Origin of the sequence: Nonomuraea sp. NPDC049400 (assembly GCF_044466425.1) — a bacterium.
Classification (GTDB): Bacteria; Actinomycetota; Actinomycetes; order Streptosporangiales; family Streptosporangiaceae; genus Nonomuraea.
Genome location: NZ_JBITMP010000073.1, coordinates 1 through 44,459, shown reverse-complemented (window position 1 = coordinate 44,459; position 44,459 = coordinate 1). Strand labels below are relative to the sequence as shown.

The 44,459-nt window shown below is 66.3% G+C and carries 39 protein-coding genes and 1 pseudogene; 4 read left to right on the top strand and 36 right to left on the bottom strand.

The window, feature by feature from the left end:
* Nucleotides 1-96: 96 nt before the first annotated feature.
* Nucleotides 97-921: pseudogene (locus ACIBVN_RS54890) on the top strand (transposase); the annotation flags it as partial.
* Between the two features lie 413 nt (nt 922-1,334).
* Here the strand turns inward: ACIBVN_RS54890 and ACIBVN_RS54885 are convergent.
* The 12 genes from ACIBVN_RS54885 to ACIBVN_RS54830 all read right to left on the bottom strand — a co-directional run bounded on the left by ACIBVN_RS54885 (nt 1,335) and on the right by ACIBVN_RS54830 (nt 12,244).
* Nucleotides 1,335-2,426 carry a DegT/DnrJ/EryC1/StrS family aminotransferase gene (locus ACIBVN_RS54885; RefSeq protein WP_397149914.1) on the bottom strand — a complete coding sequence of 364 codons (1,092 nt, stop codon included), beginning with the start codon at nt 2,424-2,426 and terminating at the stop codon, nt 1,335-1,337.
* Nucleotides 2,423-3,034 (bottom strand): acetyltransferase, encoded by a 612-nt coding sequence (locus ACIBVN_RS54880; protein WP_397149912.1) that lies wholly within the window; start codon nt 3,032-3,034, stop codon nt 2,423-2,425. Before ACIBVN_RS54880 ends, ACIBVN_RS54885 begins: the two co-directional genes overlap by 4 nt.
* Nucleotides 3,027-4,112, bottom strand: coding sequence for a DegT/DnrJ/EryC1/StrS family aminotransferase (locus ACIBVN_RS54875; RefSeq protein ID WP_397149910.1), 1,086 nt, complete (start codon nt 4,110-4,112; stop codon nt 3,027-3,029). Before ACIBVN_RS54875 ends, ACIBVN_RS54880 begins: the two co-directional genes overlap by 8 nt.
* A gap of 8 nt (nt 4,113-4,120) precedes the next feature.
* Entirely contained in the window at nt 4,121-5,074 is a 954-nt protein-coding gene (locus ACIBVN_RS54870) for an NAD-dependent epimerase/dehydratase family protein (RefSeq protein ID WP_397149908.1), read from the bottom strand.
* Nucleotides 5,071-6,102, bottom strand: a complete 1,032-nt coding sequence (locus ACIBVN_RS54865; RefSeq protein ID WP_397149906.1) for a Gfo/Idh/MocA family protein — start codon at nt 6,100-6,102, stop codon at nt 5,071-5,073. Before ACIBVN_RS54865 ends, ACIBVN_RS54870 begins: the two co-directional genes overlap by 4 nt.
* A gap of 301 nt (nt 6,103-6,403) precedes the next feature.
* Nucleotides 6,404-7,189, bottom strand: a complete 786-nt coding sequence (locus tag ACIBVN_RS54860; RefSeq protein WP_397149904.1) for an aldo/keto reductase — start codon at nt 7,187-7,189, stop codon at nt 6,404-6,406.
* The gene (locus tag ACIBVN_RS54855; RefSeq protein ID WP_397149902.1) at nt 7,186-7,788 is read right to left on the bottom strand and encodes a hypothetical protein; all 603 of its coding nucleotides are present in this window, start codon (nt 7,786-7,788) and stop codon (nt 7,186-7,188) included. The genes ACIBVN_RS54860 and ACIBVN_RS54855 overlap by 4 nt, the downstream gene beginning before the upstream one ends.
* Entirely contained in the window at nt 7,782-8,387 is a 606-nt protein-coding gene (locus ACIBVN_RS54850; protein WP_397149900.1) for a PolC-type DNA polymerase III, read from the bottom strand. The genes ACIBVN_RS54855 and ACIBVN_RS54850 overlap by 7 nt, the downstream gene beginning before the upstream one ends.
* An 8-nt stretch (nt 8,388-8,395) precedes the next feature.
* Nucleotides 8,396-9,565: a hypothetical protein gene (locus tag ACIBVN_RS54845; protein WP_397149898.1), complete on the bottom strand. Its 1,170-nt coding sequence runs from the start codon at nt 9,563-9,565 to the stop codon at nt 8,396-8,398.
* Nucleotides 9,562-10,155 (bottom strand): nucleoside-diphosphate kinase, encoded by a 594-nt coding sequence (locus ACIBVN_RS54840; RefSeq protein WP_397149896.1) that lies wholly within the window; start codon nt 10,153-10,155, stop codon nt 9,562-9,564. The genes ACIBVN_RS54845 and ACIBVN_RS54840 overlap by 4 nt, the downstream gene beginning before the upstream one ends.
* Nucleotides 10,149-11,198 (bottom strand): thymidylate synthase, encoded by a 1,050-nt coding sequence (locus ACIBVN_RS54835; RefSeq protein WP_397149894.1) that lies wholly within the window; start codon nt 11,196-11,198, stop codon nt 10,149-10,151. The genes ACIBVN_RS54840 and ACIBVN_RS54835 overlap by 7 nt, the downstream gene beginning before the upstream one ends.
* Nucleotides 11,195-12,244 carry a hypothetical protein gene (locus ACIBVN_RS54830; RefSeq protein WP_397149892.1) on the bottom strand — a complete coding sequence of 350 codons (1,050 nt, stop codon included), beginning with the start codon at nt 12,242-12,244 and terminating at the stop codon, nt 11,195-11,197. The genes ACIBVN_RS54835 and ACIBVN_RS54830 overlap by 4 nt, the downstream gene beginning before the upstream one ends.
* A gap of 455 nt (nt 12,245-12,699) precedes the next feature.
* Here ACIBVN_RS54830 and ACIBVN_RS54825 point away from each other — a divergent pair, with 455 nt between their 5' ends.
* The gene (locus ACIBVN_RS54825; RefSeq protein ID WP_397149890.1) at nt 12,700-14,283 is read left to right on the top strand and encodes a hypothetical protein; all 1,584 of its coding nucleotides are present in this window, start codon (nt 12,700-12,702) and stop codon (nt 14,281-14,283) included.
* Here the strand turns inward: ACIBVN_RS54825 and ACIBVN_RS54820 are convergent.
* The 21 genes from ACIBVN_RS54820 to ACIBVN_RS54720 all read right to left on the bottom strand — a co-directional run bounded on the left by ACIBVN_RS54820 (nt 14,273) and on the right by ACIBVN_RS54720 (nt 37,733).
* Nucleotides 14,273-14,851, bottom strand: coding sequence for a GNAT family N-acetyltransferase (locus ACIBVN_RS54820; RefSeq protein WP_397149888.1), 579 nt, complete (start codon nt 14,849-14,851; stop codon nt 14,273-14,275). The genes ACIBVN_RS54825 and ACIBVN_RS54820 overlap by 11 nt on opposite strands.
* A gap of 45 nt (nt 14,852-14,896) precedes the next feature.
* On the bottom strand, nt 14,897-15,211 hold the full coding sequence (locus ACIBVN_RS54815) for a hypothetical protein (RefSeq protein WP_397149886.1): 315 nt from the start codon (nt 15,209-15,211) through the stop codon (nt 14,897-14,899).
* A gap of 185 nt (nt 15,212-15,396) precedes the next feature.
* Complete coding sequence (locus tag ACIBVN_RS54810; RefSeq protein WP_397149884.1) at nt 15,397-16,197, bottom strand: phosphotransferase enzyme family protein; 801 nt, start codon at nt 16,195-16,197, stop codon at nt 15,397-15,399.
* A gap of 90 nt (nt 16,198-16,287) precedes the next feature.
* Nucleotides 16,288-16,698, bottom strand: a complete 411-nt coding sequence (locus ACIBVN_RS54805) for a hypothetical protein (RefSeq protein WP_397149882.1) — start codon at nt 16,696-16,698, stop codon at nt 16,288-16,290.
* A 72-nt stretch (nt 16,699-16,770) separates the two neighbouring features.
* Complete coding sequence (locus ACIBVN_RS54800) at nt 16,771-17,106, bottom strand: hypothetical protein (RefSeq protein ID WP_397149880.1); 336 nt, start codon at nt 17,104-17,106, stop codon at nt 16,771-16,773.
* Between the two features lie 506 nt (nt 17,107-17,612).
* Complete coding sequence (locus ACIBVN_RS54795) at nt 17,613-17,945, bottom strand: hypothetical protein (protein WP_397149878.1); 333 nt, start codon at nt 17,943-17,945, stop codon at nt 17,613-17,615.
* The gene (locus ACIBVN_RS54790) at nt 17,942-18,772 is read right to left on the bottom strand and encodes an SAM-dependent methyltransferase (protein ID WP_397149876.1); all 831 of its coding nucleotides are present in this window, start codon (nt 18,770-18,772) and stop codon (nt 17,942-17,944) included. Before ACIBVN_RS54790 ends, ACIBVN_RS54795 begins: the two co-directional genes overlap by 4 nt.
* 552 nt (nt 18,773-19,324) lie before the next feature.
* Nucleotides 19,325-20,563 carry a helix-turn-helix domain-containing protein gene (locus ACIBVN_RS54785; RefSeq protein ID WP_397149874.1) on the bottom strand — a complete coding sequence of 413 codons (1,239 nt, stop codon included), beginning with the start codon at nt 20,561-20,563 and terminating at the stop codon, nt 19,325-19,327.
* Between the two features lie 547 nt (nt 20,564-21,110).
* Nucleotides 21,111-21,827 (bottom strand): hypothetical protein, encoded by a 717-nt coding sequence (locus tag ACIBVN_RS54780; protein WP_397149872.1) that lies wholly within the window; start codon nt 21,825-21,827, stop codon nt 21,111-21,113.
* 1,028 nt (nt 21,828-22,855) lie between these two features.
* A complete protein-coding gene (locus ACIBVN_RS54775; protein ID WP_397149870.1) occupies nt 22,856-24,220 on the bottom strand; it encodes a cytochrome P450 in 1,365 nt (454 codons plus the stop codon).
* A gap of 50 nt (nt 24,221-24,270) precedes the next feature.
* Nucleotides 24,271-25,533, bottom strand: a complete 1,263-nt coding sequence (locus ACIBVN_RS54770) for a cytochrome P450 (protein WP_397149868.1) — start codon at nt 25,531-25,533, stop codon at nt 24,271-24,273.
* 7 nt (nt 25,534-25,540) lie between these two features.
* A complete protein-coding gene (locus tag ACIBVN_RS54765) occupies nt 25,541-26,134 on the bottom strand; it encodes a GTP-binding protein (protein ID WP_397149866.1) in 594 nt (197 codons plus the stop codon).
* Nucleotides 26,115-26,483 carry a DUF742 domain-containing protein gene (locus tag ACIBVN_RS54760; protein WP_397149864.1) on the bottom strand — a complete coding sequence of 123 codons (369 nt, stop codon included), beginning with the start codon at nt 26,481-26,483 and terminating at the stop codon, nt 26,115-26,117. The genes ACIBVN_RS54765 and ACIBVN_RS54760 overlap by 20 nt, the downstream gene beginning before the upstream one ends.
* On the bottom strand, nt 26,480-26,887 hold the full coding sequence (locus ACIBVN_RS54755; RefSeq protein ID WP_397149862.1) for a roadblock/LC7 domain-containing protein: 408 nt from the start codon (nt 26,885-26,887) through the stop codon (nt 26,480-26,482). The genes ACIBVN_RS54760 and ACIBVN_RS54755 overlap by 4 nt, the downstream gene beginning before the upstream one ends.
* On the bottom strand, nt 26,884-28,329 hold the full coding sequence (locus tag ACIBVN_RS54750) for an ATP-binding protein (RefSeq protein ID WP_397149860.1): 1,446 nt from the start codon (nt 28,327-28,329) through the stop codon (nt 26,884-26,886). Before ACIBVN_RS54750 ends, ACIBVN_RS54755 begins: the two co-directional genes overlap by 4 nt.
* A gap of 371 nt (nt 28,330-28,700) precedes the next feature.
* The gene (locus ACIBVN_RS54745) at nt 28,701-29,582 is read right to left on the bottom strand and encodes an SAM-dependent methyltransferase (protein WP_397149858.1); all 882 of its coding nucleotides are present in this window, start codon (nt 29,580-29,582) and stop codon (nt 28,701-28,703) included.
* 1,076 nt (nt 29,583-30,658) lie between these two features.
* On the bottom strand, nt 30,659-32,179 hold the full coding sequence (locus ACIBVN_RS54740; protein WP_397149857.1) for a methyltransferase: 1,521 nt from the start codon (nt 32,177-32,179) through the stop codon (nt 30,659-30,661).
* Between the two features lie 269 nt (nt 32,180-32,448).
* Complete coding sequence (locus ACIBVN_RS54735; protein WP_397149855.1) at nt 32,449-33,525, bottom strand: methyltransferase; 1,077 nt, start codon at nt 33,523-33,525, stop codon at nt 32,449-32,451.
* A gap of 310 nt (nt 33,526-33,835) precedes the next feature.
* Entirely contained in the window at nt 33,836-34,999 is a 1,164-nt protein-coding gene (locus tag ACIBVN_RS54730; RefSeq protein ID WP_397149853.1) for a methyltransferase, read from the bottom strand.
* Nucleotides 34,996-36,075 (bottom strand): ABC transporter substrate-binding protein, encoded by a 1,080-nt coding sequence (locus ACIBVN_RS54725; RefSeq protein WP_397149852.1) that lies wholly within the window; start codon nt 36,073-36,075, stop codon nt 34,996-34,998. The genes ACIBVN_RS54730 and ACIBVN_RS54725 overlap by 4 nt, the downstream gene beginning before the upstream one ends.
* A gap of 527 nt (nt 36,076-36,602) precedes the next feature.
* Nucleotides 36,603-37,733, bottom strand: coding sequence for an ABC transporter substrate-binding protein (locus ACIBVN_RS54720; RefSeq protein ID WP_397149850.1), 1,131 nt, complete (start codon nt 37,731-37,733; stop codon nt 36,603-36,605).
* 1,274 nt (nt 37,734-39,007) lie between these two features.
* On the opposite strand from ACIBVN_RS54720, the gene ACIBVN_RS54715 reads away from it, so the two are divergent.
* Complete coding sequence (locus ACIBVN_RS54715; protein WP_397149849.1) at nt 39,008-39,463, top strand: GntR family transcriptional regulator; 456 nt, start codon at nt 39,008-39,010, stop codon at nt 39,461-39,463.
* 502 nt (nt 39,464-39,965) lie between these two features.
* Here ACIBVN_RS54715 and ACIBVN_RS54710 read toward each other — a convergent pair.
* Together ACIBVN_RS54710 and ACIBVN_RS54705 are read right to left on the bottom strand one after the other, a co-directional pair.
* Nucleotides 39,966-40,721 carry an SDR family NAD(P)-dependent oxidoreductase gene (locus ACIBVN_RS54710; RefSeq protein WP_397149847.1) on the bottom strand — a complete coding sequence of 252 codons (756 nt, stop codon included), beginning with the start codon at nt 40,719-40,721 and terminating at the stop codon, nt 39,966-39,968.
* 35 nt (nt 40,722-40,756) lie between these two features.
* Nucleotides 40,757-41,404, bottom strand: coding sequence for a hypothetical protein (locus tag ACIBVN_RS54705; protein ID WP_397149845.1), 648 nt, complete (start codon nt 41,402-41,404; stop codon nt 40,757-40,759).
* A gap of 556 nt (nt 41,405-41,960) precedes the next feature.
* Between ACIBVN_RS54705 and ACIBVN_RS54700 the strand changes: the two genes are divergently transcribed.
* Entirely contained in the window at nt 41,961-42,950 is a 990-nt protein-coding gene (locus ACIBVN_RS54700) for a hypothetical protein (protein WP_397149843.1), read from the top strand.
* Here ACIBVN_RS54700 and ACIBVN_RS54695 read toward each other — a convergent pair.
* Nucleotides 42,912-44,267: an ATP-binding protein gene (locus ACIBVN_RS54695; RefSeq protein WP_397149841.1), complete on the bottom strand. Its 1,356-nt coding sequence runs from the start codon at nt 44,265-44,267 to the stop codon at nt 42,912-42,914. The two genes, ACIBVN_RS54700 and ACIBVN_RS54695, sit on opposite strands and share 39 nt — an antisense overlap.
* Nucleotides 44,268-44,459 lie beyond the last annotated feature (192 nt).

The following is a 44,459-nucleotide window of genomic DNA, read 5'->3' as shown; positions in this document are numbered from 1 at the left end:
GCGACGTGCGGTGATAAGTCGCATGCGTCGTTCGGGCTGGGGGCCGCTGGAACAGGACCTGCTCAGCAGGCACCTCGTCAGCGGCCCACCAGTACTATCTGGCACAACCTGGCTGAAGCCGTGGTGAAGGAGGTCGCCGCGCACTCGGTTTGCTGGGGCAAGAGCGGCCCGCCGCCAAGAGAGGGGGTGCGGGCCGCCACCACTCGCGATCGGTGGCGGCAGGTCCATGCTCTGCTCGACCAGGGCGTTGGGCTGCTGGAATGTGCCCGCCGTCTCGGTCTGGCGTTGAACACCGTCAAGCGGTATGCCCGCATCGCTGAGCCCGAGCGGCTCGTCCGGGTCCCGAAGTACCGGCCTACGCTCGTCGATCCGTTCCGTGATCACCTGCGGCGCCGCCGCGCCGAAGAGCCCGCCGTCTCGGTTCAGCAGTTGCTCGCCGAGATCAAGGAGCTCGGCTATACCGGCAGCCAGAACCTGCTGTACCGGTACATTAACCAAGGCAGAGTCGAGTGCGACCAGCTCGCGATCTCGCCGAAGCGACTGGCCGGCCTGCTCCTCAGTGAACCAGGCACACTGACCGACGCCCAGCGGGAACGGCTCGATGCCGCCATCGGCGCCTGCGGTGAGATGACCATGCTGAGCGGCCTCATCCGGGACTTCGCCGCCCTCCTCGACCCGAAGGACGGTAACGACCGGCTGCTGGCCGCCTGGATAGAGCTCGCACGACAAGTCGACCTGCCGCACGTGCATGCCTTCACCCGCGGCCTGGCCAACGACCGCGCCGCAGTGGACGCCGCGCTCAGCCTGCCGTTCCACAACGGCGGTACCGAAGGCGTCAACACCAAGACCAAGCTCCTCAAACGGCAGATGTACGGCCGCGCTGGGTTCGCTCTCCTTCGCCACCGCATCCTGCTCGGCTAGCCACGTACCGTCACCACCGAAAGTGAGCCAGAGCCGTTGTTCTTACAGTCCCCCATCGAGGTCATTCCTCGTGCACGAGGCGTCGCAGCAGGTCGCGTTGCGTTTTCTGTTCGGCCGTGCTGAGTCGCGTTGCAGTGGGGTTGCCGGTCAGCAGAGCTATGGAGCCGCCGCTTGAAAGCGGCTCCCTTACGGCTCAGCCACCAACAGCAACATCGCCGGGGCCGCGGTTCCGGTCTCGGGCCGAATGTGAACACGTGTGGGGCCGAACGACCCGCGGGAAGCGACGGACCCGGATGCCCACGCGTCCCGAAAGCGCCACTGCTGGCCCGCCGTCGCTGCGGGGTAGCCAAGCTGATGACCGCTTACGGGAGTCGTTCGGTCTCCGCACATGGGTCTTGCGAGGGTCGTGCGCATCAACGACTGCGGTAGGCGTGCGCCGTCCATAGAACCCTGTGCAGAGCGTCGGCCACGTAACGCTGCTGCTCCTCAGTGAGGTGTGGATGCATGGGCAGGGACAAAACTTGGGTGGCGGCCGCTTCGGCCACGGGGAAGTCGCCTGGGCCATAGCCGAGGTGGGCGTAGGCAGGCAGCAGATGGATGGGCTTCGGGTAGTGGACGCCGGTCTGGACCCCCAACTTGTCCAAGCCAGCGGCCACCGCATCCCGTTCGTGGACTCGAATGACGTACTGGTGCCACACGTCTTGGGGGGTGATTTCCGGCAGCCTAATCGGTAGTCCAGCCAGCAGCTCGTTGTAGCGTCCAGCGGCTGCGCGGCGGGCCTGATTGGCGGCGTTGAGACGGCGTAGCTTTGCCCGCAGAACAACGGCCTGGAGGGTGTCCAACCGAGAGTTGAACCCGGGCATGAGGTGTTCGTACTTCCGTTCACTGCCGTGATTGGCCAGGAGGCGGACATGCCGGGCAAGCTCCGGATTGTCGGTGATGATGGCTCCTGCGTCGCCGTAGGCACCGAGGTTCTTGCCAGGGTAGAAGCTGGTCGCAGCGACCGTGCCGCGGATGGTTGGGGCGGCGCTGTGGAACTGAGCGGCGTCTTCGACAACGGGGATGTCGCCTGCGGCCGCCAGAATGGCCTGCATGGGCGCTGGCCTGCCGTATAAGTGGACGGCGATGATCGCGTCTGCCCAGGGCGGGATGGCTGCGGGGTCGATGAGGAGCGAGTCGGGGGTGACATCGCATGGCACCGGCTGGGCTCCGATGCGCATCACCGCGCCAGCGGTAGCGGTGAAGGTGTTGGCCGGCAGTACGACTTGGGAGCCGGGGCCGATGCCGATGGCGCGTAGTGCGAGTTCCACGGCGTCGGTGCCGTTGGCCAGGCTCACACAGTGGGCTGTGGCGCAGAACGCGGCGTACTCTTCCTCGAAGGCTGTCACTTCGGCGCCGTGGATGAATGCCGCATTGGCGATGACTCGCTCGAACCCGTCGTGGACCTCCTCGGCGATCTCGGCGTGAGCGGCGGCCAGGTCGATCAGCGGAACGGTAACTGTCATGGTTTGCTCTCCAGGGGTCGGGCGGGGTTGCCTGCCCATGTCTGGCCTGGCGGCACATTGCGCGTCACAACCGCCCCCATGCCGATGACAGCTCTGGCTCCGATGCGCAGGCCCTGGCGCACAAGCGCACCTTGACCGAGGTAGGCGCCGGGATCCACCTGGACGCCGCCAGCCAGCCGAACACCGGCCGCGATGGTGACGAAGTCGCCGATCACGTTGTCATGGGTGAGGGCGACCTGCGGCATGACCATCACGTGAGATCCGATCGTCACCGCGGCGGTGAGCACGACGGACGACAGCAGGACGCTGCCGCGCCCCACATGGCAGGTGGCGGAGACAAACGCGGTGGGGTGAAGGAGGGTCGCGAAACAGGCATGGGGCAGGCGGGTGACCAGTGCGGCGCGGGCTGCCGGGTCGCCGACGCCGACGACGACGTGTGCGCCTGGTGGAATTGCCTCGGGGCCGCCGAGCACGGGCAGACCGTCCACGAGGTGTCCGTGCTTGCCTGGGTCGTCGTCCACGTGTCCTGCTGAGGGGAAGGCTTGAGCGATCTCCCTCGCCAGCCCTCCCGATCCGATGATGATCAGTTGCGGCCGCACCTCAGCCATCTGCCACCTCCTGTACGGCCGCGATCACCATGTTTTGCTCCTGCTGGGTCATCTGGTGGAACAGCGGCAGGATGAGCGTGCGCCGGGTGGCTTGTTCAGTGATGGGGAGCGGCGCGCGGCGGTGTCCGGCGTAGGCGGGCTCCAGATGGCTGGCCATGATGCCGCGCCGGGCTGCTATGCCGCGCCTTGCCAAGACCTTCAGCGCGTGCTCCTGGTCGACGTGGTCGAGCCTGACCCACAACGACTGGTAGTTGGTCGTGCCGTATGGCGGATCTTGGGCTGTGGGCAGCGTGGGAAAGGCACGCCGGTAGCGGGCGGCCAGGAGGCGTCGCTGCTGGACCATGGCCGGGAGTTTGTCGAGCTGGACCAGCCCGATCGCTGCCTGCACGTCGGTCATGCGGTAGTTGTAGCCGGTCTCCAGGTACCGTTCGAGGACGGGCTGGGCCACTGTGTGCCGCTCGGCGGCGCTGATGCTCATGGCGTGCTCGCGCAACCGCCGAAGCCGGGCGGCGAGATCAGGATCATCGGTGGTGATCATGCCGCCCTCGCCGGTAGTGAGGAGCTTGCGCGGGTGGAAGGAGTAGGCAGCCAAGCGTGCGCCAGCGCCGACCGGCCGGCCCTTGTAGGTGGAGCCTGCGGCGCAGGCAGCGTCCTCGATCACGGTGAAGCCGAGAGGGGTGAAGGCGTCGAGGTCGCACGGTATCCCTGCTTGATCCACGACAATGACGGCCTTGGTCCGCGTGGTGACCACCGCGGCAACTGTGTCCGGGGTGAGGTTGAGCGTGACGGGGTCGACGTCAGCGAAGATCGGCCGCGCTCCGGCGTGGCGGACCGCGTTGGCGGTCGCGATGAACGACAGCGACGGCACCACCACCTCATCCCCTTGGGCGATGCCGGCAGCGATCAGGCACAGATGCAGGGCAGCGGTGCAGGAGGACACCGCGATGGCGTGTGGGACACCGATGTAGTCAGCGAAGGCCTGTTCAAACTCGCGTACGCGGGGGCCCTGGGCGACCCAGCCGGATAGCACCGCCGCTGCGGCGGCGTCTGCCTCTTGCTGGTCGAGCCAGGGTTTCATGACGGGGATCATCGGCTGGCTGTCCACCAGTCCACCAGGTTCCGCAGGCCGTCTTCGAGTCCGATGCGGGGGTGCCAGCCGAGCAGGTCGGCCGCCTTGCCGACATCGGCCAACCGCCGCGAGATGCCGTTGACTGGCCGGGGTGGGCCGCACTCCACCCCGAGATGTTGGGCGTTCATGACCCGTAGGAGCAACTCGGCCAGCGCGCGCAGGCTGGTCTCGGTGCCGGACCCGATGTTGATGACCTGGTTGGTGACCGGCGCCTCGGCCGCGAGCACGTTGGCGCGGGCGATGTCGTCGGTGTAGACGAAGTCCATCGTCTGCTGCCCGTCGCCAAGGATCAGCGGCGGCTGGCCGGCTGCGATGCGTTCGATCCAGCGGACGAGCACCTCGGTGTATCGGCCGTGAACGTCCATGCGAGGGCCATAGACGTTGAAGTAACGCAGCGCCACGTAGTCCAGGCCATACATGGTGTGGTAGCTGCGCAGCAGGCCCTCGTTGTAGGCCTTGGCCGCACCGTAGATGGTGTCGTTGTGGTACGGGTGGTGCGTCTCCGGGGTGGGGAAGATTTCGGCCATCCCGTACACCGAGGCGGAGGAGGACAGCACCACCTTCGCGTTGACGGCCGCGGCCGCCTCGACCACGTTGAACGTGCCGTCCACCAGCACCTGGTGGGCCAGGCGCGGTTGCTCGGCGCACTGGGTGATACGTAGGGCGGCCAGGTGGAAGACGACGTCGACCCCTTGGCTCGCCTTGTCCACGAGCGCGCTGTCGCAGATGTCGCCATCAAGGAGTCTCACGGCCGGGTGCGTCAGCGCGGCGGCGAGGTTGGCACGCGTACCACGGGTGAAGTTGTCCACCACGATCACCTGGTCCGCGCCCGCGTCCAGCAAATGGTCGACGACCGTCGAACCGATTGTTCCAGCCCCTCCTGTGACGAGGCAACGACTCCCAGCGATCATGGAGCGACTCCGTTCGGAATGTCGATACGGGCCCCGCCCAGCGCCATGCTCTGGGCGGCGGCTTCCAGCACTGCTAGTACGCGAAGTCCGGCGCGGCCATCAGTACGCGGCGCACGGCCGTTGTTGATCGCGGCGGCGAACTCTGTCATCACCGTGCCCAGCGCTTCGCTCTCCGGCAGGGCAGGCAGGAGAGCGTCGCCCAGCCGGTAGGAGATGAGCGCCTGCCGGCGTTCATCGGGGTCGGCGGCCTGGTCCACGCCACGGTCGTAGATGGTTAGCCGGTGGGCCGGGTTGAGGTCGTCCCATACGATCGTGCGCCGTGATCCGCCGATAACCACAGTGCGGATCTTGGTCGGGCTGAGCCAGTTAACGTGCACGTGGGCCAGCACTCCGGAAGACAGCCACATCGATAGGTAGGCCACGCACGCTCGCCCGGTGCTCAGCGGGTCGGTGCCGTGCGCGGTGACCGCGACCGGTCTGACGTCGGCGGGCAGGATGAAGTCGAGGATCGCGGCGTCGTGCGGCGCCAGATCCCACAGCACGTTCACATCGGGCTGGATGAGCCCGAGGTTGACGCGCACCGAGTCGAAAAAGCACAGATCGCCGATCTCTCCTGCGGAGATCAGGTCACGGATCTTCTGCACGGCCGGGGTGTAGCAGAACGTGTGGTCGCACATCAGGACCAGCCCGGCTCTCTGCGCCGCCTGCACCAGTTTCACCCCGTCGGCGTAGGAGCAGGTGAGCGGCTTTTCGACCAGGACATGCTTGCCCGCGTCCAGCGCGGCCCGCACGAGGTCGAAGTGGGTCGCCGCGGGGGTGGCGATCGCCACCGCGGCCACAGCCGGATCGGCCAGGACCTGCTCGTAGCAGGTGCTGACCTTGACCGTTGAATACGGCCCGAGGACCGAGCGCGCCCGGCTCTCGTTGAGATCGCACAGCCACCGCAGGTGCAGCGCGGGCGTGGCTTGGGCGTTGCGCACCAGGTTGGGCCCCCAGTAGCCGGCGCCGATGACAGCCAGGCCGATCATGGGTGTTTCCTCCGGAAGAGACGATGACACGGTGAGCACCGCCTCGCCGCGGCACAAGCGACGGCGGCAGGCGGGTCAGGGGCGGCCAGGCGGCCAGATCGACGACGCGGGCCGTCCTCGGCCTGGACGCTCACCAGAGCACGGCGGCTGAACCACCACACCGACGCAGGCTCGATCCCGGGTGGGCGGGCCAAGCCTCGCGGCGTGATCTGGTCACGGGCGTAGGCGACCGTCGAGCGGCGGCAACAGGGTGGTCAACGCCAGGCGACCCTTTTCGGCGACCTCCGCTCGCGCGGCGCGGTCAATGAGCGCGTGGGAGGTGCTGGCTGGCGGCCTGCACCAAGGCGCTCAGGTGTTGCGGGTTGCTGGTGGCGGGGATCGGGGCGACGTGTTCGCCGAGGTCCAGAAGCCAGCTCAGGGACTTTTCGACTCCAGCGGTGGCGGCGAGCCGGCCTGCGTTCAGTGGCCGGTACGGCACGTATGGGATGTTGTTGTCCGCGCAGTAAGCCAGGGCTGGATCGTCGGGCTCATCGAGGTTGAGGCAGTTTTGTACGGCGGCGATGGAGGTGACTTCGCAGGCTTGTCTGATGTGCTCGGGGGTGACCTTGGACAGGCCGATGGCTGCGATCTTTCCTTCGGTTTGGAGGTCGGCGAGTGCTCCGATCTGGTCGGCCAGCGGGATCGTGGGGTCTACCCGGTGCAGGTAGCACAGGTCGATGCGATCGACGGCCAGGCGCCGCAGGGAGGCTTCGGTGGCGGCGCGCAGATAGTCCGGCCTGCCGAGTGGTTTCCACATGTTCGGACCGGGGCGGATCATCCCGACCTTGGTGGCCAGCAGGAGGTTGTCGGGGTAGGGGTGCAGGGCTTGCCGGATGAGGTCTTCGACGGTGTGGGGGCCGTAGGCGTCGGCGGTGTCGAGATGGGTGATGCCCATCGTCATCGCCTGACGGAGCACCGTGATGGCGTTCGTGGTGTCGTTGGGCGTGCCCCAGGTGCCGGGGCCGGTCAGGCGCATGGTGCCCAAGCCGAGGCGGGAGATGCGCTTGCTGGCGATAGTGATGGCACCGCCAGGTGCGGGGGCGTTCATGGCGTGTCCAGGCTTTCCATGACGGTGGTGACGGCGGCTGCGACTGCTGGAGTGTGTTCGAGCGGGGAGACGGCGAGGTAGTCGGGGCGCTGGTCTTTGAGGAGGTGGTGGAGTTGCTGATCGACGGCCGCTCGGAAAGCGGCATCGGGGTAGTCGGGGTCTTTGCCGTGGTGGGCGTCGAACGGGGCGGCGGGGTCTAAGACGGTTGCCATGATCAGCGTCTGACGGCGGGTGTGGAGTCGGGCGAGGGTGGTCAGGTGGTCGAGGTCATCGGGTGTGGGCTGCTGGGCGCGGTGCTGCACAGCGGCGAGGTAGTAGGCCAAGGCGTTGTGGGCGGTGCCGTCGATGATGACAACTTCAGCTGTCAGCTCCGCTTGCAGGGCGGGCGCGGCTCCGTAGGTGATGATCCATTCGGTGGAGTCGGCGGTGTGTCGTGTCATCTTGGGAAATCCACGCTCAGCGGCTTGCTTGGCGAGACCGCTGATGCGTGCCACGGTCAGGCCTGCGCCGCGTAGCTCCATCTCGATGCGGCGAGCCAGGGTAGTGGTGTTCGTGCCGTGGGTTCCGGCGATGCCAACGTGAATGGGGGTAGTCACCATAGGGTTTGTTCCTCATGGTCAGGGGCGGCGTGGCCGGGCATGCCCGGGGGAATGGCCACTGTGGCGAGGGCTTCCCAGGTGGGATAGTGACCGGCGAGGTTGAGCAGGAGCAACGCGGTGGCGTGGGCGTCGAATGCTGCCCGGTGGCGTTGACCGCTAATGCCGGTCAGGGGGATGGCGGTATAGGCCAGAAGCGCATCGAGACTGTGACCGGGGGCTGCGGGATAGGTCGTGCGGGCCAACCGGAGAGTGTCGATGACCCCGGCCGGCTGCCAATCTGGCAGGTGACGGCGCAGCACGTTGTAGTCCACGCGAGCGTTGTGGGCGGCGATCCACGCCCCTTGGAGGTCTTCCTGAACCGCCTGGGCGATCGACTCCCAGCGGGGAGCGCCATCTACGGCGTGGTTGGTGATGTGGTGAACGCCTGTGGCGAACGCGCTGATAGGTCGCGGGGGTCGGATCAGCGTGGAGCACCCCGATTGAGGAACTGGCCGGCCTGCTTCGATGGGGATGGCGGCGAACTCCACGAGGTCGGGCGGGTTGGCCCCGTTGCCTTCCACATCGACGACGAACAGGCGCGGCCAGGTGCCGAAGTCCACAGTGTCTCCTAGGCGGTCGGCCAGCCGATGTCTGCTCGGCCGTGCCGGCGGTAGTGGTGGGGCTTGCTGCGGTCATGAACTTGGTAGCCGTGGGTGTGTTGCAGGAAGTAGCGCGGCGGCTCGTTCAGGCCCTCAACTATGATGGCGCGTTCGTTGATCTCCACCTCGCCGACCGCGCCTAGGGCGCGGGCTTGGCTGGTGACGAGAGCGAGGTCGGGGGCCTTCCAGGCGTCGCGGCACAGGTCGAGCTGGGCGAGGGGGCAGATGTCGCACAGCTCCCGGATACCGTAGTGGCCGTTGTAGTCGGCCTCGCCGTGGGCGTAGGCGACACCGCAGCTCGTCTTACGGAACAGTGGCCCCCACGGGAGCTGGTGGTCGGCGGGACGGTGGAACGCCCGCAGGATCCGTTGCTCGGATTTCTCAGGCATGATCTTGCGGCGGGCGGTGTCGTCGTATGGTTCGGGCAGGCCGTGGTCGCGGTAGTAGTCGGCGATCTCCTGCCGGAAGAACAGGCCGGTGAAGACCGTGGCATGCGCGTGCTGCGACAGTTCGAGCGCTCGCTGGATGTGCTCGTCGGAGTCGTTAAGGCCAGGCACGATCGGGCGCCAGTACAAGACGGTGCGGTACCGGCCGGCGTGCTCATACAGGGTGCGGAGGCTGGCTGCGGCGATAGCGGAGTCCACCGGCTCGATGTCGGGATGGTCGATGCCGGAGTGGGTCACCAGGATGGTGAGTTTGATGTTGCGGAAGCTGTTGAGGATGGCGCAGTCCTCGGAGTTGACTCTCCAGCGGGTGATGACCAGGACGTGGTTGGTCAGGCCGCGCTCATCCAGGAGCCGCAGCACGTTGAAGGTGTGAGGTTTGACGACCGGCAGCATGGGGTCGGTGGCCCGGTTGAACAGCTGGATCGGTGTCGTGTGCGGCTGGAAGTAGCGGTGGCTGGTGAGCAGTTCAACGGCGGCTTCGTCGCTCATCAACGCGCGGGGCGTCTTCATCTCCCAGTTCGCAAACAGGTGGCGTACGCAGTAGCCGCAGTCGATCGGGCATCCCACCACGTGGTTAAGCGACAGGCCAGATTTGCGGTACTCGATGACGTCGGCGAGTTCGGGCTTGAGGTTCGCGATCTGCGTGGGCGTCAGGAGCGGCAGAGCGCGCCGGGCACGGGCAGGTGCGGTCATGTGGTGCTCCTATCGGCGGTGGGGGTGAGCAGGTGCCGCATGCTGGGGCCGTACCAGATGCCGAAGTCTCGCTCCACGACAGCGGCGTTGTCGGAGGTGTGAATCAGGTTGTCGATGAGCCTGCCTTCGGAACGGGCGATGGTCAGGCTGTCGATGCCGAACCGGCCGCGGATGGTGGCCGCACCGGCCAGGCTGGGATCGGTGGGCCCGATCAGCTCACGCAACCGCGCGGGCGCCGCAGGGCCGTGGCCGAGGGCCACGCACACCTGCCGGCCGACGAACAACCGGCGCAGATCGGCGGCGACGTCCAGGCCGAATTCAGTCGACACCTGCGGCGCGAGCATGTCGTCGTAGTGGGCGAAGATCTGCTCTTCGGTGACGGTGGCCTCTTGGCGGCCGCGGATCTCCACGTGCTCACCCAGGCAGGCGAGCACGTCGTCGACGAGGCCGCGCTGGACGCAGTCGGGTTTGAGCAGGATCACCGACCATCGATCCCACTGCACGCCCTCGGCCCGCGACGGCGCCGCGACGGCTCCGGGATCGGGTTCGGGTGCGGAGCCGGGTGTGGGCAGCGCCGGTCGTTTCACCATGGTGACGCCCCAGCGGTCGCGGCGGCCGTCTGGGGAAGCCGGTTGGGCCACCGGCAGGCCACCAGCCACCGGTGCGGGTCCGACAGCGCCGCCAGCGTGGCCGGGGCGATCGGCGCGTGGGGGGTGTGGACGATCTGCCGATAGGTCTCCAGCAGCACGAGCACCTGCTGCCAGTACGGGCCGAGCTGCGCGGCGTCGCTGACCGTCAGGTCCAGCGGGCGCTGGTTGAGGCGCAGCTGCTGCTCCCATCCCAAGACGCGCTCGAGGGTCTGGCGGGTGGTGTCTGAGGGCATCGGCTGCGGCGGTGGGGCCGCGGGCGTGACTGCTTCGGCGGCCTCGGCAAGGATCGCGGTGGCGCGCGGAACGTCGGGGTCATTGAGGTGCATCGAGGACGCATGGTGGGTGTAGGTGCCCAACTCCACCCCGAGTGTCACCGCGGTGTACTCGGCGATCAGCGTAAAGGAGAACACATCGCACAGCAGGCCGAGCATGACGTCGTTGCCGCGCATGAACGCGATCGTGTGCAAGCGGTCCTCCCGAATGACGAACTGCAACGCCAGCGTGCATGCGACGTCCGGGTTGGCCAGATCGGTCAGCTCGCCGACCCGCATGATCGGCATCACGGCGCGTTTGCTATCGCGATCGCGGCTCAACAACTCTATGACCCGATCCCACTGGCTGGCGCCCGGCGGGGCGAACAGGCGCGGCCCGTAGGCGGTACCGGTCAGGTGCACCCCGTCAGAGGAGAGGTCGCGCAGCCCGGGAGCGTAGTACGCGATCATGTCCAGGTCGTCACGGCCAGCCAGATACCACAAGGCCTCGGCGTAGTTGAAGACGATGTTCGCTTTGCGGGCGGCGAGGTAAGGGGTGCGGTTGCGCGGATCGGACAGGGTGAAGGAAACGTTGAGCAGTTCGCTGGAGCGGTTGCCGCGCGAGCTGGTGGTGTACTGCGGCTGAGTGAGGACCTGCCGCAGGACGGCGAGGTAGGCGTCGTGGAACGTCGCGAACGTCGGCGGGCTCATCGAGGGGGACGGAAGGCTCAAGGACAGGCTCCTTTGGCAGGGGCTGCGCAGCCGGTCAGGGTGGTCATGTACTGCTCCAGCACGTCGATCTGGCAGGAATGGCGCAACGGCTCCAGATGGGTCAGACAGTCGGCGATCAGGTCAGCGTGTTCGGGGCTGCCCTGGATGTCACGTAGCCAGGCCAAGCGCTTCAGGACCTGCTCGCCGTCTTCTACGTGCAAGAGCTCGGGGGTGAGGTCTGCGGCCCCAACGAGCGTGGTGGGGGTGAGCGGCAGACAGCCGGCCAGGACCGACTCACCCAGCCGCTGGCTGATCGCGCCGGTCGACGCGTATCGCTCGGGCAGCAGCAACACCGTGGCGAGCGCGCTTTGGTAGATGCCACCGACCTCGCCGAACGCGCACCGCCCAGTGAAGTTGACGTGCGGCCAGCTCGTGGTGCGCGTCCACTTGCCAGCCACCCGATGCGCCACATGAGCGGCCGCGGGGGCGAAGAACGCCTCGAAGGCGTCATCACGGTCGTACTGGTTGCCGACATAGGCCAACGTCAACGGCCGTTCAGCGCCTGCGAGCCGCCCAGGATCGGCCGCGTCGATCAGCGCGTCAGGAATCATGGTGGTGAGCACGGGAGCGGGCGGCGACGGCCGCAGGCCCGGGTCGCAGACCAGCACGTGCGAAAGCGCGCGCAGTGGCTCCGAAGCGGGGATCTGACGGTCGGTGTCCCACAGCACGGTCGGCGTTCGACGGGTGTGGGTGTAGTGGTCCAGCAGTTCAGCCTGGCGATGCAGATCACAGGTGTGACCTGGTGTACCGCAGGAGGTGGTGTTGCGCCCTGGCAGAGGCCATCGCCACTCGAAAAACAGCATGTCAACGTCAGGAAACCCGTCATCCCACTGGTAGGAAAATGCGGTGCCGGCCTCGAGCTTGTCGCGGTCTTTCTGGAGCAGCACCACGTCGTGACCGCGCGCCAAGAACTCCTCGATGATCGTGCGGCGCCAGAACCTGCCACCATCAGGCGTGTCAACGATGCCGGGGCCGATGAACCCCCAGAAGCTGTAGCCGATCCTCACGCTTTACCGCCTTTCGCTGGTCAGGAGAAGGGGCACGGGGATGAGCACGCAGGGCGCGCCGCCTCCGCCGGGTGAGGGCCCAATGTGGCTGGCGGATGCGGTCAGCGCCCACGCTCGAAAGCAGACGCTGCCTGCTGATCGATAGGTCAATCGCAGTCCGAACACCATGGGCCTTCCTCCGCGAGGCACCCGCTTGCCCCAGAAACGGAGCGTGACGATCTATGCGCTTCTAGCAAACTGGACGGAGGCGGCGAAGAACATACACTCGCAGCGCCGTTTCCTGTACGGCGGGCAACCCGGAACGGCCATTATGGGTGCATCCAACGGCAGAAACCGGCGCTCGCAGCGCCGGTTTCTGCCACTCGCCTTTGACGGCACCGCGCCTTGGGTACTGTCACGAGACGGGTGCCGTCCGACATGACAGGGACGCGGCGATGCCCCGTACAGCGCGTAGCGTGAAACAGGCAATGGCGGACCTGTCCGCCAACCTGCGACAGCAGGGATGCACATGGGGCGAGATCGCCGCGGCCTTCCAAGCGCGGTGGACACTCAACGCTCTGCAGGCGTTTCGGCTGGCGCACGGGTACACGCAAGAGCACGTCACGCGGGAATGGGATGCCCTGTGGCCCAACGAGTGCCTTCCGGTGCGCCGACTTGCTTCCTGGGAGGCATGGCCCGGCCCGAGCGGCAAAGAGCCGCCGCTCGAGGCATTGAACCGGCTGGCCCGCATCTATCGCTGCCGCGCCGGCGACCTCATCCCCGACGCCGCCGATCATCGAGACTCCGATGACAACGCCCACCTGCCGGCCACGGCCCCCGCTCCCCCGCCGTATCCGTCCTCGGCCGCGCTGCCACCGGCCGATGTGGTCATGCTCGTCGCCGAATTGCCCCACCTTCACCAGCCCACGCCCGCGCACACGCGCGACGCGAAGTTCGGGGAGGTCATGCAGGCGCTGGCTGGATGGGCGACGACGGACGTGAAACGGCGGCAGATGCTGGCTCTACTCGGCGCGGCCGCCGCCGCGGCGTACGCGTCGCTCCCGCCGATGACCTCCGACGACCTCGACCGGCTGCACCTGGCCGCCGCCTCCCCACACCGCGTCGATGACGCCACCATCGGGCACATCGAGGCGATCCTCCATCACGCCCGCCGCCAGGAGGACACCCTCGGCCCCAAAGCCGCGCTGAACACCGTGTTGGCCCAGTATCAGCTCGTGCAGTCGCTGCTGAACGGCGCCCGGGCGAACGTGCTGCCTCGCTTGCTGACGGTGCACGCCAACATCTGCCGATCCCTCGGCTGGATGATGTTCAATCTGGCCGACGGCGATGGCGCTGGCCATTACTACGAGCAGGCCCGGCGCGCTGCGCACGAGGCCGGCGACGACGCCATGGCGTCGTTCGTCGCGGCCAACCGCGCCCAGCTGGCCATCTGGCGCGGCGAGGCCCGTGACGGCGTCGAGTACGCGACGGCAGCGATGACGTGGGGGCAAAGAGCCAGCAGCACCCTTCTGACGTCGTACGCATGCGATGTCGCCGCCCGCGCGTACGCCGCGGTGGTGCGCCACACCGGCCGAGGCAACCTCAGCCATGACCAGGCGCGATGCATGCAGTATCTCGACCAAGCCCACCGTGACCTGACCCGCGCGCAGGCCGATGATCCGGGCGCGCGGCTGCTGCACTTCTACGACCAGGGCCTGCACATCTCGACCCGGACATTGTGCCTGCTGGATCTCAATAACGCGGCCCGGGCGCTGCTGCTGGCCGAGCAGGCAGTTGGCGGGCTGGATCCGCGTTTCACCCGCAACGTGGCCTTCGCCCGGTTGGACCTGGCACGAGCGCTGATGCAGCTCAAGAAGGGACGCGACATCGAGGCGGCGTGCGCGCAGATCGGCTGGGCTGCCGATCTCGCTCAGCTGAACACCTCGCCGCGACTGGGCGCCGCAGTGACGGACATGCGCAAGATGCTCAGTAGGTGGGGGGATACCAAGGCAGTCGCGGAGCTGGATGAGCGGCTGTCGGCTCACCGGCTCAGCGTGTGATGCCCGGCATCTGGTTCAGCACGAGGACATCGAACTCGGGCGCGGGCGCGGGCGGCTCCATGATCTCGTGGCCGATCTTCCTCCATCCCCAGCGGCGGTAGATCGCCTGTGTTTCGACCGCTGATGGACGCACCGCCAGAGTCGCTCGAGCGGCGCCCGACCCCGCCAGCAGCTCATCGTGGATGGCGCGGCCGATGCCGCAACCGCGCCAGCGTGGAAGGACCCCGTAGTCAATGATCGCGAACGTGCGCCCGCCGGTCTCCTGTACGAAGTCCTCATCGAGAGGTTCGACGATGTTTGACCACCAGCGGCTGTCGGACGGCAGCAGGTAGCCGTAGCCGAAGCCGAGATAGGTGTCGGCGGTCTGGGCGAGCGTCAGCCGGAACCCTGGCCGGTTGGTTAGCTGCGGAAAGTACTTCCGTTGACGGGCAAGGGTGGCTTCGTTCACGCTGAACGGCGGCTGCCTGAATACCTGCTGGAACAAATCCGCTGTCACAGTGGCGAAAGGCAGCGCGGCCGCGCCGGACGTGCTGGTGATCAGGAAGTCGCCTGTGTGGCTGGCGGGCATGCGTATCCCTCCTCGTCCCTATTACCGTACTTGCCGGGGCGTCGACTAACTTCCAGCTAGCCGCTCGCCCAGGAAGCCCAGGGCCCGCGCAACGCCCTCACCCAGCGGCACGTCGACCTCAAGAACGCCTTCTACGACGAAATCAGGAGCCGGAAGGCCGTCCCCGAAAGCGAACTGAGGCTCGAGCGGCGGCTCGCCAGACTCAGCAAACTGCGGGACGCGGAGGCCGAAGAACTCAGGAAGCTCAAGATCGACAACGAAGCGCTCGTCGGAGCCCTTCACCAGGCCCAGATGGAGAACCGGAAACTCCGGGAAGAACTGGCGGCTCCAGGCCCGCGACTCCGGGCCATCCCCGGTCACCCGCGCCCGGAACAGACGGCGAATCCGCCTGCAGCCGCCACCCGTGAGCGGCCGCAGGCACCCGGCGCGATCGTCGGCAGCAGGTCAAGATGCCTCCGACTGCACCACCCGGACTGCCCGGGAGGCGCGGTCCTGTCATCTTGGTTCGAGCACGACGAGTGGCTCCGATGTCCCCGGTGCGCCGTCTATGCCCAGCCGAAATGCTTCATGACGGCTTCGATGCCGCTCTGCAGTTGGCTCTGTTCGGCATTAGTCAGCGGAGCCTGATCGCAGTATGCCCCGACGAACGCTTCCCGGACGAGCTGGCTCGTCGGCTCCCAGTCGTGGAAGCGAGTTCCGAGCAGCGCTGTCGCTTTGGCCAGGTCCGACACCCCTGAGCGGTACGTCACCTCCTCGAAGTCGAGGACTGCCGTGATGCTCGTCCCGTCATGAAGGAGGTTGGCGGACCGGAAGTCATTGTGGACGAGCTGCTCATGCCGGGCCGACGGGCCGCCGCCGATGTGGTGGGGGTAGGCAGCCATCGCTTCGTGGAGCGTCGCCAGCATCCGGCCCGCCTCGATGACCTGCGCCGGATCTCCTACATCGAGAAGATCGCCGCCGATGACGGGAAAGACGCCGAGCGAAACGTCATCCAGCTCTACTCGAAGGCGCCCGTCTCTTGCCGGAATCGGAGCAGCAACAGGGATGCCGCAGCGGTGAAGCCACATGGTAAGGGTTGCCGTATCGGCCAGGCGCTGGAACAGCTTTGAGTCAACGGACCATTTCGCGATGAGACGTATGTCATCGGCCGTGATCCACGCCAGCAGGTTTCCGGCACTGATGACCAGGCGCTCGCAGTCATCAACCGTGATGGCCCAGGTGTCCCAGAGGGTGTCACCCACCCAGCCGGCCGCGGAAACAGCATCGGCGAAGCCAAAACGCTGGCTAAGAGCTTCTTCGGGGTCAGCTGACTCCCACAGCATGCTGAGCTGAGGCGTGATCTTCATGGTCTAGTAGTCCACCACATTGGGTCGCGCCGTCTGGTTCTGTTCGGGAGAACCGGTCCGCACACGGCACTGGGCCGCGAGGACTGATATTCAGAAGTTCAACACGCTGGACTTGACAGAGAAGATGTCCATGGTCGTTACCTGACCGGTCGGGCCAACCAGCTCCGACAGCAGGGACGCGAAGTAACCGCCTGAGCCGATTTCCAGCACGCGCATCCCCGGGCTGATGTCGGCCTGCACGAGTTGCATGGCCTGGATCTCGGGCGCGGACATCGTGGAGGTCAGCACGCCGTGCTCGCCGCGCTTGACCTCGACGATGTCCAGCGCATATGCCTTGTCCGGCGCCACCTGGGGGGCGAATAGGTGCCGGGGAACCGTACGGAACGCGGCCTCGACCCGTACGGGGAGCGGGAAGCCCCACTCCGCGCATTTGGCCGCCACGGCGGTGGTCATGGCGTCACGCAACGCGGCTGCGTCCTGGACATCGTTGTCGGTGGTCACAGGTTGGATCCCCTCGTCTTGGTTGTGATGGGCAACGGGTCGATGGTGGCCGGTGCTGGGCTGCTGCGCGGGTTAGCCGCGCCGTCCCCTTCCCATGAGGAAGGAGTCGGGCTCTGACCTTTCCCTGTGACGTAGATGCTTGTCGCGGTGATGCTCGGCCAGCGCGATATAGACCTCCATGGCCTGCTTGTAGAGGCCACGGCCGGTCTCCTCGTAGCCGTCGTTGGTGGAGCGGAGCACGAAGAAGCGGCCGCCCTCGGACGCCCACTCGTACTGGCCGCAGCACGAGGTGTGTGAGACCCGCAGCTGGCTGCCGGTCGGCCTGTACGGCGTCCACTCGAATGCGGGCTCCTCCTGCTCTTTCTGCTCCGGCTCAACCGTCTGCGGCTGGCGGGCTCTGGCCATCATCTGCTCTCTCCGCCCGGGTCTCACTGTGTTCTGCCGTGGGGTGAGCAGTAACGGGCGAGTGATCCGCGCCGTCCTCGGCGGGCGGCGGGCGCTGGCCCTTCCTGAGGCTGTAGAAGGTGAAGACGGCAGCGCATGCGATACCGGCGTCCATGTCAGGCCCTTCGCGTGCGAGGTCCGGGCGTCACACGCCCAGAGGGTGTGAGGGAGGCGGCCAGACGGCCGCCTAGATCCGCCTCCCTCGGTCCCGGCCGCGCCAGGGGGTGCGGCGCATATAAGGGATGACGGCCGGGCGGTGGAGCTCGCAGCCCACGGCGGCCAGGGGCTCCACCGTGGGACTGCGAGTTGTAGGCGGCGCGGACCACGACGGGTACTCGGATTCTGGACTTGGGTCCGCGCCGGAGTGCGGGGCCTGCCATGGACGAGCCGTCCGGGACCGGCCACGCCAAGACGCGGCATGACGTTCCCGCCTGCGCGCGGGGCCGCCTGCCTGGCCGCGTCTCGTCTTGTCACCCGCGCCCCCGCTGGAGGCCGGGAAGCATCTCACTGACGATGGGGTACTGCACGTGGACCGACCTGGCCAGCTGCAACTCGCCGAGCCTCGCGGACACGCGCTGTCGCAGGTCCCGCGGGGTACGACCCTTGACGAAGATGCCTTGCGGCGTCGGGCCCTTGTAAAACGCGGTCAGGTGCTTGCCCGCGACCTCCCAAAGCACCAACACGGCCACGCCGTACTCCTTCTGCAGCTCGGCAGCCCACCGGGCGCCCATCTCGTCGTCGGGGTACTCGTCCCTGGTGTCGGCGTACTGGCCGGACGCCACGCCGCTGCGCCGGTGCCTCATGCCGCCTCCGCGCACGAGCCAAAGGCGGCCACCGCGGCGACGAAATGGGCTCTGCCGACATCGCGCCGGAACGGGTCGGCGGGCCGCCACGTCGACGCCTCCACAAGGCCAGGCTCCAGCAGAGGCAGACCATCGAGGAACATGCTTCGGATCGTGGTGAGCGGGCGCGGGTAGATGTCAGCGGCACGCTTGTACGCGGTGAGAAGCCGGTCGAGCTCGTCAGCGGTCAGGAGGTCGCTCCGGGCGTGGCTGAACACGAGGTAACCGCCGGGAAACGCTGCCATGTACCGGCGCAGGATCTCGCCCGGCTTCTGCTCGTCCGGCCAGAAGTGCGCCAGCGCCGTGGCCACGATCCCCACACGCTGGCCAAGGTCAAGGAGACCGCGAACGTGTGCAAGCACCGTATCCACGTCCCGCGCGTCCGCCTCCAACGCCATCGCGCCCTCCACCGCGAGCAGCGCCCGCCCGAAGACGGCGACGGAGGGATCGTTGTCCACGTACGCCACCCGGGCGCCCGGGTGAATGCGGCGGGCCGTCTCCAGCGTGGTTTCCTCACCTACCTGCGGCAGACCGCAGCCGAGGTTCAGCCATTGCGTGACGCCCAGCTTGGAGGCTGCCTCAACGGCGCGGGGGACGAACTCCAGGTTCTCGCGGGCTGCCTCCGGGAGCTCCGGGGCAATCTCCGTCATCGCCTTGACCACGTCCCGATCGCTGGCCCGGTTGTCCTTCCCCTTGGTCGCGGCGTCGTAGACACGGGCGATCGATGGGGCATCGCCGGGGATTCCTGGGCCGGTCGAGGTCACCGGGGTTGCGCTGCGGGAGTCCATAAGGTTGAGACCTTCAGGGGAGGGGTCGGGTTGGGGTTCGAGTGCGAGCGAGGCGGTTTTCCCGGGACTCGCCGTCGCTGCGCGAGCTGCGGCCGCCGGAGGTGCGTGGCTGCGCCGAGAGCCGGGGTCATCGGTGGCCTCGTGGGATTGTCTTAGGCGGTGGGAGAGGTGACACTGGGCCGCAGGCGTGGCGGCGGACGCCTCTGGTCAGTGGGCGTGATGGGTGGACGTCCGAACCGGAGGTGGACGCGAGCAGTGCGCTCAGGGCTCGCGCAGCACCCTCTGGGTCGTCAATGGGATGCCACTGCCATTCCGCCACTAATGGGAGAAACCAGCGAAATTGCTCCGGACCGCACCAAACGGTGAGCTTTTCGTTGAGTTTCAAGCTGGAATGGGACTCTCGGCGCATTCGTACGTCGTCATCACGGGTGTTGACACCATGGACGGCGAGCGCGGTGCGCAGGAGGCATATCGCCTGGTCAGGTGTCATGCACCCGACCGTAGGGCGCTACTTGCAAAGTAAGGGATACAAACTGTATCCCTTACTTTCGGTCAGGCCATTAGGCCGATTTGGTCTACAAGCTGATGCGCCTGAGCGCGCAGGTACGAGGGTCCCGACTCGAACAGCTCCCATGCCATCCGCCGGGCGAATCCGTTGTAACGGATCGTCTCTGGCGCGGTCTGCTGCGCCAGCTGAAGCGTTCCCAGCACGGCATCGTGGTCGCGCTGAAGGTGGTGCGCCCGAGCGACCTCGATGAGATGGCGGCCGCGCCGTGGCCTCGAGGGGATGGGGACGCTCTCGGCGTTGTCTGCTTGCCGTGCAGATTCGCCGCCCTGGTGAAGCTCCACCGCCACCGTCACCGCGTGGGGCTTCATGATCACGCGGCTGAAGGACGTCCATGGCTGGTAGTAGTCCTTCGGCAGCCGCTCCGCCACCCGCTGTGCTTCCTCCCACTGCACCCACGCTTCGGCGGCGTCGCCGAGCCGAGCGGCAGTAAAGGAAAGCTCGAAACACAGCGCCCCCCACATCGCCAGAAGGTCCACTCCTGCTTCGTCCAGGTGCGGCTGAATGGCCGCCATTCCCTGCTCGTTGATCTCCCGGGCCGCCTCGAAGTCGCCGCTGTCCCGATGAGCCTGCGCCAGGAACCACACCGCACACGACAACGCCAACGGATCCTCCGACTCCTGCGCGGCCAGGAGCGAACGCTCCGCGACACGCCACAGCAGATCCGCCGCCGGCTGGTAGGCGATGAACATCTGGCTCAAGCCGTAGACCTCGGCCAGCAGAGCTTTCGCACGGCGCCGATCAGCCCCGTGGTACATAGTGGCCGCCAGCTGCGTGTCCCGAAGAAGGTCCGGCAGGATCCTGCCGAGCGCGGTGCGATGGTCCGGGGAGGTGTGCCGCGTTCTCCACGCAGCATCCAGCCGGGCGCGCAGCACGTTCAACGGCTGAACAGTGCCGGTCGGCACCAGCGGCGTAGCGTTGATCGCCGCCCGTACGGACGCCAGAGCGGGATGCCCCGGACCAGAGAACATGCGTACGCTCGGGAGCTGCTCCCCAGTGAGCTCCGCGAGATTGTCGATCTGGAGGGCTGCGGCCAGACGCAGGATGATCGACAGTCGGGGCTCCGACTGTAGACGGCCGGACTCTACTGCCTTCAGCCAGGGCACCGACTTGCCGACGAGCCCAGCTAAAACTTCCTGGCTCATTCCCTTGCGCTTTCGCGCCATGCGGATTCGCTGCCCCACGGTTAGTACCGGGGCTGGGGGTTCGTTGGTACCGTTGCTCACAGGCCCTGCACCTCCTGCTGACTCGACATCATCAGGCTACGGTGCGGGGCTTGTTCTCTGCGAGGGGTTGCACGACTCCCACCGCCCCTGCCGACCCGCAAGGGTGGAAAGATCTAACCCACCCGGGCCGCTCTGCCCGCGAACCCGCATGCGGCGAGGGGACCAGCGGCTGTCGGTCCTCGGCCTGGTCGGGCCCGTACCGCTTGTCGTACTACTCGACCACCTTGCGCGCGTCACCAGGCGACTGGCAACGCTCCGCTTCCCAGGTAGAGGCTGAGCTTGTCGGCCTGGTCCTCGTGCGCGGAGATCAGCCCGTACAACGCGATGAAGACCACCGCCCTCACCGCAACCGCCGATCCACTAAGGGAGCGGCCTGCTGATCCGGAGTCATCCGCAGGAACCACACCTCGTCCGGCGTAGGCGGCAGGACTTGGAGGTCTCCTCGATCGCAGCCTGGGCGTAGGTGAGCTCGACCAGGAGGCTGATGATCCCGCCCACGCCCCCATCGCGCTTGGCGCTGGGCGCAAGCAACCTCACGCAGGATGAGCTAGTGATGATCTGGATGGGGCCCCTGCGGGTGCGCATGAGGACAGGTGGCGGGCGCCGATCTTCCGTAGTCAGCACATGAATTGGCGTACAGCATGTCCGGGCGTAGCAGCTCGGCGCGCGACCTCGGTATGCCGCCAGCGATAGCAGCGTCGATGAGAGCGCGGCCTAGCCACTCACAGTCCACCCGCCGGCCAGCCTCGCTTTCTAGCAGCGGATCTCCGGCGCGGCGGTGGGAGATCAATGCTGTCAGCCACGTACGGACCGCTGCGGGGATCGGGAAGGTGACGACGTCGCCCTGATGGCCGCGCACGGTGATGAGGACGGGAAGGTTGGCAGCCCCGTCCCCCACGGCGTGAAGGTTGTGATCAGTCAAGGCGGCCAGCTCTTCCACGGTGGCGCCGGTGGCTTCCAGCAAGGCAACAGCCACGGCTTGGATGATGCGGCCGCTGTCAGCGAGTTGGGAGACTCCGCGGCGCAGCAGGCGGCGTTCATCACGCCGGAGCGTTCGGCCCTCCGGCGCGACATCGAGGTGGCGTGAGAGGGCACCGCATCGCCAGGCGAAGCTGTAGAACGAGGACAGAACGGCGTATTTCCTTGCCGTAGTCGCCATCGCGAGCGCCTTGCCGGGCGTGCGGACGCCGATGGTGAGTGCACCCGTCCGTGCCTGCTCACAGTAATCAGCGAGATGCAGCCCTGTGGCATCGAGCAATTCCAAGCCCGGCTCCGCGTCCCGCAGCCAGCGCCGGAAGGAGGCCAGGTTCTGCAGGCGAGCTTGCCGTACGGCGGCGCTGTGTCTGTCCAGCAGCCAGGAGGCTATCGTGCGCCAGGTCTGGGGATCCAAAGCGTCGATGAGGTCGACATCGGCCGCGGGTACTTGGCCGCCATCGCCGCGCCGATGGCGGGGTCGTAGTCCAACGATCTGGCCAATGCTGGTTAGCTCTCCTACAGCGAGTGGCGGAGCGCCGCTCGCTCGCTGGAGAATGCGTCGAGCATCGCTGGTCAAGCACCCGTACGCATCTGCTGGCGTGCCGTGGGCTGGGACGGCCTTATGCGTGTGCGACATGCTTACCACGTGCTCGGGTCGAAAGCACGATGGGTGTCGCGCGTAGCCGGATGCTCGCCCTCCCGTGTCGGCCCCCGCAGCGGGTCGGTAGTGCGCGGCACCGTTGCCTCGCACGGCTTTCTGTTCATGCGGTGGTGAGCGACAGGGCTGAGGCCATCGCCCTCCTCCTCGCAACACAGTCGCATCGCGCAGCGTGGCGGTCGGTCGGTACGCTTACAGGCGCGCAACCGCGCGATGGAGAATGTGGCGTTGCCCGTCGCACGGAGGTAACGGTTCGGGCGGCCCGTGCCAGACAGCACTGTCGTCATCACGTAGATCTTCTCATGAACGCATTGGAACTCGGACATGGGCTGAGGTCCGCGGCATTTCGTGATCGGCAGCTGGGCGGGCGAATCCAGCTGGCGACTCAGCAGTACGGCATACTCCGTCCCTGTCTGGCCTACGCGTTGCCACAGAGCCACTCGCCGTTGAGCCGCCGGTGCCAACGCCATCTCGCAGCGGAGATCAGAGCCGTCGTGGGGCGCGTGACGGGGGTTAGCGGGCGGTTGGACGGTCCGTGCTCCGCCGACGGCTGGTCGGCGGAGCACGGGGCTTGATGATCTGGAAATCTCGCCGAACTGTTCAACCACAACAGGCGAGTCTGCCTTGACACCTGGGCGCTTAATGACTTTTCGCCGCATTCACGCCTGATCATCGGATTCCGCATGGCCGTTCGGATCACCAGTCAAGATCACGGGCAGGGACTGGATCGAGTTCGAGTTCAGGGAAGGAACTGGGATGAGATCGCTTTCTGGCAGGGCGAGGACCATGTCGGGGTAGCGGTCGAACAGGATCGGCAGCGCCAAGGTAGCTTCCATTCGGGCCAGTGACGCGCCGGGGCATGCGTGAGGGCCGCCGCCAAAGGCCATGTGCCGGGTGGGCGGGCGGGAGATGTCGAAGACGCCGGCGTCGGGGCCGTGCTGGTTGGGGTCGCGGCCGAGGAGACTGTAGGGGGCCAGGATGGCATCCCCGGCCGGGATGGTGATCCCGGCGATGGTGATGTCGATGCGCGGGTAGCGGGCCAGGAAGTTACCGATGGGGGCATCCCAGCGCAGGACTTCTTCGACGACGGCGGTCCAGGTCTTGTCCGGATCGAAGGCTGCGCGTTCGCGTGCCGTGGCGAGCTGGTCGGGGTGGGTGAGCAGCGCGCGGACGGCGTTGAGGAGCAGGCTGAGGGTGGTTTCGTGGCCTGCGGCGATCATGAGCCACAGCGTCCCCACGAGTTCCTCGTCAGTCAGCGCTTCGGGATCGTCGCGCCGGACGGCGATCAGTGCGGTCGTCAGGTCTGGGCCAGGTTGGTTCTGGCGCAGTTGGACGAGCTCGCCAAGAACGCGATTGATGTCCTGCTGGGTTTCGATGACCTCCTGCGGCGGGGTCGTCGAGCGGAAGATGCTCTCGACCAGATGGCGCAGGTGCGGGCGGTCGCTTTCGGGGACGCCGACGAGCTCACAGATCACGGTCATGGGAATGGGGTAGGCGAAGTGCTGGCGTATATCGACGACTCCGGCGGCATTGGCATGGCTGGGCAGTTCGTGGACGACGTCGTTGATGAGGGAAAGGATGCGCGGGCGCATCTGTTGGAGGCGGCGCGAGGTGAGGGTGCGGGTTACTGGGCGGCGTAGCCGCTGGTGGGCGGCGCCGTCCGCGGTGACCATGTTGGTGACTTTTACCATGCCGGTCAGGGGCCAGTCGTCGGGGATGTCCCCGTTTCGGACACAGGTCCAGGTGCGCCAGTCCTTGCTGATGTCTGGGTTGCTGAGCAGGTCGAGAAGCAGGTCTTGGCGGGTGATCATCCAGGCGGGGATGCCGTCGGGGAGCAGGACACGTACGACGGGGCCGGCGGTGCGCAGGCGGGCTGCCTCGCCGTGATGATCGGCACCGTTGGGGTCCAGAGTGATGACAGGCAGCTGATCAGCGAAGGCGGCGTCAATCCGAGCGATAGAGGCCGTGTCGGCTCGGTGGAAGTCGGGTGTGGCGGCGGGCTCGGGGTGTTGGTGAGCGGGCACGTGGTCCTCCGGCGCGTGAGACGGACAATTCCGGATGGGGGTGCGGGGGATTAGATCGGGGGCGGGAAGACGACCGGCAGGACGGCGGGACAGTGCGTCCAGGGAGAGGGTCGGACGGGGATGTCGGCGGGGTCGATGTTGAGCTTCATTCCGGGCAGCCGAGTGAAGGCGGTCTGTACGGCGGTGCGGGCGATGAGGCGGGCTGGATCGCGAGAGGGGCACTGGTGCGGGCCAGTGCTCCACGCCAGGTGGGAGCGGTTGCCCAGGTTCATGACTGGTTCGCTGGAGTGAATACGGGAGTCGGTGTTGGAGGCGGCCAGGCCGAGGACGAGGGCATCGCCGGCGCGGATGCGCCGGCCGCCGAGTTCGGTGTCGCGCAGGGCGAAGCGGGTGGGCATATGCGTCATGGGTGGGTCCCGCCATAGCACCTGCTCGAGCGCCTCGTCGATGCCCAAGCGGCCGCCGTTGACGCGGCCGCCCAGGCGGGGGTCGATGAGCATCAGTCTCAAGGTTTGGGCGATCCAGATCAAGGTGGTCTCGTAGCCGGCGCTGACCATGACGACGATCGACTGCAGCACTTCGGCGTCGTTGCGCAGGGAGGGGTGGGTGAGCAGAGCGTGGGTCAGGTCGTCGGCGGGTTCATTGCGGCGGGCGTGCATGACGGCAGCGAGAATGTCTTCGAAGCTGGCGTTGCCCGCCTGGGAGTCATCGCCGGAGCCGAACAAGGCCATGAGACCGTCCAGTAGTTCGAAGCCCTTGTTGGCGTCCATCCCGAACAGGGACGCGACGGCGAGCATGGGGATGATGGCGGCGTACTGGGCGACCAGGTCGGCGTGGCCGTGTTCGGCGAAGGAGGAGATCAGGTCGTTGCAGATGGTTTCGACGGAGCGGCGTAGCCGCCGGTGGTCGATGCGGGTGACGAGGTCGTCGAGCGGGGCGCGCAAGCGGCGGTGTTCGGCACCGTCGGCGCCGATGACGTTGGCACGCCAGAACATCATCGGCCCGAGTCCGCTGTCGGGGGGGACGATGCCTTCTTGCAGGTCGCGCCAGTTGCGGGCGTCGCGCGAGTACAGGGCCTCGTTGCGGGCGATGATGGTGATCTCCTGCCATCCCATGACGAGCCAGGCCCATACGCCGGGTTCCAGCTCCACGCGGGCCACTTCCCCCCACTCCTGGCGTAGGCGCTCATACATCTGGGCTGGGTCGGCGGCGGCGGTGATACGTGACAGCGGCATCAGGTCAGCGGTCGCGCTGAGGCGGGCATTCGGGTCGGCGACGGTGGCAGGTTGGTCAGTCAGGTGGTCGGCAGGCATGTGTGTCCTAGAAGCGGGTGGAGGTCAGCTCGGCCGCGTGGTTGACGAGCTTGATCAGTGCAGTGATGGAGGAGGTGCGGTCGCGGGCGTCGCAGGTCGTCAGCGGCGTGTGAGCGGGCAGGTCGAGAGCGTCGCGCAGTTCGGGCAGGGGGTGGTTGCGGCTGTCGGGGAAGAGGTTGACGGCCACGGCGAACGGCAGGGCGGCGTAGCGTTCGAGTTGGTCGAGCACGGCGAAGCTGTCGTTGAGGCGTCGCGTGTCCACGAGAGCGAGCGCGCCGACAGCGCCCTCAGCGAGGCCTTCCCAGGCGTTCCAGAAACGGTGCTGGCCCGGTGCTCCGAACAGGTACAGAGCCAACTTGGGCGTGACGGTGATGCGGCCAAAGTCCAGCGCCACCGTGGTGCGCTGCTTACCGGGCAGGTGGGTGAGATCATCGACGCCGGCACTGGCCTCGGTCATGGTCTCTTCCGTCCGCAAGGGTTCGATCTCTGACACGGAGCCGATCATGGTGGTCTTGCCAACGCCGAACCCGCCGACAATGAGGATCTTCGCGACCTGCTGCACGCTGTTGGGCAGGCAGCCGTCAGAGGTTGCGGAGGCCATCGAGTAACTCCTGCAGCATTTCGAGGGGAGGGCGCCCTGCTTGGGGGATGGGCGGGCGGGCGTGCAGGTGCCCGGAGTCGACCAGGTCGCACGCGACGATCATGACGACGCTGACGGGCAACTGCAGTTTGACGGCAGCCTCGACGAGCGTGTGCAGCCGTGCGCATAGCTTGAGGAGCGCCCGTTGCTCGCGCGTGGCCGTCAAGGGTAGAGGCGGCCCGTCGGACGCCGCCCGAAGCAGCGTGTCCACGCTGATGGTGTTACGTGAGGCTCGGACACGTCCGCCGGTGATCACAAACGGCCGCACCGCCTGGTCGGAGTATTCCTGGGGCGCGGCAGGCTCGTTCATGTGACTTCTGTGGAGCGCGCGGGTGTGGCGAGCGTGTGCTCGCCAAGGCGTCTGATCACCGCCTGCATCTGCTGGGAGACGAGCCTGGCGTCGACGTCGGCGAACGTGACGACGCCCAGGTGGGAGCCTTCAGCCGCAGCCCGGATGAGCAGCCATCCGCCTTCGAATTCAAACAGCATTTGTCGCACGGCGTGGGAACCGCTCCCGTAGGCCTGTGCCGTTGAGCGGCCCAGGGACTGCAAGCCGGCTATCGTGGCGGCGATCCTGTCGGCCTCGTCACGCTCGGTGGCTGTAGACCTGATCTTGGCCAGGCCGTCGGATGTGGAGACCACCACGTAGCGCACGCCGGGCACGTCGACAACGTCATTGAGCATCCAGGTGTTGTCCCGAGTGCTGTCAATCATCGGTGTTCCTCCTGCTGGGCTGAGCTGGGTGACGGTGTGGGGTGCTCCTGCTGGTCGGCTGGCACGCTGCGGGCACCCTGCAGGTATTGGCCGAGAAATTCGCTGGGGTCTTGGGCAGGAGACGGCGGCGCGGGCGCCGCTGCAGGTGGGGGGCCGACAGGTTGCGGCGGGTCGTGGCGTGGCGAGCGCCTCAGCGGCAGTCCACTGATTGCTGAAGCTCCGCGGTGTTCAGCGGCGGGGGCTGTGCCGAGGGCCGTCGGGCGCGGCGGCGAAGCTGGTGTGGGCGAGGCTGGCAAATGAGCGAGGGCCAGGACATCCTCATCGTTGAGGACCTCGACGGCCTCGTCCGGGACGAGCACCACGGCACGCACGCCACCAAACGGGGACTCACTCAGGTCAACTCGGAAGTTGTGGCGTCGGGCCAGGGTCCCGACTACCAGCAGGCCCGTTTGCATGGAGTCCAGCAGATCTTCCAGCTCCGGCAGTTGCCTTCCGGAGGCAATGGCGTTGACCTTGGCGAGCCGGTTCTGATCCAGGCCGACCCCTCCGTCATCGATGACGATGACGGCGCCACGCTGAACCATGCGGACCGTCACGTCAACGTCGGTGGAGGGCGGAGAGCACGTGGTGGCGTTGGCGAGGAGTTCAGCCACCAAGTGGATGAGCGGTTCCACCACAGGGGCCGCGGCGGCCAGCGTGATGTCGCCGACGACCTTAATGCGCAGGTAATCCACGATGCGGCCGGAAGCGGCCCGGACGACCTCGACCAGCGCCAGCGGCCTGGGCCACTGCTGGCCTGGCCACTCGCCACACAGCACTGCCAGGCCTTGCGCCGCGCGGGCCTGCTGGGCGGCGGCATGGTCCATGTTCATGACAGTGCGCTGGACTAGCTCGTCCCCAGGCCGAGCTTCAGCCAGGTATGTCGCGGCTTCTTGGAGGCGATGGGCCGAGGGCTGCACACGGCGAGCGAGAGCGACGAGCACCTGCAGCAGAGCTTCCCGCCTGCTGACATGCTGGTCGACAAGCGTACCAACCGCGTCTATCACGCTTTCCAACAGTTTGGTGATGTCGTCGCTGACGACGGGCTCGTGAGCTGCGGCCGGAACAGGAGCGTGGCTGACCGCGGCAGGGATGCGGGTTTCCACCAGGTGAGAGACAAGGCGATGCAGGGCGGAGTTCATCTCGGCCACGTGCTTCTTACGCCATCTGCTGACGTCATGGTTGTGGTCAGCCAGCAGCTTTTGCTGCCATGCGGAGAATGCCCGTGCCCGCTCATTTTGGTAGTCGAGCAGGCGTTGCACCGTGCGGTTCATCCAGCTGACGAAGATCAGCGTCATGACGGCGAGGGGGAGCGCAGCCGTGCATAGCGCTACCAGCAAAAATGCGGCACCGGAGCGGATAGCCACCACGACCAGCATGCTGGCGCACACCGTGCCGATCACGCTGAACCAAAACGCGAGCGACGTGAGCCAGCGCGAAACTGCGGGCGGCCGCGGTGGAGGTGAAGGGTCAGTAGCCATGATCACCTGGAGGTAGAGGGGGCATGAGTCATGTTCGGGCAGGCGAAGCTGGGGGCTGGTCGCCTCCGACGTTGGGAGATGTGTCGTGATCGAGGTTGGGTGGCGGGCCAATCGGCTAACCATCAGTGCGGATCTGCTCACAGCAGCGGTGACGCCCCGGACACGAAGTGTGATCACGGCTCGCCGCTACGCCAAGCGCCGCATTAGGGCCGTTAGGTCCCTGGTGAGGAACAGTCCGTCGGGCGTTCTCAGACTGACCCACCGACACCGTCCGGCGACCCTTCCCATGGCGGCTACGCATGGCAGCTCGGCTTGCGTGCCAGACCGCCCAGCACCGGTACGGAATAGTTGAGCGAGGTCCTGTCCTCATCGGGGTGCCACTTGTGCAACTGCACGACCCCTGGGCCGACGAGTTCCAGGCCACTGAACAACTCCAGCACCTGCTGCTGGTTTCGGAGTTGAGTGCTGGCGGCGGTGTAGTTCTTGGCGACCTCGCGCAGGTCCCCTGTGTCCTCGCCGTGAGAGATCGCCAGAAACGATCCCGGCGGTAGGCGGCCCATGATCTCACCAACGATCCGCTTGGGGTGGGGTTCCCCACGGTCAGGGAAGAAGTGCAAGACAGCAGCCAGCAGGAGCAAGACAGGCTGGGACAGGTCGAGACCCCACGACCTCATGCTTTCCAGGAACGCATTCAGATCCCGCAGATCACCCACCTGCAGGCTCGTGCACTCGTTTGTCGCCAGGAGTGCCCGGCCGTGGGTCTGCACCATCGGGTCGTTGTCCACGTAGACCACGCGAGTGTCAACCGCTTCCTCTTGGGCCGTCTCGTGAACGTTGGGAAACTGGACGCTCGAGGTGGGCAGACCGCATCCCACGTCGAGAATCTGACGTACGCCCGATCTGACGGCGTAACGGACAACGCGGATGATCCAGCGCCGGTTCGAGCACGCTATGTCGGGGAGCTTGGGATTTATCTTGGCAAGCCTCTCGGCCTCTTCACGGTCGACTTCGAAGTTGTCTTTGCCGCCCAGCCAGTAGTCATAGACCCGAGCAATTCCCGGCAGTGTGGCATCTATCCCTGAAACAGAAGTCATGTCGCTTTCCATCACTGATGCCCGCGCCGAACTCCTCAACTGACAAGACCGCCGGCGGGGCGGCAGCCAGAAGCTGCTCATTGGACGTTGATCGGCTCTTCGCGCTCACCTGGGTGATGTGACCGCCCCGGGCTGGCACCCGTGGCGCCAACAGGTGACACGCACGACGCGTGGCCCGTTACGAGCCATTGGTAGCGCGCCGAGGCGCTGGGCATGCACACCATCGCGGACACCTGTGCAGCGCAGCCGACCTGTCTGGAGGCGCTGGTGGCGACTCGAGACACGCCTGGAGCCAGGACAGCGAACTCGTGTGCCGCCTGGCAGTACACGGGTCGGCCAGCCGATCTTGTCGGCCCGCATGGCACGTACCGCCGCGGGCCGTGCGCCGAAACGCTGAGGGCATGCTCCATACCCTAGGTCAAGACGTACCCACCTGTCATCACCTGTACCTATACAGGTAGGCCAGATATCACGAAAACTGCTGAGGACACCCAGGTCATGACCTTGGGCGGTTGGACATGCCCCTGCCTTCGCTCCCTTTCGAAGTGCTGGGCGTGCCCTGGGGCAAGGTCGGTCTGGCGGGAGACTCCAACGGCACGAACCCCCTCGCGGAGGACACGTACCTCGAGGCAGAGACGCCGCGGCCAGTTGTCGCCCCGTAGGTGAGCGACGGAGAGTTGCCCAGGCGCACTCGCCGCAGAGCACGGCCGAAGCCAGCCTCCAGACCCATGTGAACCGCCGCAGACCTCTGGCGTTGGCTGTGATCCGCACGGCCGCCGGCAGGCAGCGTGGCGCTGGCAGTGACCGCGGTTAGCGGCAGAAGACCGTCAACCAAGCGCTAAAGGCACATGATGATGGCGTACCGGAACCAGGGCGGCCGTCTGATGCCTTGCCGCAGCGGCACCCGGGTGCCCGATTTCCGCGATGGGCCAGAGCGTCGTATTGGTCCGCGGATACTCGAGGAGCCGTTTCGGGTTGGAGGGTGCGGCCGCCTCTGCGCGGTCCGATCCCTGCCTGTCACCTGTCACCCGGGCCTCATCCTCCGGAGGCGGGTCAGCCGCGGCACCTCTCCCCTCCGCCCGATCGGGTGCCGCAGGGACGATCACAACGCTGGCGAGCAGCCGCCGCGCACGCGACGGTGTATCGCCACCAGCCGGTTAGGAAGCTCGCAGCATCGAACGCTGCTCTTTCAGGGTGGGCGGCCGGTCGCGCGCACTGCGTGCCACGATGATGGTCCGATCCCCCATGTCGAAGGTGGCGGTGAGCAGCAGCCCCGCCGTGCTCAGCAGATTGGCGTATTCGACGACGGTGCGCTCGCGGCCGTGGCGGGTGCGTGTCATCTGCAGCAGGTCCTGCGCGAGGCTCGGATGCGGTCTGGGCACCTCAGGCACCACGGATGCGACGATCCATAGCACGCTGTCAGGTCCGGAGAGGACCATCGCGGCCGCGACGCGGGCGAACAGATCGCGGGCGTCGCGGTCGGACAGGTCGTGGATCAGATCGGGGATGAGATAGAGGGGGTGAAAACGGATAGGGATCTCGGATCGCGCGCCGTGGTGACTTCCGCCTCCCCAGCGGCCGAAGAGATCGGTGCTCTGTGCAAGGCGGCGGGCTGCGGCATCGGCGTTATGGCCGTGTGCCACGAGAATCCCATTGACAGCGGGAAGGCGGAGGAGAATTTCAGACAGCAAGATCGCATCGCCGCCGATGGTGATCAGGTGTCGGACTTCGCCGGTGTCGGCCCTGATGGCATCAGCGATCGCCGGTGCCATGCTGGCGCTGCGGTGGGCCCGGTAGGCGGCGATGAGCTCGGCGGCGCCCGGCGGTTGATCGGCGATGAGGCCTTCGACGCTGCCGCGGCCAGCCAACAGTACGGGGTTTCCCATGCGTACGGTGGTGTGCATGGTTGCCAGCGACCTCCACCAGGGCCGTAGTGCGTAGATCATCACAGCGGGGCGCATGGATACTGGCCCGGCGCTGATGAGCAGGTGTCCGACGGTGGTCTGCTGGTAGCGCCCGCAAGGGTCCTGGCTGACCCATTCCTGAACTCGCCAGATGCGCAGGAGCCTTCTCAGGTCGTCACGGGTCAGCGTGCGCTGCCAGCTCTTCCTGTCCACAGCCTGCCTGCACCAGGCGTGCAGCTCATGGAAGCTGGCGGGCCCGTCCTCGAGTCGATCTGGAATGCGCAGCTCGCACAGCAGGTAGAGCGCCTCGAACAGGTCCAGACGGCGAAGGATCACTTGGATGGGCCACACCGGTTCTTGCGTGCCACCCCCGGACAGCAAACGCACATGGTTAACATCGCCCAATCGCCGCTTCCCCAGGGCGGATTCCATCACTGCTCCCTGGGCGGAAGCGGAGCTGGTGGTCACAAATCTGTGTCCCAGATCGGACAGATGGTAGACCCCGTCGGGCGTGCGAGGGGTCCATGTGTGGGCGTGAGCCACACGCAGTACGCGCTGGAGGTAATCGCGACTGCGGTCCGGTTCAGGCGTGGCCCAGTCGGCAAGAGCATCGGCTGTGGCGGCCGAGCGGGCAAGGCGGTCAAAGATTCGCAGCTCACACAGCGTATGGAGAGCGGCGTAGATGGGCAGGTTGTCGAGAATCCTCTGGATGGCTTGCCTCGCCTCGCCAACCTGGGCGGGCTCCACGTTGTCGGCAGGCGCGGGAGTGGTCATAGATGCCCCCTCATGGAAATGGTGAAAGTGGACGACGCCATCAAGCGAGAACTCCAGCTGGCCTGGCGCGATGCCACGCCACGGCGGCTGGCGAGCCGGGGCGCCGGATGAGCTACGGTGGCGCTCACCATGCCGCGGGCGGAAAGAACAGGCCAGCCGGCGATACGAAGGGGCCACCAGCCTGGCCATGTCCGCCTCGCTTGTGGAACATGCCCGGCAACGACGATGCGCGCATCGAGGCATCGAGCGTCCCAATGAGCAGGCCAGTTCTAGGGCGAGGAGTGCCGGCTCGCGGGCACGGCGATCATGAGGTGTTGACCGTGCGACAGGCTTCTCTCCTCATGCAGGCGGAGTCCGGCTTGTTCCATAAGGGTTCGAAGGTCCTCACTGGAGCGGTCGAGCCCGGTAAGGAGGCTGTCCCAAATGCGCATCCCGGGCTCGCCCAAGTCGACGCAGGGAGGTTGCGGCGCCGGTAGCGGACCATCGATGTACCAGAGCTGGCTGTCGCCGCTGGACCCGAGCAGGCTGGCGCATACGGCCGCAAGCAGCCGCAGGCATTGTTGGCCGGGCAGATGGCGCAAGAGACGGGCCAGGATGAAGCGGTCAGCGGGCGGCGCCTGTGTTGGCAGATGAGCGGCGGTCAGCTTGACCCGGTGCTGCAGCCTCTGTGCAGCCAGGTACTCCTTGGCGCGAGAGTCAGCGCCAGGCCACACCACCAAGGTGCCTTGAAGGTGCGGATGGGCCGCCAGGACGGCGGCCAGCAATTCGCCTTGGCCTCCGCCGACTTGGGCCACGGTATGGGCCGAGGCGATGTGGTCCGCTCCCAGACAGGCCAGATCACGGCCGATGGCGGCGGCGATGGTGTCGCCGAACTCGGCTAGACGGGGACTGTAGAGGGGCGCTTGTGGGGTTGGTGCGCTCGCCAGGTGGGTGTGCTGAGTCGAGATCGGGGCATGGTGGCTGCTTCCGCGGCGCGCCGGCGGCAGCATCTCGGCCTGTGTGAAAGACGTGAGCGCGGCGACCCTCGCGGGGCCAAGGGTGCCGAGCCGGAAGTGGCCGTCCTCAAGCACGACAATCTTGTGGTGGCGAAGGATGTTGAGGGTGATGGCCATGACGGTCTGGGTGGCACCACACCATGCCGCCAGGTCATCGCTGGTCATGGGGCCTTGCATGGCCAGTGCTTCGGCACCACCGCAGGTGATGAAAAGCCGCAGCTTACTCAGCCATGATGGCGAATCGTTGATGGCGGAAGGGGCGGCGACCTGCGGCGCTGGTCCAGTGGCAATGCTGTGGAGTTTGTGCGGGTGCGCGGGGTGGGACGGGGGTGTCGTCTCGGGATGGCTCATGCTCTTCCTTTCGCCACGGCGTTTCTCACAGTTGGTGTTGGTGGGCGTCCTGTCCGCGTCAGGTGTGGGCCAGGGGGCCACGCCGATCGCCGGTGGCGGGCCCCCTGGCCCCCGCCCCTCTTATGGCATGGGTCGGGGCGGGGAGACCGCGACCTGCTGCGGTGGGCTGCGCAGGTCGCGGTGAGGTTCTGGATCGGTATCCCAGCGGGTGCTGCTGTGCCTCCACTGGGGTTTCGGGCTGGGAGCGTCACCCCGGAACAGTGGCGCCAGAGCCGTGTGTGGGCGGTTTCGATACGGGTGGAGCCGCGTGTTATCGCGGAGGTGAGGCGTCCGGGTTGATGCGGGCGATCACAAGCGTCATCCCTGCCGGCAGATCCGGCTTAGCCTCGGCGGCGGGCAAAATGAATCCGGCATCCGTGAGCAGCCTGCTCAGCGCGAACAGGTCGCGCTCCTGACCTCCGACGGTGAGCGCCATCATGATCATGTCCAGTGCATGGCTAGGGTGGAGCCGAGCGTCTTCCATCTGGGGGTCTTCGGGGAGCACGTGTTCCATCAGGAACAGTTCAGCGCCGGGTCCGCTCTCGCCCATCGCCGAGGCGAGCCTTTTGAGAAGGACCGCGCACTGGTCGTTTCCGTAGTTGTGGATGACGCGTGAGAGCAGGTACACCGCTTGCGGACGGGGCGGGACCTCCTTGAACATGTCGCCGTTGACGACCTCGTACCGGCCGGTGAGGTCGGGATAGGCGGTGGCCAGGTGATCGCGGGCCTCGTCCGCGACCCGGTCGAGTTCGACCAGCACGCCACGCAGATGCGCATGGTTGCGCAGGGTCTCGGCGAGCAGAGTGCCGCGGCCACCGCCGACGTCGACCACGTACTGCTTGCCGACGAAGGCGCATTCGCCCTCGATGTGCCTGAACGAGCAGGTGGCGACGTGGGAGGCGATCCTGTCGCTGAAGCGGGACATGAACTCGTCGAAGGTGCGCTGGTCCGCCGCGGGCTGGCGTTGCAGGCAGTCATACAGCCCGCTGGCTCCCTGCAAGGCGGATGGCTTGCCGGTCAGGATCGTTGAGGGCAGGGATGCCATCGCCATCCGGGACAGGTCTGTGCCTCGCCACATCACGCCTGGCCGCATCGACCCGTGGGCGGAGCTGTCGAGGGTGCGCCCCGCCGTGGTCAGTTCGTATCCCTGGGTTGAACGTGTCACCAGACCGCCGGCTTCGGCCACGCCGAGGAAGCGCTCCAGCTTGCTGACGTCGACGTCCGGGGCGTCGGCGTTGATCCTCAACCAGTCGGCGAGTTCGGGTCCGGTGGCCGGCCCCTGCGCCAGGCGATCGGCCAGGCGCAACTCGCAGAAGGCGTACAGCACCATGTTGAGCGCGGCGGCATCTTGGATGCGCTGGATGTGCCGGCAGGCGTCCTCGGGCGCACGATCAGGGGCGGATTGACCGACGGGGTGCGGGTTGGGGGTTTTCATGGGGCGCACTCCTGATGGCTGTTGGTGGTGGAGGGGGACGGAGATGCTTCAGGTGTGGGAGTAAGGGCTGGCATCGGCAGCAACATGGAGCAGACGTCGAGGGAGCGGCGCAGGTAGTTGCGTTCCTGCATCTGGTCGGCGACTCGCTGAAGCCGATTGCGGGACAGCGACAGTGGAAAGGTGCCGAGCGTGATCGACTCTGCGGTCTTGGCGTCCAGCTTGGGGATGTATCCAAGCAGTGCCTTCGTCACGAGGGCGCGGTTCCCGTCCACCGCCGACTGGGCACAGGACATCGCGATCTGGAAGCGGGTGAGCAGGTCCGTGTGCTTGCTGGCCCATGTCTTGGTGGTGGCCCAGCCGGCGATGGGGAAGCTGTCCAGAGCGCTGTCCATGACGTCGACGAGAGTGCGGCCCCCGAACTGGCTAGCGTAGGAGGTGATGAAGGGCTCGGTCATCCAAGCGGCGTCGATAGGCTCCGCATCCGGTGCGGTCCTGCTGCGTTCCAGCCTTTCGGTCATCTTCTGCAGCGGGACGGCTGTCATGGTGACGTCGTTCTTGGTCAGGCCGTACTCTGCCAAGACGTATTCCGTGCTCAGGGTGCCGATGGACTCGAGGGTCACGACGGCGACCGTCTTCCCTCGCAGATCGGCGGGCGTGCGTAGTGGGCTGTCCTTGCGCACCATGAGTTTGAACGTGTTCTTGCCAGCTTGATAAGCGTCGGCGAGAAACTTGAGTTCGTCCGGCCTGGCCGCCTCGTGCTGGAGGGCGGTCACGTAATTCATGATCGCCACGTCGAGTTTGCCGGTCTGCAAGAGCGGTAGGGCTGCGCCGCCGCCCTGAACGAAGGTCGTATTGGCGCGCAGCCCTTGTCTCTCGAGATAGCCCCCCTTCGATGCGGCTACCTGCAGCGTCGCGGCCTCCGGAATGTACATGCTGCCGACGTTGACCGTCGTCAGCTGGGCACCGGGTGGGGCCATGCGTACCTCGCACAGCGAGGCAGGCTCGCGCGAACAACCACTCAGAACGGTCGCGAGAACGATAAATGCGACTAGAAGTATACGTTTTGTGCGTTTCATGAGGCGATCCATCAAGCGGTCGAGTCGGTCGACGTGGTGGCGGATGGAAGCCGATCGACAGGGCTCTATCGGGCCGCAGCGTGGACTTTGCTCCGCTCCCAGCCATGCGCATTCGGCGCCACAGGAGTCCGCGGCCGGACGCTCAGTACGGCTGCTCGCTCGCCGGGACGGTCAAGCGTGTGCCGGTGAAGGTCAGGCGTTCGTCGCTGCGTACCAGGCCGCGCCGTACCACCGGCCGCATGGTGCGAGCCACGTCGTGCTCGTGAGCGAAAGGTGCACCTTCGACGCACCTGGGCCTGGGGCCGGGCTGTCGGTGTCATGCCCGGACCCGTTGTTCTGCTTCCACCAGCAGTACGCCGCCAGCGTGTTCAGCGGAACCGGCTCCGAAGCGCCCACGAGATAGTCAGCGATCTTGAACTCGGCGACCGCCGCCAGCTCGCAAAAGTCCCAGAGGCAGCCGAGAATAGTGGGCTGGTCGGGCCACATTTCATGGCGGGGATGTTCGCGCGGCGGTAGCACCGGCGCTGTCACGACCGCCCCGGTGTGGGAGAAGGCGACGGCGTCGCGCTCACGGGCGAAGTGGTGGGCGCTGATGACGTCGGTGTGGAGGTGGCCGACGGCGGGGCGGGCGCCAGCATCGAGCTGACGTCCACCGGCTTGTCGAGCTTCTCATAGGAGTGCACGAGGGCCGCCAGGTGCTGGAGCGCCTCGGCATTGAGCTCCGCGGGGAACCTGCCCAAGGCGATCCGTGGGAGAACGCCCGGCTTGATCTTGGTATACGTGCGCATCACCTCGGTGACCTCGGCACGATTGGCGGCGGCGTCTTGCTGGCCGCAGAGAAGTGCACGCTGCAGTCGCTGCACGATGTCGGAGTGCTCGCGAGCGTAATCGGCGGTAACAGCCCAACCGGCAATGGGAAGCAGTGCTGCTTCGCCCGCCATCACCACGTCATACAGCTCGCGCCCGCCATTGTCCCGCCACTCGGTGATGAAGGGCTCGGTCATCCACGCGGCATCGGCCAAGCCGCGCTCCAGATTGAGGGCCATGTCCGGTAAGGCAACCTCGGCGAACGCGACACGAGAGTCGCTGACGCCCTCAGCTTTGAGCGCCACCTGGGTCGTCAGCGTGCCGACACTGTGCAACGTTGCCACAATGACCTTGGTCTTGGTCTCCGCCAAGTCCGCCAAACGGTGAATTGGGCTGTTCGCCTTGGTCATGAGTTTGAACGCACCCGGAGCTCCCTGGTACGCGGGCGCGATGACGGTGACACTGCCAGGAGCTCGGCCCTCCGCAATGAAGGCGGTCACGTAGTTAACGATGCTGGCTTGGAGCTGACCGCCTTTCATCATGCCGATGGCCGGTCCGCCGCCCTGCACGGTCACCGGTTCGACGTTCAGGCGTTCTTTCGCGAAGTACCCCTTCTTCATCGCGATGTAGAAGGCAGCGGAATCGGCGATCGGCATGACACCCACCTTGAGCGTGGCAATGTCGGTGCTCGCGGGTGTGGCACTTGTTGCGGCGCATGCCGTGTTGATAGTTCCAGGAACGGTGCCTTGGGTTGAGGGTGCCGCGCGACGATCAGTATCGGCCGTGCAGGCACCCAGAGCAGTGCTCAGGAGGAGCACCACCACGCATGTGTTCACTTTGTGTATCGCCATAGGAGCTCTCAGTGAGGATAGGTGGTGTGAGGAGATAGCACGCCCAACGACCGTGGCGAAGGGTCTCGTCTGTCCGAGCAGACGCTGCCGACTATGAGCCGGCAGACGAGCAGTGCCCCATCTGCGGATGCCCGTCCTCCTCAAGCGACGAGTGGGGCGGTCCAGGAAGCAAGGGGCATCGAGGCGGCCCGGTGCCAGGCTTACTGTTGGTCATGGAGTGGGCGGCTGTTGGCGGACGGCCTCCGAACCGGCCGCTACGCGTTCGTCCGAGTGGACGGCTATGGATGGCGAGCAACGTGCTGGCGTGCGCGTGACCTCCTTTCGGGTTTAGTTGCCGATGCCGCAGGTCGCGCCTCTATGCCAGGTAATGTCGGCGACTCCAGTGGCTGTGTGTCACACGGCCGCCGGAGGTTGTTGTGCCCTGCGCTGACTTACGGACCCCAGTCAGCGCAGGGCACAACCCTCGCGGACGCCCCCCGCCCGGGCGTCCTGCCCTCAGCCGGCCACGTGGCCATCCCTGGCGGCGGCGTTGGCCGCCCTGTGACACGGTCATTGAGGCTGAGGTGGGCTCGATCTCCTCACAGCGCCGCGTGATTATGATTGCCGTAAGGCGGGCGCGGCATGATCGCAGAGGGCTGCATCCCCCACGTCACGGCTTCCCAGCCGTCACGGCTGTGCCCGGCACCTGGCTGCGCAACGACGCACACATGCCAAAGGTCCCGTTTCACAGCCAGCCGACCGGACCACCTCACGCATGGCTCACGCACCCTAAGACGGGCCCACCAACGTTGACAGCGCCCATCCAGGCGATCGGTCTCGCTTGTTGCGTGCTTGGCGAAAAGGGCGTCCTTCCTGACGTGGCCAGCGTTGCGTTGGGATGACTAGACCGCTCCCCCACGACAGCAGGATTGGATGATCCGGCGCAGGTCAAGGGACTCTTGCCGTACGGTGCATTGCGCGCGATCCAGGACCCCGTCACCCTCTGACGACGCTGACGGCGGCAACCGTCCATGCGCCGGCGTGCTTTGGCGGCCATGTCGTGGGCCAACGAGCTCAGCGCACGGACCGTCGCGTTCGAGGGTGGTGGAGCGTGATGCAGCGGCCCGGTTCACGGGTCGGCCCTCAGCGCGCGCCGGGACGCGTCGCACGGGCCGTTTCGGACCGCTCGTTGGAGGGCTGAAGGCCATGCCACAAATCCTATTCCAGCCCGCACCTACCTGTCACTACCTGTACCTACCTGATTAGCATTATCCCAGGTCACATAGGGTCAGCCCATGAGTATTGACCTGCTCGGACCCGACCCGATCTATCGACAGCTCGCGGCCGTCATCCTCAAGCGGGTCAATGACGGCACCTACGCACCCGAACTAGGTCCCATTCCTTCGGAGGCGGCTTTGTGTGAGGAGTTCGGTGTTTCCCGCAACACCGTGCGTTCCGCCGTTCGGACATTGAACGAGGAGCATGTGCTGCGCACTGTCATGGGGCGCGGTACATACGTCATCCCGATCGATCGACGGATCGCCGCCGTCATCGTCGACCGGATCAGCAACGGCACCTACCGGCCTGGCCACCCGCTTCCGTCCGAGGCCGCGCTGGCCAAAGAGCAGGATGTCCGGCGCGAGAGTGTGCGCTCCGCGATCGCCCACCTGACCGAGGAAGGTGTCTTGCGCACCGTAGCAGACCAGGGCACGTTCATCGCCCAACGTGATACGGCGCCGCCCAACGAGTAAAGACGCGGGAGCTTACAGGTTTCCTGAGCCGTTTCTGAAGGCGAGTCTCATCGATCACGTCATGCTCTTGGTTGGAGGCCCGGATCGGCTGGCGCAGCCTGGCCCGTTGTGTGTCTCGCTGGGGGTATCGAAGGGGCGTCAAGCGCGCCGGCGAGGCGGACGGTCACTCGTGTGCGGGTGCTGGTCAGGTGCTTCGACCTTAGCGGGAGTAGATGCCCTTCGTGGTCACAGGTGAAGTCTGAGCGGCGGGGTCGCGCCGTGTTGCGCGCGACCCCGCCGCGCCCGCCCAGGGCCGAAACCGGGCCCGAGGGGCGGGTAAGCCGCGGCATCCGATCACCGCCAGAGTTGGAATGCCGTGGCAAGCGATCACACCGGCCACCTGGGCTGGGTGTAGGTGCCTCAGGTGGCTGTTGGTGTGGACGAACAGTGGTGGTGGTTCAAGCTCACAGGCGGCGGCTTGTTGACGGGAGCCGCTAACGCACTCGACCACCGGTTGGGGGTGTCAGGCTGACAGTCCAGCACTGACGATGTGGTCCGCTCCCGTGATGCTTGCAGCACGGGATGAGAGGAGGAAAACTGCCAGGGCTGCTATCTCCTTGGGATCAATCATGCGACCAGTGGTCATGCCGACGGTGGCGGGCAGGGCTGCATAGAGAGCATCAAGGCTCACGGCGTTTTCTGCTGCCACGCTTTCCCAGAGGTGGGTAGCTGTTGGGCCTGGGCTGATCGTATTGCTCCGCACACCGTATGGCCCGTATTGGATGGCCAGGTGCTGACTCACCGCGATGAGCGCTTTCTTCGCCGCACCATAATCTAGGGGGCTCAGCCCCGCTCGGCGCGCACTCAGCCCGGCAATGTGCACGATTGCACCTCGACGGGCGATCAAATCAGGCAGGAGCTCGTCGGCTACGCGCAAGGCGCTCACCACATTGACGTCGAAGGTCGCCTTCCAACGCTCAATGATGTGCACCAAATCATCCTGTAGCGAGGCGCCTTCAATGCCTCCGACGCAGTTGACCCAGAAGTCCACCTCGCCCAGATGTTGTCGGACGCGGTCGCCGAGTTCAGCAGAGCTCTCGGGAAGCGTGAGATCAACCTCCACCGAGGGCACTTTGAGGATGGCGAGGTCGTTACTGCCCTTTCGAGAGGCGGCGACGACTTCGACCCCTTCCCTGCGCAGTTCACGAACGACCGCGAGGCCGATGCCTCTGCTGCCGCCGGTGACGACAGCGCACTTACCTTCCAGGCCAAGGTCCATGAGTGATCCTGTAGAGGGGTGGGCTGCAAGAGCCGTCAAAATACGAACGCGTGACGGAGGGAGTGTCGGTCGATGTAGCTGGTCGTGGCAGCAATCTCCATCGCCACGTGCCCCGGTGTATCGCCTGTGATCAAGCCCAGAACAGCCCACACCACCATGGCCAATTCCTCGGGATGGTGGGCGAAGTGGGCGACAGGATGATCGGCATAGAACTCCAGGCCGGAGCATTGCTGAGCGGCCAGCGGCGCCGGCAGCGTCGTGTTGTAAGCGTCGGCCAGGGCGCCCAAATCCCAGAGCTTGCCAAGAGCCTTGGTCCGGGCGAGACGGACCCTGATGGTCCCCGGAGGGTCTTGGGGCACAGACGGTCCCACGACGACTTCCAGGGACAGAGAGCGGGTCTCGATCACCTGACAGAGCCCTTCTACGCCAGGTGCGACATCTTTCCCCAGCAAATGCACGAAATCGACGGGGGCAAGTGCGGCCTCTGCATAGGCAAGCCAGCCCTCCAGTACGGCGTGAATGGGCCATGCATGCCACCGCGTTCCGGGCGGAACGACCTCCGCCAGCCTCTGATAGATGTCTGTGTCTGGCGGTTCGGCCAGGAGTCGATTCCACGCTGAGCACATCCCGGCCTCGGGCATGGCGAATTCGTCCCAGGTGGCGACACACGTGCCGTGGACCATGGCTTTCCAAGGGATGACGTGCTGCTGTTGGGGGCCTCGATACAGGCCATGCATGGGGTTGTGAGGTCCCGGCCCCCCCTGGGATCCGGGACCTCCGCCCGCACCGTCGGAACACCACGGGGTGCGGGGGTCATCACACCGCTGCCAGTCGACGGCGGCCTGTGCGCCTGGGGAAAGCTGTGGGTACGACATCTGGCCCCCTCTGCTGTGATGGCTGTTTCCGGCCAGGCGCCGCCGTGGATGCTCGGCATTGGAGCAGCCTGGTGGCTCGCCAGCTGCAGCGGTGATCGATTTGTGGAAATCACGATTACCGCTCAGCCGGTCACCTAAGTGCGTGGCTGGTGAATACAGGGAAGTATTCGACACCCAAGTACTCAGGTGCGCTATCGAGACTGTTGGGGCGTCTGGGCGTTCCTAGACTTGCCCCCAAACGATCTCCTGTCAACCGTTTGACAAAAGATCATTTGAGTTCTTTAATCAAAGCCTGGAGCCCAGCACGCCCTCTGGCTCGTCCCGCCAGATGGGACCCGCTTAGTGGCGCAAAGGAGGCTGCCTGATGACAGTCCCAGACAATCTTGAGCCCTTCACCTTGCCTTCCCTGACCTGCCCGTTTCCAGTTCGCGTCAGCCCTCACGTGGCTGCGATCCAAGCGGGCACCCAACAATGGGTTGAACATTTCGACATACTCACACGACAACAGATGCACCACTTCACCCGCGCCGCCTACGGCGAGCTCACCGCGCGCGTCTATCCCTACGCACGCCTCCCGATGCTGCAGTTGACCGGCGACTGGATCAGTTGGTTGTTCGCCATTGACGACGTGATCTACGAAAGCGACGGCTCCGTCGCTGCGGCGCAAACGATCCCAGAACTACGCCGCGTCTTGACGGGCGATCACAAGGGCAGCTCCGGGTTCGGACGCGCGCTGGCCGACGTCTATACCCGCATCGCCGCCGTGGCGAACGCCGAACAGCTCCGCCGTTGGACGACGGCCACAAGCGAGTATCTGCTAGCGCAGTTGTGGGAGCTGGCCAACCGGACCGATGACCAGGTGCCCACCCTGGAAGCGTACGTCACGATGCGACGCTTCACCGGCGCCATGCACACGGTCTATGCGCTCATCGACATCGCAAGCGAGCGCCCCCTTGCCGCCAAGATGTGGTCCGACCCACAAGTTCACGCGCTCCGCCGGCATGCGGTCGACGTGGTCGTCTGGGATAACGACCTGATCAGCTGGCCAAAGGAGCGGCTGTCGGCCAACGGCGTTAACAACCTGGTGTCGGTGCTCATTACTCATGAGGGGCTGTCGGTCCAGCAGGCTATGAAGCGGATCGTCCGCATGCGTGAGGAGGCCGTCGCTCACGTCGCCGCCCAGGGGCAGTTGCTCATCGGCCGCCGCCACGACCCCCTGACCGCGCTGGTGCGGGGCCTACAGGCGTGGATCAGCGGAGCCCTGGCGTACTCGACTCGCAGTTCCCGCTACATGTCTGCAAGTAATCGCGCGGAGTCAGCGGGCGATGAAGTCCAAGACGTCGACCGCCAGTGAGCTCGGGGCGCCGGCCTCGCCGAGGGCAAACCGTATGGCATCGGTCAGGCTCAAGGCGGTGCCATAGGCGAAGGCTTGCTGGTAGCCCTGCTCGCCGATCAGGTCTTGGACCTGGCGAGCGCAGCGGGCGTGATCGTCTGCGAAGAAGGGGCTGCCCAACATGGGCAAACCATACTCACGCCAGTTCACCTCGGCCGCGCCCTGGAGCACTGCGGCCGCTGATGCCGGGTAGCCGGCTTGGATCACTAGCTGCGACAGAGCCTCCAGGCACAACACGATGCCTAGCACGTCGTGGAAATGCCGTTTGATCTTCAACGCGGTGCACAGCGACGCGATGGCCTCCGCCGTCTGCTCGAGCGCCCGCATGGCCAAGGCCTGCACGTATAGGGCGTAGCTACGCAGCCACAACTCGCCGGTGGCCTGGCAGTGTCTCAGGCATTTGGCCAGTAGCGGGAGGGCTTGATTCGGTTCCTCTCGCATGATGACCACGAGGGCCAGCTCCACCACGGCTGGCAGCAGGCCTTGATTAAGGTGATCGAGATCTCCGCGAAGATATCCGAGAGCCTGGCCGAGGTAATCGCCGGAGGCCCGCAGATCACCGCTCAGGAGGGCAGCCGTGCCGAGCATCTTGGTGGCGACCACGACGCCCTCCAGATAGCCGATGCTGATGGCCTCGTCGCGGCAAGCCCTGGCGGCAGCGGTGGCGCGCTCTAAGTCGCCTTGTGCGTTGGCCAGGTAGGACTCGGTCCACAGAACCTTGCACCGTGTGGGAGAGGGCGTGGCGTTAACGCCGAGAGCGCGCCGAAGGTGGTGACGTCCTTCGGCGCTGAAGCCACACGCCACCCACAAGAACCACAATGCACTAACCAGTTCCAGCCCGTGGCCGGCCTCGCCCGGCTGGGTGAGGCTCCAGTCGACGGCCGCTCGCACATTCGACAACTCCACGCGCATCTGGTTGTACCAATGCACCTGCCCGGCGCCGGACCAGGCCGCCTCTCCTTGGTGGGCCAAGGCGAGGTAGTAGTCGCGGTGACGTCGACGTAGTCGCTCGCTCTCTCCGAGTTCAGCCAGCCACATCCCCCCGTACTCGCGCAAGGTGTCCAGCATCCGGTAGCGGCTGTCGGTCTCGCGCCGAAGGATGGACTTGCGGACAAGCGCGTCGAGTAGCGGAGCGATCTCCCTGCCCGCCTGGGTATCTCCACAGACAGCTTGGGCCGCCTCAACGTCGAATCCGCCAGCGAAGACCGACAGCTGGGCCCAAAGCAGGCGCTCGTCAGGTTCGCACAGTTGATGGCTCCACCCGATCGCGGAATACACGGTGCGGTGTCGATGGGCCGCCTCAACGTCGGCCTCGGTCCCGCGCAGGGCCCGGGAATGGTTGAGGTGGGCAAGGAGCTCCTCAAGCGAAAGGCGGCTTAGCCTGAATCCACGGCGTGAAACTTTGAGCGAGGACCAGGAAATCAAGTGAGGTGCCCTTTGAACTGGGAGGATGGGAGTTCTTCACGCTTC

What these genes read in the sequence shown, in the direction of transcription:
- ACIBVN_RS54885 (WP_397149914.1), bottom strand. Translation starts at nt 2,426, where the DNA reads ATGACAGTTACCGTTCCGCTGATCGACCTGGCCGCCGCTCACGCCGAG.
- ACIBVN_RS54880 (WP_397149912.1), bottom strand. Translation starts at nt 3,034, where the DNA reads ATGGCTGAGGTGCGGCCGCAACTGATCATCATCGGATCGGGAGGGCTG.
- ACIBVN_RS54875 (WP_397149910.1), bottom strand. Translation starts at nt 4,112, where the DNA reads ATGAAACCCTGGCTCGACCAGCAAGAGGCAGACGCCGCCGCAGCGGCG.
- ACIBVN_RS54870 (WP_397149908.1), bottom strand. Translation starts at nt 5,074, where the DNA reads ATGATCGCTGGGAGTCGTTGCCTCGTCACAGGAGGGGCTGGAACAATC.
- ACIBVN_RS54865 (WP_397149906.1), bottom strand. Translation starts at nt 6,102, where the DNA reads ATGATCGGCCTGGCTGTCATCGGCGCCGGCTACTGGGGGCCCAACCTG.
- ACIBVN_RS54860 (WP_397149904.1), bottom strand. Translation starts at nt 7,189, where the DNA reads ATGAACGCCCCCGCACCTGGCGGTGCCATCACTATCGCCAGCAAGCGC.
- ACIBVN_RS54855 (WP_397149902.1), bottom strand. Translation starts at nt 7,788, where the DNA reads ATGGTGACTACCCCCATTCACGTTGGCATCGCCGGAACCCACGGCACG.
- ACIBVN_RS54845 (WP_397149898.1), bottom strand. Translation starts at nt 9,565, where the DNA reads ATGACCGCACCTGCCCGTGCCCGGCGCGCTCTGCCGCTCCTGACGCCC.
- ACIBVN_RS54840 (WP_397149896.1), bottom strand. Translation starts at nt 10,155, where the DNA reads ATGGTGAAACGACCGGCGCTGCCCACACCCGGCTCCGCACCCGAACCC.
- ACIBVN_RS54820 (WP_397149888.1), bottom strand. Translation starts at nt 14,851, where the DNA reads ATGCCCGCCAGCCACACAGGCGACTTCCTGATCACCAGCACGTCCGGC.
- ACIBVN_RS54810 (WP_397149884.1), bottom strand. Translation starts at nt 16,197, where the DNA reads ATGAAGATCACGCCTCAGCTCAGCATGCTGTGGGAGTCAGCTGACCCC.
- ACIBVN_RS54800 (WP_397149880.1), bottom strand. Translation starts at nt 17,106, where the DNA reads ATGATGGCCAGAGCCCGCCAGCCGCAGACGGTTGAGCCGGAGCAGAAA.
- ACIBVN_RS54795 (WP_397149878.1), bottom strand. Translation starts at nt 17,945, where the DNA reads ATGAGGCACCGGCGCAGCGGCGTGGCGTCCGGCCAGTACGCCGACACC.
- ACIBVN_RS54790 (WP_397149876.1), bottom strand. Translation starts at nt 18,772, where the DNA reads ATGGACTCCCGCAGCGCAACCCCGGTGACCTCGACCGGCCCAGGAATC.
- ACIBVN_RS54770 (WP_397149868.1), bottom strand. Translation starts at nt 25,533, where the DNA reads ATGCCTGCCGACCACCTGACTGACCAACCTGCCACCGTCGCCGACCCG.
- ACIBVN_RS54765 (WP_397149866.1), bottom strand. Translation starts at nt 26,134, where the DNA reads ATGGCCTCCGCAACCTCTGACGGCTGCCTGCCCAACAGCGTGCAGCAG.
- ACIBVN_RS54760 (WP_397149864.1), bottom strand. Translation starts at nt 26,483, where the DNA reads ATGAACGAGCCTGCCGCGCCCCAGGAATACTCCGACCAGGCGGTGCGG.
- ACIBVN_RS54755 (WP_397149862.1), bottom strand. Translation starts at nt 26,887, where the DNA reads ATGATTGACAGCACTCGGGACAACACCTGGATGCTCAATGACGTTGTC.
- ACIBVN_RS54745 (WP_397149858.1), bottom strand. Translation starts at nt 29,582, where the DNA reads ATGAGCAGCTTCTGGCTGCCGCCCCGCCGGCGGTCTTGTCAGTTGAGG.
- ACIBVN_RS54740 (WP_397149857.1), bottom strand. Translation starts at nt 32,179, where the DNA reads ATGACCACTCCCGCGCCTGCCGACAACGTGGAGCCCGCCCAGGTTGGC.
- ACIBVN_RS54735 (WP_397149855.1), bottom strand. Translation starts at nt 33,525, where the DNA reads ATGAGCCATCCCGAGACGACACCCCCGTCCCACCCCGCGCACCCGCAC.
- ACIBVN_RS54730 (WP_397149853.1), bottom strand. Translation starts at nt 34,999, where the DNA reads ATGAAAACCCCCAACCCGCACCCCGTCGGTCAATCCGCCCCTGATCGT.
- ACIBVN_RS54725 (WP_397149852.1), bottom strand. Translation starts at nt 36,075, where the DNA reads ATGAAACGCACAAAACGTATACTTCTAGTCGCATTTATCGTTCTCGCG.
- ACIBVN_RS54720 (WP_397149850.1), bottom strand. Translation starts at nt 37,733, where the DNA reads ATGGCGATACACAAAGTGAACACATGCGTGGTGGTGCTCCTCCTGAGC.
- ACIBVN_RS54715 (WP_397149849.1), top strand. Translation starts at nt 39,008, where the DNA reads ATGAGTATTGACCTGCTCGGACCCGACCCGATCTATCGACAGCTCGCG.
- ACIBVN_RS54710 (WP_397149847.1), bottom strand. Translation starts at nt 40,721, where the DNA reads ATGGACCTTGGCCTGGAAGGTAAGTGCGCTGTCGTCACCGGCGGCAGC.
- ACIBVN_RS54705 (WP_397149845.1), bottom strand. Translation starts at nt 41,404, where the DNA reads ATGGTCCACGGCACGTGTGTCGCCACCTGGGACGAATTCGCCATGCCC.
- ACIBVN_RS54700 (WP_397149843.1), top strand. Translation starts at nt 41,961, where the DNA reads ATGACAGTCCCAGACAATCTTGAGCCCTTCACCTTGCCTTCCCTGACC.